The sequence below is a fragment of the Nonomuraea sp. NPDC023979 genome, assembly GCF_040639085.1.
Classification (GTDB): Bacteria; Actinomycetota; Actinomycetes; order Streptosporangiales; family Streptosporangiaceae; genus Nonomuraea; species Nonomuraea ceibae.
Genome location: NZ_JBEZZG010000049.1, coordinates 1 through 53,959, shown reverse-complemented (window position 1 = coordinate 53,959; position 53,959 = coordinate 1). Strand labels below are relative to the sequence as shown.

The window sequence follows — 53,959 nt, the reverse complement described above, 5'->3', positions numbered from 1 at the left end:
GGGACGCCGGCTGGCAGCGGCTGCTCTACCGGGTGTCGCCGATGAACGCCGGGCTGACGGTGCAGGTCGCCGAGCCGGCGGGGCTGCCGCTCGGCCCCTGGGAGGGGCTGGCGGTGCTCGCCCTCTGGGCGGCGGGCGCGCTCGGCGCCGGCGGGCTGCTGCTGCGGCGCAGGGACGCGTAGGGACCCTTTGACATGCAGCCGTCCGGCTGCCTATCCTCGAAAGGCAGCCAGATGGCTGCATGTCATGGGGAGTGCGGATGGACGAGGTGTTCCGGGCGCTGGCCGACCCGAGCCGCCGCAGGCTGCTCGACAGCCTCAACGCGCGCAACGGGCAGAGCCTGCGCGAGCTGTGCGCCGGGCTCGACATGGCCCGCCAGTCCGTCAGCAAGCACCTGGCCGTGCTGGAGGCCGCCCACCTGGTGACCACCATCCGGCGCGGCAGGGAGAAGCTGCACTACCTCGACGCCGCGCCGATCAACGCCATCGCCGAGCGGTGGATCGGCCGCTACGACCGGCAGCGCGCACAGGCGCTGCACGACCTGCGCACCACACTGGAGCAGAGCGCCATGAACGCCTTCGTCTACACCACCTACATCAGGACCACGCCCGAGCGCCTGTGGCAGGCGCTGACCGACCCCGCCTTCACCCGCCGCTACTGGGGCGTCTCCTTCGACACCGACTGGACGCCCGGCTCCCCCATGACCTGGGACGAGAACGGCCGCAGGACCGCGCACCCGGAGCAGGTCGTGCTGGAGTCCGAGCCCGGCCGCCGCCTGTCCTACACCTGGCACACCTTCACCCCGGAGTGGGCCGAGGCCGCCGGGGTGAGCCCCGAGACGCTCGCCCGGCTCACCGCGGAGGGCCGGACGAAGGTCACGTTCGACCTGGAACCGCACGGCGACACGGTCAGGCTGACCGTCGTGCACGACGGCTTCGACCCCGGCAGCACGCTGCGCGACATGGTCTCCGAGGGCTGGCCGGCCCTGCTGTCGAGCATGAAGACGCTGCTGGAGACCGGCGAGACCCTGCCCGCCTGATCATGGTACGGTCGCACCATGCCCCGACAGGCGGACCCTGACCTGCGCCGACGCCAGATCGCCGAGGCCGTGTGGCGGCTGGCCACCCGGGGCGGCCTGGAGGACGTCACGCTGAGGCAGGTCGCCACCGAGGCCGGGGTCTCGGCCAGGCTGCTGCAGTACTACTTCGGCACCCGCGACCAGCTCCTGCTCGGCGCCCTGGAGATCCTCAACGCCGACGCGGAGGAGCGGGCCCGGCGGCGGCTGGAGCTGCTCGGCGACGAGCCCGGCACGCGGGCGCTGGTGCGCGGCGTGCTCATGGAGCTGCTGCCGCTCGACGAGGAGCGCCGCAACCGGCACCTGGTGTACGTGGCGTACTTCGTCCGGTTCCTGGCCGATCCGGCGCTCGCCGCGGTGGCCCACGACGCCCCGCTCGCCCTGGAGGGCCTCGTCGCCGGGCTGCTGGCGCGCGGGCTGGAGAGCGGCGAGGTGCGCCCGGACGTCGACGTCGAGGCGGAGGCGGCGTTCCTGGTGGCGGGGGCCGAGGGCCTGATGTCGCGGGTGCTGCTCGGCCAGCGCACGCCGGAGGAGGCCGTCGCGCTCGTCGACCGGCAGCTTGGCCGGGTCTTCACGCCCGGCTAGCATCCCGGGCCATGATCAGACGATTAGGGATCGCCGTCACCGCCGTCACGCTCGTCGCCACGCTCCTCCCGGCCGCCCCCGCCGCGGCGGCGGAGCGCGGGTTCATGATCCGCAACGTCTCGTCGGGCGGGTGCCTGGGCGTCGGCAAGGACCGCACCGTGCGTAAGCTCGGCCACCTGCTGCACACCTGGTCCTGCGACCCGTACGCCAAGGCGCTGCGCTGGCGGCGCACCAAGCACGGCCAGTTCGTCAGCCTCGGCGCCTCCCGCGCCTGCGCCGACGCCCCGGCACGTGACGCCGTCCTGGCGCGCCGCTGCCAGGCCGGGAACAAGCGGCAGCGCTTCACCGTCCGCCTGGTCCGGGAGCGGATGGGCGGCGACTGGCAGCTCCTGCGCTGGAAGCACCTGAAGGACCGGTGCCTGATGGAGGGGCGCTCCGGGTTCACCCACGCCGTCTTCGCCGATCGCTGCAATTCCTCCAGCACCAACCAGCTGTGGGTACTCGACTCCTGAGTTATAGTCGGTATCGACTAGTCGAAACCGACTAACTGAGGGAGTTCCCGGATGCCGCGCAAGGTGGCCAACCCGCTGGCCCTGGCCGTGCTCGCCTACCTGACGGCCGAGCCGATGCACCCGTACGAGCTGGGGCGCCGGCTCAAGGAGCACGGCAAGGACCGCAACATCAAGTACAACCGGGGCTCCCTCTACATGGTCGTGGAGCAGCTGCGCAAGGCCGGGTTCGTCGCCGAGCGGGAGACCGTGCGCGACACCCAGCGGCCCGAGCGCACCATCTACGGCATCACCCCCGAGGGCCGGGAGGAGCTGCACACGTGGCTGGGCGAGCTGGTCGCCCAGCCACGCGAGGAGTATCCGCACTTCGGGGTCGCCCTGTCGCTGCTGTCGGTGCTCGACCCGGCCGAGGCCGCCGCCCTGCTCGGCCGCCGCCTGGCCACGCTGGACGAGCAGGTGGCCGAGGTCGAGGGCGTGCTCGCCGCCGCGGCCGGCGACGGCGTGCTGTGGGTGTTCCTGGCCGAGGAGCGCTACCGGCTGGCCCTGCTGGAGGCCGAACGGCGTTTCGTCACCGAGCTCGTCGCATCGCTCAGCGACCCGGCCTACGTCCGGGCCTGGCAGGAGTTCACGGAGGCGCGGACATGACCGTCAGGACGGCGATCGTGATCGGCGGCGGCGTCGCCGGGCCCGTCGCGGCGATCGCGCTGCGCCGGGCCGGCATCGACGCGGCCGTGTACGAGGCCTATCCCACCACGGCCGACGGGGTGGGCGGCTCGCTGGCGATCGCGCCGAACGGCCTGGCCGCGCTGCGCGCCGTCGGCGCCGAGGACGCGGTGCTCGCCGTCTCCCGGCCGATGCCGGGCATGGTCATGGCCTTCGGGCGCCGCCGGATGGAGATCCCCGCGCTGCCCGGCGTGCCCTCCTTACGCCTGCTGTGGCGCGCCGACCTGCACCGGGCGCTGCACGAGCGGGCGAGGGCCGAGGGCGTGCGGATCGAGCACGGCCGCCGCCTGGTGTCCGTGGACGAGCCCGGCCCCGGCGTCGTGGCCCGCTTCGCCGACGGCTCCACGGCGAGCGCCGACATCCTCGTGGGGGCCGACGGCGTCAACTCCACCGTCCGCACGCTGATCGACCCGGCCGCGCCCGGCCCCCTCCACACCGGGCTGCTCGGCTTCGAGTCGATCGCCGACGTGGAGGTGCCCGAGGACCCCGGCACCATCGTCTACGCCTTCGGCAGACGCGGCTTCTACCTCTACCGCCGCCACCCCGGCGGCGGCACCGAGTGGGGCGCCAACCTGCCCCAGGACCGGCCCTGGAGCCCGGCCGAGGCCCGCGCCGTCCCCGCCGCCGAGTGGCTGCGCGTCCTGGCCGAGGTCCACGTGGGCGACGACCCCGGCGCCGAGCTGATCCGCGCCACCAGCCCCGACCGGCTCCAGGTCCTCGGCTCGCTGAAGATCATGCCGAGCCTGCCGCGCTGGCACCGGGGCCGGATGGCGCTGGTCGGCGACGCCGCGCACGCGCCGTCCAACAGCTCCGGCCAGGGCGCCTCGCTCGCCGTCGAGAGCGCCGTGCAGCTCGCCCGCTGCCTGCGCGACCTGCCCGGCCCCGGGCCCGCGTTCGAGGCGTACGAGCGGCTGCGCCGCCCCCGCGTCGAGCGGGTCGCGGCGCGCGCCTCGCGCATCAACCACGCCAAGGCTCCCGGGCCGGTGGCGCGGGCGCTGATGCCGATCCTGATGCCGCTCGCGATGCGCACCGTCATGGCGCCCGAGCGCGCCGTCGGCCCCGAGCAGCGGTACGTGATCGACTGGGCCGAGCCGGTCGGTCAGGCCCAGCCGTAGACGGACCTGACGGCCGCGGCGATCTCGTTCACCAGGCCGGACTGGTTGCCGTTCACCAGGATCGCGTAGCCCGCGCCGAGCTCCGGATAGCCCCTGAACACGGACTTGAACCCGTAGTTGGAGCCGTCGTGGGTGTAGGAGAAGTCGCGCGTCCCCCGGTTGGCGAGGAACAGGCCGCGGCCCATGTCCGGCTGAGGGCCGGGCGTGAGCAGCGTGCGCGCGGAGGCCCTGGTGAGCGGGCCGGCGATGTCGCCGGTGGCGCTCCACGCCCGGTTGAGCCACGCCATCAGGCGGCCCAGGTCCAGGACGGAGGTGTAGAGCCCGGCAGCGGCCGACTCCGGGTAGCGGTTGCGCCTGCCGGGGATCACCGCGCCCGTCGAGGTGTGCCCGGAGGCCAGCTCGAAGGCGGGCGACAGCGCGTACGAGCTGGTCTTCATGCCGAGCGGGCCGAACACCTCGCGCGTCATGTACGCGTCCAGCGACTGGCCGGTCTTCTCCTCGATCATCCGCTGGAGCAGCACGAACCCGGCGCCCGAATAGTGATATTCGGCGCCCGGCTCGGTGGTGAGCTCGATCCTGGGCGAGTTGCCCTCGCCGTTCATGACCTGCAGCAGCGAGGGCACGCTCACGCCCGGCCCGTAGCCGGCGAAGCCGCCGCCCCCGGCCGCGAAGCCCGAGCACGCCTCGGCGGGCGAGGTGGAGCCGCGCCCGATGACGCCGCCCCGGTGGGTGAGCAGGCGGTCGATCGTCGGCGCCGAGCCCTCCGGCACGCACGCGCGGCGCGGCAGCGTCCAGCCCAGATGCGGCCGCACGTCGCCCGACAGCGGCAGGCCGAGCGTCTGGGACAGCCGCAGCACGCCGACCGAGGCGACGGCCTTGCTGATGGAGGCCGCCTGGAAGGCCGACTCCGGGTGCGTGGCCGCGCCGCCGCCCGCCTCCAGCCACCCGTAGCCGGTGGACCAGGCGACCCGGTTGCCGATCACCACCGCGATCGCCACGCCGGGCGTGCCGTAGTCGCGCATCCGCTGCCAGATGGTGGCGCCGCGCACCGAGTTCTCCACCTTGCGCACCGGGTCGGCGGGCAGCGCGGGGGCCTGGCCGCGCGAGCACAGCGACCAGCCGTCGCCGACCGGCGAGAAGGCTATGTTGTGCACCTCCCAGCCGCCGGCGGCCAGGTCGTTCATCTCCTTGAAGCACTCGTCGTCGATGCCGCGCACGTGGAACTCGTCCTGCGCGACGACCACCCACCCGCCGGTGTACGGGAACGCCACCCGGGTGATCCGCCGGCCGCCCTGGGTCAGGTTGCGCATCATCTGGTAGCACTCGTCGTCGATGCCGCGCGAGAAGGCGTCCTTGGTGCCGACCACCACCCACCGGTTGCCTCCGGCGGGCGGGAAGGCGACGTGCACGACCTGCTGACCGGCCTTGTAGTAGGCGAGGACGCGCTGGTAGCACTCCTCGGGCACGTTGCGCGCGGTCACCCCGGTGTCGGTGGTGATCAGCCACCGGTTGCCGCCCTCGGGCGGGAAGGCCACGCAGTGCACCTTCCTGCCCGCCGCGAGCAGCTTCTTGAGCTCGGCGAAACACTCCGACGGCACCCCGGCCGCGGCGTAGCGGCCGTCGCGGGTGACCATGACCCAGCCGTTGGACGGGGTGAAGGCGAAGGTGGCGATGCCGTAGCGGGCCAGCTCGCCCATCTTGGTGTGCGCGGCGTCGGGGACGCGCCGGTTGAAGTACGGGTACGCGGCGGCGGCGTGCGCCGGCCGGGCGAGCCCCACGGCGGCGGCCCCGGCGGCGCCGGTCAGCGTGAGAAAGCGTCTGCGGTCCATGCTGGCTCCTCAAGTCGTGCGCAAGAAAGGGATCAATCTTGCCCTACTCGGGGCCCTGCCGTGATCTCACTCGGGGAGCAGGTGCGCGAGCAGCAGCTTGACGAACAGCACCGGGGCGAACCAGGCCAGCGCGACCGGCATGGCGGCGCAGGAGACGGCGATGGCCAGGACCGTGGCCGCGTACGCCACCGGCCGCCGCAGGTCCGCCGGGACGGCCAGCGCGGCGACCGCCCCGGCCAGGGCCAGGCCGTACACCAGCGCCGCCCCGCCCCAGCCGACGCCGGGCACGGTCAGCGCGAGCAGGAACGGCTGCCCGTGCAGGGCGACGAACGCCAGGTGGTGACGCCGGGTGCGGCCGGGGCCGTGGAAGCGGCGTTTGGCGGCGGCGGTCGCGTTGACCGTCGCGCCGCCGAACAGGTCGAAGGCCAGCACGGCGATCACCACGACGGCGAGCGCGGGCAGCCCGTCGGCCTTCCACACCGCGACGAGCGTGCCGGTGAGCGCGGCGGTGTAGGCGAGCAGCGACTCGGCGCCGGTGGCGCCCGGCGCGACGAGCAGGCCGTTGACGCGGCTGCCGAGGCCGCGCGGCTCCCCCGCGGTCATGCGCGCAGCCCGTCGAGGCACACGGCGACGACCGGGCCGGCCAGGTCGCCGATCGGCAGGCGCGGGTCGATGATCCACTGAAGCAGGCAGCCCTCGACGGCGCCGACGACGACCGTGGCCTCCCTCTCCCCCGTGCCGGGCCGTACCAGCCCCTGCCCGGCCGCCTCCGCGAGCAGGCCGGCGACGGCGGCGCGGTAGTCGTCGTAGGGCCCGGCCATGTCCAGCGGGGCGGCGGGGTCGCCGCGGCCGAGCGCCCACAGGTCGAGCAGCACCCGGCTCAGCTCCGGCTCGCGGGAGGCCACCTCGACGACCGAGCGCACCAGGGCGGCGAGCCGGTCGAGGGGGTCGCCGCCGCCCTCGCGGGCCTGGCGCAGGATGTCCTGCCAGGCGGTGTTCAGGGCCGCGAAGGCGGCTTCGAGGATCGCCTCCCGGCTGTCGAAGGACAGGTAGACGCTGCCCTTGGCGATGCCTGCCTCGGCGGCGACGTCCTCGATGCGGGTCGCGGCGAAGCCCTTGCGGGCGAAGACCCGGACGGCGGCGGCGAGGATCTCCTCGCGGCGCGCGTCATGGTCGACTCTCTTCGGTGCCATGCCGCCAGCTTATTATGAATGACCAGTCAGTCAAACTCGTGGAGGACGACGGGCACGGCCTTCGGCCCGAGGTCGGGGCCCGTCTCGATCCACTCGATCGCCTCCACCGGCCCGTCCAGGCGCAGGCCGGGCCGCTGCCGGGCGAGCGCGTCCAGGGCGGCGGCGACCTGGGCGCGGGCCGGGACCGCGCCCAGGCAGTAGTGCGCGCCGTGGCCGAACACCAGCAGCGGGCTCGACCGTCTGCCCGGCAGGAACCGGTCCGGGTCCGGGAAGTGCGCCGGGTCCCGGTGCGCGGCCTCCAGCCGGACGAGCACCAGGTCACCGGCCGCGATCCGGGTCCCGGCCAGCGTGACGTCCTCGTGGGCGTAGCGGGGGAACGGCTCACCGGTCAGCCCCGACTGCATCCGCAGCACCTCGTCCACGACAGCGTCCGGCGCCCCGGCGGGTCCTGCGGCGTCGGCGAGGCGGTCCTCGGCGAGCAGGCGCAGCGCGGCGACGGCGATCGCGTTGCGGGCCGACACGTAGCCGCCCGACACGATCGTGGTGACCATCGCGACCAGCTCGGCGTCCCCCAGCCGCCCGTCATCGGCGTCCCGCACGCCGACGAGCGTGCTGAGCAGGTCGTCGCCGGGGTCGCGCCGCCGCGCCTCCACCAGCTCGGCCGCGTACGCACCCAGCGCCTCCCACGCCCGCGCCGCCGCGGCCACCTCCTCCTCCCCGCCGAAGAAGAAGTCGGCCTCGCCCGCCGCGTCGGCCAGCGCGCGGAAGCGGTCCCGCTCGGCGGCGCGCACGCCCAGCAGCTCGCCGATGACGCCGATCGACAGCGGCGTGGCCAGGTCCTCGACCAGGTCGGCGCGCGGGCCGGTCATCGCCGCCACGAGCTCCCCGGCCAGCTTCCCGACCCGGGGCCGCAGCGCGGTGAGCGTGCGGGGGGCGAACGCCTTCGCCACCAGGCGGCGCAGCCGGGCGTGCGCCTCGCCGTCCTGGAACAGCGTGTCGTTGCCCGGCTGCGCCTCACCGGCCGGCGCGAGCCCGAACCGGCGGTCGCCCAGCACCGTCGCCGCCGCGTCGTACGAGGTGACGAGCCAGGCGGGCCGGCCGTCGGGGGCGAGCACGGGCGCGACGGGCGCCTCGGCCCGCAGCCGCGCGTACTCCGGCGGCGGCGCCAGCGGACGGGGCCGTTCGAACGGCAGGGTCGGTCGCATGCGAAGTCACTCCTCGTGATGGTTGCGCGGGGGTCGGCATCAGTGAACTCGTTGACGCAGCGTCAAGGTCAACCCGCCGCGAACCGGGCGGCTCCCGGTGTGCGATAGAGGGGGTGTGAGAGCGTTCCCCTTCCGGCGGCGCGAGCCCCCGCCCGGCGTCGGCGCCGACAGCTCCGACGCCGAGCTGCTCGCGGCCGTCGCCGCGCGCAGCACGCCCGCGCTGCGCATCCTCCACCAGCGTCACGCGCCCTGGCTGCGCGCCCGGCTGGCCGGCCGCTGCCCCGACCCGGACGTGGTCGACGACGCGCTCCAGGAGACGTTCCTGGCCGTGTGGCGGTCGGCGGGCCGGTTCAACGGCGGCAACGCGGCGGGCTGGCTGTGGACGATCGCGATCCGCCGGCTCGTCTCGGCGCTGCGCGGGCGCGGCTCGCGCTGGATCGGCACCGGCGAGAGCGAGACGGCACACGCGCCGGTGTCGGCGTCCGCCGAGGACGTCGTCCTGCTCGGCGTCGAGCACGGCGACCTCGGCGGGGCGCTGACGCGACTCCCCCAGGAGCTGCGCGCGGTGATCGAGGCGACCGTGCTCGACGGCCTCACGACCAGGGAGGCCGCGCACCTGCTCGGCATCCCGGAGGGCACGGTCAAGTCCCGCGCGATGCGCGCCCGGGCCCGGCTACGCGAGGAACTGTCATGACCACCAGCTGGCACATCTCCGACGAACTACGCGACCGCTATCTCGCCGGTACGCTCGCCGCGCCCCTGGCCACCTCGGTGGACGCCCACCTCGGCGGCTGCGCCGAGTGCCGGGCGGCGGTGCCGTACGAGAGCGCCTGGCTGGAGGCGTCCTGGGGGCGCATCGAGACCGAGCTGATCAGGCCGCGCCCCGGCTGGGGCGAGCGCCTGCTGCGGCTCGGCGGCGTGCCCGGCCACCTGGCCAGGCTGCTGTCGGCGACGCCGACGATGAGCCGGGCCTGGATGGCGGCGGTGGTGGCCGCGCTGGCGTTCGGCGTGCTGGCGGCGCGGCATCAGGCCGAGCTGCTGCCCGCGTTCCTCATCCTGGCGCCGGTGCTGCCGCTGACCGGGATCGCGCTCGCCTACGGGCCGCGCGCCGACCCGGCGCACGAGCTGCTGGCCGCGACTCCGCTGGCCGGGCCGAGGCTGCTGCTGACCCGCGCCACGGCGGTGCTCGCCGTCGCCACCCCGCTGGCGCTCGTCGCCTCGCCGCTGCTGCCCGCGCCGCCCGGCCTGAGCGCCGCCTGGCTGCTGCCGTCGCTGGCCGCCGCCTCGGCCTGCCTGGCCCTGTCGCACCGCCTGCCCGTGCCCGTCTCCGCGCTCGCCGTGGGCGCGCTGTGGCTGGCCGTCGTCGGCGCGGGCCACCTCACCGGCGGCTGGCTGACCGCCTTCGGGCCCGCCGCGCAGGTCGCGTACGGGCTGATCGCCCTGTCCCTGTCCTTCCGCCTCTACCGGATGAGCATCAGATGATCACTGTGACGAACCTCACCAAACGGTACGGCGGGCGGTACGCGCTCGCCGGGCTCGACCTGGCCGTCGGCACCGGCGTGACCGGGCTGCTCGGCCCGAACGGCGCCGGCAAGACCACGCTGCTCCGCTGCCTGGCCACCACGCTCGCCCCCGACGGCGGGTCCGTCGACGCGTTCGGCCTCGACCCGGCCGACCCCGTCCAGCGGACCGCGCTGCGGCGCAGGCTCGGCTACCTGCCGCAGGACCCCGGCTTCTACCCGCACTTCACCGCGTTCGACCTGGTCGACTACGTGGCGATCCTCAAGGAGCTGACCGACCGCGAACAGCGGCACGCCGAGGTGCGGCGCGTCCTGGCCGAGGTGGACCTGACCGGCCAGGCCGGTACGAAGGTCCGCAAACTGTCGGGCGGGATGCGGCAGCGGCTCGCGCTGGCCCAGGCGCTGCTCGGCGAACCCGACCTGCTCATCCTCGACGAGCCCACCGTGGGCCTGGACCCGGCGCAGCGGATGCTGTTCAGGACCCTGATCTCGCGGATGGGCGAGAGCCGCGCCGTCGTGCTGTCCACGCACCAGACGGAGGACGTCGCGGCGCTGTGCGAACGCGTGATCGTCATGCGCGAGGGCCGCGCCGTCTTCGACGGGACACCCGGCCAGCTCGCCGAGGTCGCCGCCGGGCGGGTGTGGCTGTCGGACACCGCGCCGCCGGCGTCACGGGTGTTCTGGCGCACCGCCGACGGCCGCTACCGCACCCTCGGCGAACGGCCCCCGGCCGCCCACGGGACGGCGCCCGGCGTCGAGGACGGCTACCTCACGCTGCTCGGGGAGGCGGCGTGACGCGGCGGCTGTTCCTGTTCGAGGCGCGCAGGCTGGCCCGGCATCCGCTGGTGTGGGGCGCCGCCGCGCTGGTGCTGGTTCTGCAGACCTACCTGAGCCGGGGCCAGCAGCCCCACTGGGGCGTCGACCCGGTCCACGCGACCGGGCTGTCCACCTGCCTGGCCGCGATGGTGCTCGTCGTCACCTCGCTGGCCGTCTCCCGCGACGAGCGCCACGGCATGCCCGAGACGCTCGCCGGACTGCCGGGCCGGGCCGAGCACCGGACCCGGGCGATCCTGCTGGCCGCGCCCCTCGTCGCCGGCCTCGCCACGGCTGCGGCCATGGGCGGCTACCTCGCCATCCGGCTCGCCACCGGGCCCGCCGCCGGACGGCTCGACCCGTGGGAGCCGCTGACCGCCGTCGCCGTCGCGATGCTCGCCGCCACCCTCGGCGCGGCCGTCGGACGGTGGGCGCGCCGGCTCATCGCCGGGCCGATGGTGGCCGCCGTCCTCGGCTACCTGATCTACACGAACCCGCAGAACGACCTCCTCGGCTGGTGGCTGCCGGTCATGCAGGACCACCGCGCCGACTGGCCCGACCGGCCGTCGGGGATCCACCTGCTGTACGTGCTCGCGCTCGCCGCGGCCTTCGCCGGGGTCGCGCTGCTCAGACACCGGCCCCGGCTGCTGCCCGCCGTCGCGGTCGTGGCGGCGCTCGCGGTCGCGGCGCCCGCGGGGGCCGTCGCGGCGGCCTCACCCCCGGTCCGCCTTCCCGGCGGCGGCCTCCTGGGCCCGGACACCGTGGACCGGCGCGTGTTCGACCGCTTCTTCGGGCCAGGCGCGCATCGCTGCTCCCTACGCAACGGGGTGACGTACTGCGCGTACCCGGGGTACGAGCCGTGGATCCCGCTGTGGGAACAGGCCGTCGGCCCGGCCGCCGCGGTCCTGCCCGCTCCGGTACGGAACCGCCTGCCGCGGGTCGAGCAGACGGCGCTGAGCTGGTACTACGGGCACGACGGGGCCTCACCCCTGCAGGCCCCGATGACCTGGGGCCACCCGGACCAGCGCACCATGCTGGCCCAGGGGGTGGGGCTGTGGGCCACCGGGCTCCGCGACTCACTCACCAGGGCCGCAGCCGACGCACCGGACGGGACCCCGGACGGGCCCCGAGGCAGCACAACGGGCGGGACCCCGGACGGGGCTCAGGGACGGACGCCGTGTGACGCCCGTGGTCAGGCCCGCATGATGCTCGCCCTCTGGATCGCCGGCCAGTCGTCGCCGCCCGAGCCACCACGCATGCTCTACGCCGACGTCAACCTGGGACGCCAGGCGATGCTCGCGTGGGGACCCGCCGAGGTCGCCTACGCCAAGCTCATGCTCGCCATGCCCGGCATCACCGCCAAGGTGCACACCCACTGGGACACCCTCACCGCCCCGGACACCACCATCGCCCAGGCCCTCCCCTTGCTCGGCCTGCCCCGCACGCACGACGCCCCTCCCCCACCCGCCCCCTGCCCGTGACCCACCTCTCGGGTCCTGTCTGAGCCCCACCGCCCCTTCAACCTGTGGCCGGCGGCGGTCCCCCAGCCCAAGCCCTCCTTGCCCCACCTCACCCTCCCCGGAGAGCCGATCATGCCCTTGCAGCCACCCCTCTCGCTCGACGACGCCGCCCCGCCCACCGGACGAGCAGCCCCCGACCGGACCCCTGACCGGCCCGGCTCCGGCCCGCCGGTGCGCCGCACCCGGTGGCGGCCCGCGATCCTGCTGGTCCGCCCCCTTCTGAAGGCCATCGACTGGACGCCACTCGCCATCGTCACAGCCTTCGCCGCAGTCCTGCTGACAGCGGTGCAGGCCGGCGAGACCCTGCCGCCGGGCGACGCGCTGCTGCTCATGCGGATCACCGGCACCCTGCTCGGCTCGGCCGCCACGTTCGCCCTGGTCGACGCCATGTCCGCCGACCTCGGCGCGGCAACCGTCCCCCGATGGGTACGGCAAGCGCTGCGCTGCCTGCTGGCCGGGGGCGCCGCGGTCGTCATCTGGCTCGCCGCCTTCGCCTACGCCCTGTCCCGGCTTCCCGCCGACGCCCTCTTCCCGGTCGGCGACCTGCTGATCGAGATGGGCGTCTGCCTGGGGATCGGGCTGGCCGCCGCCGCGACCGCCGTCCGGCACGCCCAGGGGCGACAGGCTGCCATGGCCGCCGTGGTGGTGCAGCTCGGCCTGGTACTGGGCACCATCCTGCTGCCGGAGCAGATCCGGCTTTGGCCGCCCACATGCGGATTCGGCCACTGGGACGAGGCGCACGCATTCTGGCTCGCCATGCTGCCGGTCCCGTACGCCTGCCTCCTCCTGGCCAACCGCGACCTCCGCCGCTGACCCACCCAACACCCAAGCCCCTGCTACACCCCAGACCGCCCCAGCAAAGCCCGGCCCCTCCCGCCAACGACCTTCCCCACCACAACCCGCCGACCCGAGCGACGCAAGACCCAGAGGCGCCACGCCCGAGTAGCGCGAGCCCCCAGTGCCACGCCCGAGAGGCGCAGACTTAAGGAACACAAGCCCGGACGGCGCGGGCATGAGGAGCAAAACCGGAGGAGCGCAAACCCGAGGCCCTATGGATGCGCAGGCCCGGAGCCCTAGGTTCGGTGGCCAGGCGCGTGGTGCGTGGGGGCGAAGAGCCAGAGGGTAAGGGTCAGCGGGCGAACGGGCCGCGCGGACCCAGGAGCGGGGCGGCGGAGGGGCGGGTCAAAGAGGTGCCAGGCCGTGGCGGAAGGCGTAAGTGACGGCCTGGGCTCGGTCGCGCACCCTGGCCTTGGCGAACAGGTTGTCGATGTGGCTCTTCACGGTCGCTTCGGAGATGTGGAGATCGGCGGCGATCTCGGCATTGGAGCGGCCCAGGGCGATGAGCCCGAGGACCTCGACCTCACGCTGCGTCAACCCGTCGGGACGACCATGCCGAGCAGCGGCACCACCGCCGCCCGGCGGGAGGACGCCCGACGCGATGTCGCCCGGCGAACTGGTCGCCTCGGCCCTGCCTCGGCCGGACCGCGCAGTCGTGTCAGCCCCGCGTGCGCCGGACATCGTCCTCCTGTCGTCCGGTCGCCAACGCCCCTGCTCCGTCGCGTTACCAGCGCGCTCGCCGAACCTGGGCGGCGCTTCGTACGTACGCTCACCGGGGTCGAAGGCGTCGGTCGCGCCGAAGGGGCGGGGCCGCCCGATACCTTCCGCCGAACCGGAGGGCCCGGTGTGACCCGGGGCGTCGGCTGCATCAGAGGGCCGAGCCGCACTCGCAGCGTCGGGTGGGTCGGAGCCGTGGGCAGGGGCGGCGTCGTCGGCCGAACTGGCGTGGGGACGCGGGGCGAGGGTGTCGGCCAGGCGGCGTTGGACGGGTGGGGTGAAGTGGGCCTGGCCTCGGGCGACGAGGGAGATGGCCTTGGCGAGGGATTCGGCGTCGGTGTCCTTGGTCAGGTAGCCGCGGGCTCCGGCGCGGAGGGCGGCGAACACCGTCTCGTCGTCGGAGTAAGTGGACAGGACCACGATCTCGGTGCGCGGGTGGTGTGCGCGGATCGCACGGGTGGCGGCGACTCCGTCCAGTCTCGGCATGCGCAGGTCCATGAGGACGACGTCGGGCGACAGGGCGGCGACCATGCGGATCGCCTCCTCGCCGTCGGCGGCGGCGCCGACCACCTCGGTGTCCGGCAGCAGGCCCAGGAGCAGCACCAGACCTTCGCGCACCACGGTCTGGTCGTCGGCGACGAGCACCCGGACGGTCATGCCGGCACCCGCAGGGTCACCGCGAACCCCTCCCCGGCGGGACCGGCCACCAGCGAACCGCCGATGAGCTCCGCCCTTTCGCGCATGCCGATAAGGCCGTACCCGCCTGGTGAGGACGGGACGTCGACGGCCCATCGCCCACCGGTTGCCCATCCTCTGCCGGTCGCCCCTCCATCGCTGGCCATCCCTCTCTCGCCGGTCGTCACTCCCTCCGGCGGTGGCCCCTCAGGCAACGCCTCCTCAGGCAACGCCTCCTCGGTCAGCGCCCCTTCGGTCAGCGCCCCTTCGGTCAGCGGCTCCCCGCTCAGCACCCGCTCGGGCAGCGCCCATTCGGGCAGCGGCCCCTGCGACAGTGACCCAGGAAGCAAGGGCCCGGGAGCCAATGCACCAGGCGGCACCGGCTCGGGCGAGGGGGCGGCGGGGGGTGTTCGGGGCCCCCGGGTTGACGGGGTGAAGGGGGCGGGGTGGGTGGTGCGACTCGGGGTGGTGGTGCCCGTGTCGCGGACGTGGAGTTCGCACCAGCGGTCGCGGTGGTGGAGTGCGAGGGTCACGGCGGCGCCGGGGGCGTGCTTGCGGACGTTGGTGAGGGCTTCCTGGGCGGTGCGGGCCACGGCGAGCTTGGCCTCGGCGGTCAGGGAGCCGGGCGCGGGGTCGAGGGACAGCGTGCAGGGGGCGCCGGTGGTGGCGCGGAACTCGGCCGCCAGGCGTTCGAGCCGCTCGGGCAGGTGGAGGTCCTTGCCGCGCAGGGTGTCGAGGGCGCGGCGGGTCTCCTCCAGCCCGGCGCGGGCCAGGTGGACGGCGCGTTCGACCCGGTCGAGGGCGGCGGCCGGGTCGGCGCCGGACTTCAGCAGGAGCCGGGCGCTTTCGAGATGGACGATCTGGGCGGACTGGGAGTGGGCGAGAATGTCGTGGACCTCGCGGGCCAGCCGCGACCGCTCGGACAGAACCGCTTCGCTCGCCCGCGCCTCGGCGACCTCGGCGGTCTGGCGTTTGGTGACGGCCAGGTGCCAGGCCAGGATCGAGAAGACGACGAAGTAGACGAGCCCTGTCGTCATGCCGATGGCGGCGCCCATGTCGAGACCGGCCAGATAGGACACCAGCGGCAGGCCTGGGATGGGCAGCAGGGCCATGGTGACGCCGAGGCGTGGCCCGACGCGGTGTGGCGCGATGAAGATCGCGTAAAAGTAGAAGGGCGAACCCGTGAAGGGCTCGAGGGCGTGCATGGCCAGCGCGCTCGACAGCGTGAGCAGGAGCAGCCAGGCGTTGCGCGCCGACACCTCACGGGAGGCCAGCAGCCACAGCGCGCCGCCCAGCGCGGCGGCGCCGACGGGCAGCGCGAGCAGGGCACCGAGAAGGGTCGGCTGCGCGAGGACGACCGTGATCGACGCGCCCGCCAGGTAGACGACCAGGAGCGCGATCAGCGTGGCGCGGACCGCGGGACGCCGGAGGAATGCCACGCGTTCACGGTAGCCCGGCAGAACGGGATGGACATCAACCCACGGTTGGAGTTCGAAAATCAACCCGTGCTCCCATGCGCCCGAGGGCCCGGAGGCGGCACCGTATCGAGGCATGACATCCATCCGCGTCGATCACGTACGGAAGACGTTCGGGAAGGTCGTCGCCGTCGACGACCTGTCCTTCGAGGCTCCCGCGGGCGCCGTCACGGCCTTCCTCGGCCCCAACGGGGCCGGGAAGACGACCACTCTGCGCATGCTCCTCGGCCTGGTCACGCCGACGGCGGGCGAGGCGACGGTCGGCGGAGTGCCCTACCGCGAGCTCGATCACCCTCTCCGGCACGTGGGCGCGGTCCTGGAGTCGTCCGGGTTCCATCCAGGGATGACCGCGGCAGCCCATCTGGACGCGCTCCGCACGGCGGCCGGGCTCGGCGCAGAGCGGGTCGGCGAGGTGCTTGACCAGGTGGAGCTCACCGAGGCCGCGGGCCGCAGGACGGGCGGATTCTCGCTCGGCATGCGCCAGCGGCTGGCGCTGGCGACAGCGCTGCTGGGCGAGCCGGCGGTGCTGATCCTGGACGAGCCCGCCAACGGTTTGGACCCGCTGGGCATACGGTGGCTGCGCGGGTTCCTGCGCGCCTACGCGCAGGACGGCAACACGGTGCTGATCTCCACGCACGTGCTGTCCGAGGTGGAGCGGATCACCGACCACGTGGTGATCGTCTCGGCGGGGCGGCTGCGGTGGAGCGGGCCGCCCGCCACTGGGTCCGGCCTGGAGGACCTCTACCTGGAGGTGGCCGGATGAGTCGCCTGGTGCGCGCCGAGCTGATCAGGATGCGGGCGAGCCGGTCGGTGATCACGCTGGCGGTCGTGGCGCCGGTGTTCTGTGCGCTGTGGGTGTTCGTGCAGGTGATCGTGCCCGCCGTGTCGGACGCGGGCCGGGTGGCGAACGTCTACAACATGGCCCAGCAGGCGTACGTATTCACCATGATTCTTGGCATTCTCGGCATGGCCGGGGAGTTCCGGCATCGGACGATCACCTGGAGCTTCCTGGTGACGCCGCGCCGTGAGCAGGTGGTCGTCGCCAAGCTGATCGCCTACGGCCTGGCCGGGCTCGTGGTCGCGCTCCTGTCGGCGGTGGCGACGCTGGTCGCGGGGCTGGCGCTACTGTCGGCGTACGGCCATCCCGCGCTGACGGCCGATGTGCTCTGGGTGCTGGCCGGCGCGGTGCTGAGCACGACCCTGTACGCGCCGCTGGGGGTGGCGCTGGGCGCCCTGGTCAGGAGCCGTCTCGTGGCGGTGGTGCTGGCGGCGCTGATGTTCATGTACGGGGACGGGATGCTGGGCTGGCTGGCCCCGGACGTCTTCCGGTGGCTGCCGACCGGGGCGGCGCGGGCGCTGGGCGGCATGCGGGTCGACGGCGGGGAGTTACTGCCCGCATGGGGAGGTGGGCTGCTGTTCGCCGGGTACGTCGCGGTGACCGTGCTGGCTGCCCGGCTCCTCACCCTGCGCCGCGACATCACGTGACTCCGGACTCTGCGCGACGGGGCGATGCAGCGAATGGAGGTTCGGCTGTGCGGGTGGTCGAGTGAGGTTCCCGGCGGCGCGGGGACCGCCTGGGCAGGATGACGCCAGGGCGCCGGCGCCACGGCAGCCCGACGCCCGGGCACGCTCGCCGCAACCCCGACGCCAGGCCAGCGGGTCCGGTGGCGAATCGGCGGGTCCGGTGGCGAGGCGGCGGGTCCGGTGGCGGGGCGGTCGCGGGCACGTCGCGGGACGCGGGGCGCGCGGCACGTTCGTGCTGTCCTTCGGCTGCCGCTTCGCGCGCGGGCGAGTGGTCGGCTGTACGGCTCCAACGTGTTGGGATGGGCTCGCGATTGCCTGGCTATGGCGGGGAATCGGCTCGCATATACAATGGGCGACCGTGACGACGTTTCGGATCAGCGAGGCTGCGGCGCTGCTCGGCGTGAGTGCCGACACCGTGCGCCGATGGGTCGACGCGGGCCGGTTGGCGGCCGAGCGGGACGAGCACGGGCACCGGCTGGTCGGGGGCGCCGATCTGGCGGCGTTCGCAAGGGAGCGGATCGAGGCCGAGGACGGGGGGCGCTCCTCGGCGCGCAACCGGTTGCGCGGCATCGTCACGGAGGTGATCCGCGACGCGGTGATGGCCCAGGTGGAGATCGCGGCAGGCCCGTACCGGGTGGTGTCGCTGATGAGCCGTCAGGCGGCCGACGAGCTGGGGCTGGAGCCCGGGGTCGTGGCGGTCGCGGTGATCAAGTCCACCAACGTGGTCGTGGAGATTCCCGAGCACGCGCGCGTGCCGAGCCCGTGAGGAGGCCCATCGGTGTTCAGGCGTCTGTCGCTGCTGCTCGCCTCCGTCGTCGTCGTGCTGGCGGGGTGTGCGCCGGGTGAGGCGCGTGGCGGGGAGCTGACGGTGTTCGCCGCGGCGTCGCTGACGGGTACGTTCACCGAGCTCGGCGCGGCGTTCGAGGCCGAGCATCCGGGGGTGCGGGTGCGGTTCAACTTCGGGTCCAGTGCCACGCTGGCGCAGCAGATCGCGCAGGGGGCGCCGGTGGACGTGTTCGCCTCGGCGAGTCCGGCCACGATGAAGGCCGCCACCGACGCGAAGGCGGTGACGTTCGCGCGCAACCGGCTGCGGATCGCCGTGCCGGTCGCCAATCCGGCCGGGGTCGACGAGCTGGCGGATCTGGCCGATCCGCGGGTGAAGGTCGCGCTCTGCGCCGAGCAGGTGCCGTGCGGGGCGGCGGCGGTCAAGGCCCTGGAGGCCGCCGGGGTGAAGGTCACCCCGGTCACCCTGGAGCGTGACGTCAAGGCGACGCTCACCAAGGTCGAGCTGGGCGAGGTGGACGCGGCGCTGGTCTACCGGACCGACGTGGCTGCGGCGGCGGGCAGGGTTACGGGTATCGACTTCCCGGAGGCGGCGCAGGCGGTCAACGACTATCCGATCGCCGCGCTGACGGCGGGGCCGGCGGCGGAGTTCGTCGAGCTCGTCCGGTCGGAGCGGGGGCGCGACGTGCTGACGAGGGCGGGGTTCGAGGTTCCATGAGCTCGGCCAACACACCCGAGCCCCGGAAGCGTCCCGGCATGCCGCAGGGGCGGGGTGGGGTGGTGGCTGGGCGGTTGCCGTGGGTGCTGGTGGTGCCTGCGGTGCTCGGGCTGGGCTTTCTGGTGCTGCCGCTGGCCGGGCTGCTGATCAGGGCGCCGTGGGCGACGCTGCCGAGCCGGCTGGCCGAGCCGCAGGTGCTGGAGGCGCTGCGGCTGTCTCTGGTGACGGCGACGGTGGCGACGGCGGTGTGCCTGGTGCTCGGGGTGCCGCTGGCGTGGCTGCTGGCGCGGGTGTCGTTCCCGGGCCGGCGGGTGGTGCGGGCGCTGGTGACGGTGCCGCTGGTGCTGCCGCCGGTGGTGGGCGGCGTCGCGCTGCTGTTGGTGCTGGGGCGGCGCGGGGTGGCCGGGCAGTGGCTGGAGTCGGCGTTCGGGGTGTCGTTGCCGTTCACCACGGCGGGGGTGGTGGTGGCCGAGGCGTTCGTCGCGATGCCGTTCCTGGTGATCAGCGTGGAGGGCGCGTTGCGCGGCGCCGACCAGCGGTTCGAGGAGGCGGCGGCGACGCTGGGGGCGTCGCGGTGGACGGTGTTCAGGCGGGTGACGCTGCCGCTGGTGATGCCGGGAGTGGTGGCGGGGGCGGTGTTGTGCTGGGCGCGGGCGCTGGGCGAGTTCGGGGCGACGATCACGTTCGCGGGCAACTTCCCGGGCCGTACGCAGACGATGCCGCTGGCCGTCTACCTGGCGCTGGAGACGGAGCCGGAGGCGGCGATCGTGCTCAGCCTGGTGCTGCTGGCCGTGTCGGTGATCATCCTGGCGAGCCTGCGTGACAGGTGGGTGAGCGCGTGACGTTGCATGCCCGGCTGGTGGTGAGGCGGCCCGCGTTCGCGCTGGACGTGACGCTGGAGGTGGCCGCCGGGGAGGTGGTGGCGCTGCTCGGCCCCAACGGCGCGGGCAAGACGACCGCGTTGCGGGCGCTGGCGGGGCTGACGGGCCTGTCCGGCGGGCACGTGACGCTGGACGGCCTGCCGCTGCACGAGCTGCCGGCCGAGCGCCGCCCGATCGGCATGGTGTTCCAGGATTACCTGCTGTTCCCGCATCTGTCGGCGCTGGACAACGTCGCGTTCGGGCCGCGCTGCCAGGGCCGGTCGAAGGCGGCGGCGCGCCGGGTGGCCGCCGAGCTGCTGGAACGGGTGGGCCTGGCCGGGCATGCGTCGGTCCGCCCGGCGGGGCTGTCGGGCGGGCAGGCGCAGCGGGTGGCGCTGGCGCGGGCGCTGGCGGTGCGGCCTCGGCTGCTCCTGCTGGACGAGCCCTTGGCGGCGCTCGACGCGCACACCCGCCTGGAGGTCCGCTCGCAGCTGCGCCGTCATCTGGCGGGGTTCGACGGGGCGACGGTCCTGGTGACGCACGATCCGCTGGACGCGATGGTGCTGGCCGACCGGCTGGTGGTGATCGAGGACGGCGGGGTCGTCCAGGAGGGCTCGCCCGCCGACGTGGCCCGCCGCCCGCGCACCGCGTACGTGGCGCGGCTGGTGGGGCTGAACCTGTATCAGGGCCTGGCCGAGGGGCACCGGGTCAAGGTCGGCGAGCTGCTGCTGACGGCGGCGGAGCGGGTGGACGGGCGGGCGTTCGTGGCGTTCTCCCCGGGGGCGCTGGCCCTCTACCGCTCCCGGCCCGACGGCAGCCCGCGCAACCTGTGGCAGGCCACGATCGACGGGATCGAACGGCACGGCGACAACGTCCGCGTCCATCTGGAGGGGCCGATCGCCGCGTTCGCCGACGTCACCCCGGCCGCCGTGGCCGACCTGGATCTGAGCCCGGGCCGGCTGGTGTGGGCGGGGGTCAAGGCAGCGGAAACGCACGCTTATCCGGCCTGAGGGGCGAGACCAACGGGCAGGTACGGTCCTGGCCACCGCCGGCGGCATGCAGCGGGCGCAACCGGCGTGGCCGACGCGACCGGGGCGGGAGCAAGCGGGGGCTGGGGGTCGGGGGCGAGAGCCCGCTAGATCTACCTGCGCCTGCCGGATCGGGTGCGGGGCTTCACGCCGGGGGGCCCGTACGTGGGGAGGTCTCCGGTATGACCGTCACCAGAGAAGAGACCAAGGTCCGCGGGCACGAGCTGACCGAGAAGATCAAGCAGGTGATCCACGAGGGGAACGTGCGCCGGATCATCCTCAAGGACTCCCACGGCAACACCGTGCTGGAGGTGCCCGTCACCGTCGGGGTGGCGGCGCTGATCGTCGCCCCGGTGATCACGGCGGTCGGCGCGCTGGCCGCGATGGCCGCCGAGTGGAACATCCAGATCGAGCGCACCGACGACGAGACCCGGCAAGCCCAGGAGGCCCAGGAGGCGGCGCCGGTGACGCCGCCGCACGAGCACATCGGCTAGGGCGAGCGCACGACGGCGAGGGGGCAGGGCGCGTGCTGGAGCAGCGCCTGGCTGACCGAGCCGAGCACCATCCCGGCGAGGGTGCCGCGCCCGCGTGAGCCCGCGACCAGCAGTTCGGCGCCGGTCGCGGCCTGCCGCAGGGCTTCCACGGGGTGCGCGTGGACGGTCTCCTCGATCACGGGCACGCCGGGGTGGCGTTCGCGCGGCGCGGCGAGCAGGTCGGCGAGCACGGTCCGTTCGGCGTCGTCGAAGGGGCCGGGCCAGTTCCAGGCGTGGACGGCGCGCACCCGGCAGCCGCGCAGCCGCGCCTCGGCGAAGGCGAAGTCCAGCACCCGGGCCGAGGTTTCGGAGCCGTCGACGCCGGCCACGATCTCCTGGCGGGGCGAGGAAGGCACCTCGCGGACCAGGACGACGTCGCAGGGGGCGCGTCCGGCGACGCCGTGGGCGACGGAGCCGACGAGCATGCCGCGTACGCCGCCGATGCCGTGGCTGCCGATGACGAGCAGTTCGGCGTCGCGCCCGGCGGCGATGAGCGCCTCGCGCGGGTCGCCGGCCAGCAGCGTCGTCTCGACGTCGGCCTCGGGCCGGTCGCGGCCGGCCCGTTCCCGGGCGGCCTGCAGCACGGACCGGCCGCCTTCGCGCATCCACGCGGCCACGTCGGCCAGCCTGCCGTCTCCGGTCTCGACGGCCCAGCGGGTCATGGCGTGCGCGATGAGCAGCGGCACATGGCGCAGCTCCGCCTCGGCGGCCGCCCACGCGGCGGCTTCCAGCCCCGCCCTGGACCCGTCAACCCCCACTACGATCATGCCCTCCCTCTTTCCAGAGGGGCGATCGGCTAACTGCGCCGACCGTAATGCCGGGATATGTACGGGCCGCCGTAAGGTTCCTAGCCGTCGAGCAGTGACCGGTAGACCTCGCCCAGGCGGCCGGGCCAGGGGGTGAAGTTGACCAGCGCGTCATCGGCGTGGGTGAGCTGGTCGAGGCCGCCGACCGTGACGAGGGCGCGCAGCGCGGGGTCGGTGATCGCGGCGACGGTGGCGGCGTGGAAGCCGGCGCTGTTGAGCACCCGGTACGGGCGGACCGCGTCGTTGATCCCGACCCGGAAGTCGCCGAGCACGGGCTCGACCGGCGCGCTGAGGCCGAGGTCGTTGTGCCGGCGGCCGAGCTCGGCCAGCGCCTCGGGCAGCCGGCCGGCGTCGAGCAGCGGCCCGATCGTGGCGGCGGCCTCCAGCTCGGCGAACGCGGTGCCGAACCACTTGGCGTAGGGCCGGTAGCGGCGCTCCTGGAGGAAGCACATCTCCATGACGAGCTCGCTCAGCCGGGCGGCCAGCAGGCGTCCGCCGCGGGTGTCGCCCGCCTCGGCGGTGCGGCCGATCAGCGGCTCGGTGTTGTGGATCAGGTGCCACTGGGAGGCGACCAGCCAGCGCCACACGTCGCCCGGATACCAGGCGAGCAGGTCGCGGACCCGGGTGAGCTCGCCGGCGTCGTCGCGGAACACCTCGCCCCGGGTGACGTGCAGCAGCCGCTGCTGGGGCAGCGCGAGCCAGGCGGCGTGGTCGAGGCCGTCGCGCGGGTCGAGGCCGAGCCGGTCGCGGATCCACGCGTCGAAGGTGGTGATCTCGACGTGGTGGGTGACGGCGCCGGCGGCCAGGGAGAACCAGGCCGTCGGACGTCCCTCGTGCTCGGCGGGCAGCCCGCCAGCGACGGCGCGGCGTACGGGCTCGACGTCGGCGGCGGCGACGAACACCTGGGCGCGCGGCCCCCATTCGTGGTCGGTGGAGCGTTCGCTGTCGTAGCCGAGCACTTCGGAGCCCTCGCCGAGCAGGCAGGCGGTGTGCGGCACCGGCACGAGCGGCGCGAGAACGTCACGGTAGAAGGAGCGGGCCAGCGCGAGGCCGGGGCGGAAGTCCGTCATCGCCCGGCACCTTACCGCGTGGGCCGGTGCGGCGTGGGTAGCGTCCCTGGGGGGGAAGGGGGAACGACATGACGGGGACGGGCGATCTCGGCCGCCGCATCGCGTACCACCGCGAGCGGCTCGGGCTGTCGCGCGAGCAGGTGGCGGGGCGGGCGGCCATGTCGCCGGGCTACCTGCAGTATCTGGAGGAGAATCCCGGCAATCCGAGCGCCGACGCCCTGTCGCGGCTGGCGACGGCCCTCGGCACCACGTCCGAGGACCTGCTGGGCGGGACCGCCGACCGGCCGCCCGGCGGCGGGCCGGCGGCGGAGTCGCCGCACGTGGAGGTGCTGGACCGGGAGGAGTGCCTGCGCCTGATCGAGCCGGGCGGCATCGGCCGGGTGGCGTTCGACGGCTCGCACGGGCCGACGGTGCTGCCGGTCAACTACCGCCTGCACGACGGCGCGATCCTGTTCCGGACGGCGTACGGCGGGCCGATGGACCGGGATCTGCGCACCGGAGTGCAGGGCGTGGAGATCGTGGTCGGCTTCGAGGTCGACCGGATCGACGAGGCGCAGCGGGAGGGCTGGAGCGTGCTGGTGCAGGGCCCGTTCCACCACGTGGCGCCGGACGAGGCGGCCGGGCTGTCGGCCTCGGACGTCACCCCGTGGGTGGGCGGCGACCGGACGCTCTACATCCGCATCGTGCCGCACCAGATCACCGGGCGGCGGATCCACGGTCTGTGACGAGGCGGGGCCGGGCGAAGTCGCGGTTGTCGACGACGGCGTCCATGCGCGGCACCGGGTCGGCCTCGGCCAGGTAGAGGCGGGCGGCGACGAGGTAGCGGTCGCGGTGGACGGCCTCGGCGCCGGAGCCGGCCCAGTTCGCGTCGCGGGCGGCGCCGCGCCGGATCGACAGGTCGGCGTCCACGTCGACCCAGATGCGGTAGTCCCACCAGTCGTCGATCTCGGGGCGGAAGGCGAACACGCCGTCGACGACGAGGACGCTGTCCGGGGTGAGCGGGGCCGTGGTGGCGGAGTGGTCCACCTGGGTGAGAGGGTCGATGGAGCACAGCGCGCAGGAGGCGGCCTCGGGGTCGCGGCACGGGCCGAGCAGGAGCCGCTTGAGCGCGTCGTAGTCGTAGGCGTTGCGGTAGTAGCCCTCCCCCGACTCGCGGTCGTACAGGTGGCGGTCCTTCCACGGCTTCTTGAAGTCGTCGAGCGTGGCGCGCAGGGCGGGCCGGCCGGTGGCGGCGATCGCCTCGGCGAGCTCGTGGCCGAGGCTGGTCTTGCCGGCGGCGGTGAGGCCGTCGATGCCGACCAGGAGGCGCCCGCCGCCCCGCGCCAGGACGCGGGCGGCCAGGTCGCGGACGAGCGCGTCACGTTCGGGCGAGGCCGGGGCGGGCAGCGGCTGCTGCCAGGTCGAGACCGAGTGGTGTACGGACGTCATGACCGGCACCTTATCGGCGGCCGGTGGGCTCCCAGCCGGGCGCCCCGGTGCGCGGGCCGCGGCTGCGGTAGACGATGTAGGGCCGGGTCAGGTAGCCGATCGGCGCGGTCAGCATGTGCACCAGCCGGGTGAAGGGCCAGATGGTGAAGAGCACAAGTGCGCTGAAGGCGTGCGCCTGGAACAGCAGCGGCGCCCCGGCCATGAGCTCGCCCCGCGGCCGCAGGTAGAAGATCGACCGGAACCAGGGCGAGACGGTCGCCCGGTAGTCGTAGCCGCCGTCGAGCACGTTCGCGGCGACGGTCGCGGCCAGACCCAGCACGATGACGAGGGTCAGGACGGCGTACATGAGCTTGTCGTTGCGGGTGGTGGCGGTGAAGACGGGGCCGACGGTGCGGCGGCGGTACAGCAGGATGGCCAGGCCCGCCAGCGTGCACGCCCCGGCGATGGTGCCGAGGACGACAGCGGTCACGTGGTAGGCGTGCTCGCTGATGCCGGCCGCCTCGGTCCACGACTTGGGGATGACGAGGCCGCCGACGTGGCCGAGGATGACGACGAGGATGCCGAAGTGGAACAGCGGGCTGCCGACGCGCAGCAGCCGCGACTCGTACAGCTGGGACGAGCGGGTGGTCCAGCCGAACTTGTCGTAGCGGTAGCGCCACACGTGCCCGAGCACGAAGACGGTCAGGGCGACGTACGGGCAGATCACCCACAGCAGCAGGTCGAGCGGGTTCATCCGTTTCCTCCGGAGAAGAAGCCGACTTCCTCGGCGGGCGGGCCCTGCTCGGCCAGCCGCAGCGCGGCGGCGCGGTCGCGGGCGGTGGCCGGCGGCAGCGTGGCGCGCACGGCGGCGACCACGTCGGCGTACGGCGAGCCCTCCTCGCGCAGCGCCTCCAGCAGCAGGTCGAGACCGGCCAGGTGCTCGCGCATCAGCCGGACGGCCTGGGCGGTGGCGCCGCGTGCCGACAGCTCGCAGACGACCGCCAGGTGGTCGGGCAGCTCCTCGGGCCCGGGCTCGAACCCGGCCTCGCGGAAGGCCTGCTTGAAGCGGAGCAGCGCCAGGCCGCGCCGGCGGGTGTCGCCGTAGGCGTAGTAGGTCAGGTAGGGCGAGCAGCGCCGTTTCAGGTCGAACGTGGCCACGTAGTGCTCGGCGAGCTCGCCGAGCGGGGTGGCGGCGGCGTGGTCGAGGAAGGCGGCCAGCCGCCGGGCGGGCTCGCCGCGCGGCAGGGCGCGCACGGTGTCGGCGAGCAGCGGCAGCGCCTCGGCCAGCCGCTCGTCGGGGTAGCCGAGCAGGACGGACGCGGCCAGGTGCACGGTTCGGTCGCTCACAACTTGTCCTCCCGGCGCGGGAACAGCCCTTCGGGGGTGCCCTTGCCGTCCCAGTTGAGCAGGTTGACGCGGCCGTGCAGCTCGTCGGCGCGGTCGAGGGCGTCGCCCGCCTGGCGCTGGCGCAGCGCGTGGAAGTTCTCCACGGCGACGGGGGCGGGCGCGCCGGACGCCTCGCCGAACGGGCCGTTCATGCCGGGGCCGCCCTCATAGTCGAGGCTGCAGCCGAGCTCCTCCAGCTGGGCGCCCTGCTCGGCGTGGGCGGCGGGGATCACGTACCGCTCGTCGTAGGGGGCCAGGGCCAGCAGCCGGTGCATCCGCTCGACCTGCTCGCCCGTCATGCCGACGGCCGTGGCGATGGACTCGTCGGGCTCCTGGCCGAGATTGAGGCGGCGCATGTAGGAGCGCATGGCGGCCAGGCGGCGCAGCACGGCGCGGACCGGCTCGGGGTCGCCCGCGCTGAACAGCTCGGCCAGGTAGCCGATCGGGATGCGCAGCGCGTCGATGGCGCCGAACAGGTTGCCGGCGTCCTCGCCGTCGTGCCCGGTGCCCGACAGCGCGTCCACGACGGGTGACAGCGGCGGGATGTACCAGACCATCGGCATCGTCCGGTATTCGGGATGCAGCGGCAGCGCCACCCCGTACTCGAAGATCAGCTGGTGGACGGGCGAGCGGCGGGCGGCCTCCAGCCAGTCGTCCGGGATGCCGTTGGCGCGCGCCCCGGCGATCACCTCCGGGTCGGCGGGGTCGAGCAGCACGCCCTTCTGCGCCTCGAACAGGTCCCGCTCGTCGGCCACGCACGCGGCCTCCTCCACCCGGTCGGCGTCGTACAGGATCAGGCCGATGTAGCGCAGCCGCCCCACGCACGTCTCCGAGCACACGGTCGGGATGCCGACCTCGACCCTCGGATAGCAGAACGTGCACTTCTCCGCCTTGCCGGTGCGGTGGTTGAAGTACACCTTCTTGTACGGGCAGCCCGTCACGCACATGCGCCAGCCTCGGCAGCGGTCCTGGTCGACGAGCACGATGCCGTCCTCGGAGCGCTTGTACAGGGCGCCGGACGGGCAGGAGGCCACGCAGGAGGGGTTCAGGCAGTGCTCGCAGATGCGCGGCAGGTAGAACATGAACGCCCGCTCGAAGTCGAGCTTGACCTCGTCCGACACGCGGCGCAGCACCGGGTCGGCGGCGGTCAGGGCGGGGGCGCCGCCGAGGTCGTCGTCCCAGTTCGCGCTCCACGTGATCTTCGTGGGCTCGCCCGTGATGAGCGAGGTGGGCCGGGCGACCGGGGTGTCCTGGGTGGCGGGGGCGGAGAAGAGCCGGTCGTAGTCGTAGGTCCACGGCTCGTAGTAGTCCTGGATGGACGGCATGAGCGGGTTGGCGAAGATCGTCAGGAGCTTCTTCAGCCGGCCGCCGGCGCGGAGCCGGAGCCGGCCGCGCCGGTTGAGCTCCCAGCCGCCCTTCCACCGCTCCTGGTCCTGGTAGGTGCGGGGGTAGCCCTGGCCTGGGCGGGTCTCGACGTTGTTGAACCACACGTACTCGGTGCCGGCCCGGTTCGTCCACGCCTGCTTGCACGTGACCGAGCACGTGTGGCAGCCGATGCACTTGTCCAGGTTCATGACCATGGCGAGCTGGCCCATGACCCTCATCAGTAGTCGACCTCCTGGGAGCGGCGGCGGATGACGGTGATCTCGTCGCGCTGGTTGCCGGTGGGCCCGAGGTAGTTGAACGCGAACGACAGCTGCGCATAGCCGCCGATCAGGTGGGTGGGCTTGACGAGCAGCCGGGTGAGCGAGTTGTGGATGCCGCCGCGCCGCCCGGAGATCTCGCTCTTGGGCACGTCCACGACCCGTTCCTGGGCGTGGTACATGTACACGGTGCCCTGCGGCATGCGGTGCGAGACGACGGCCCGCGCCACGACGACGCCGTTGCGGTTGACGGCCTCGATCCAGTCGTTGTCGGCGATGCCGGCCCTGGCGGCGTCGGCGGGGCTCATCCAGATCGTCGGCCCGCCGCGCGAGAGCGTCAGCATGAGCAGGTTGTCCTGGTATTCGGAGTGGATCGACCATTTGGAGTGCGGCGTCAGGTAGCGCACGACGATGCCGCGCTCGCCCGACTCGCCGAGCCGGGGCTCGCCGAACATCGCGGTCATGTTCAGCGGCGGCCGGTAGACCGGCAGCGTCTCGCCGGCCTCCTGGATCCAGTCGTGGTCGAGGTAGAAGTGCTGGCGGCCGGTGAGGGTGTGCCAGGGCTTGCGGTGCTCGACGTTGAGCGTGAAGGCGGAGTAGCGGCGCCCGCCCGTCTCGCTGCCCGACCACTCCGGCGAGGTGATCACCGGCACCGGCCTGGCCTGCGTGTCGGCGAAGCGGACGCGCCGGTGCTCCTCGGCCAGCCCGTCGAACGACGTGCCGGTGCGCCGGGCCAGCGTGGCGAACCCCTGCGCGGCCAGCCGCCCGTTCGTGGTGCCCGACAGCGCCAGGATCGCCTCGCACAGGTGGGCGTCGGTCGCCAGCGACGGCCTGCCGGACGGCGTGGCGCCGTTGGCCCGCCGCAGCTCCTCCACCTCCTGCGACAGGTCGAACGCGATGCCCTTGGTGGCGGCGCCGAGCTTGTCGGCGAGCGGGCCGAGCGCGCCCATCTTGGCGGCGATCGCCCCGTAGTCCCGCCGTACCTCGACGATCTTGGGGAAGTCCACGCCGGGCGTCGGCACGTCGCCGGAGGCGCGCCAGTCGCGCACCCGGCCGTGCGGGGTGGCCAGCTCGTCGGGCGTGTCGTGCAGCAGCGGCGCCGCCACCAGGTCCGTGCGGGTGCCCAGGTGGCGGGCCGCGAGCTCGCTGAACGTCTCGGCGATCGCGTGGAAGGCGGCGAAGTCCGTACGGGTCTGCCACGGCGGGTCGATAGCCGGGGTGAAGGCGTGCACGAACGGGTGCATGTCGGTGCTCGACAGGTCGTGCTTCTCGTACCAGGTGGCGGAGGGCAGCACCACGTCGGAGAACAGCGTGGTGGACGTCATCCGGAAGTCCAGCGTCAGCAGCAGGTCGAGCTTGCCCTGCGGCGTCTCCTCCCGCCAGGTGACGTCGCGGGGCCGCCGGTCCGGCCCGGCCTCCTCCGCCCGCAGCGAGGAGTCGGCGCCGAGCAGGTGACGCAGGAAGTACTCGTCGCCCTTGGCGGAGGAGCCGAGCACGTTGGCCCGCCACACGGTCAGCACGCGCGGCCAGTTCTCCGGCGCGTCGGGGTCCTCGCAGGCGAAGCCGAGCCGGCCGGTCGCCACCTGCTCGGCGACGTACGCGCCCGGGTCCCGCCCGGCGGCGGCGGCCTCGTCGGCCAGGTCGAGCGGGTTGCGGGCGAACGTCGGGCAGGACGGCATCCAGCCCATCCGCGCCGAGGCGGCGATCAGGTCGGCGGTGGCGCGCCCGGCGAACGCGCCGCCGCCCAGCGGCGAGGACACCACGTCGGCGCTGAACGTGTCGTAGCGCCACTGGCCGGTGTTCAGGTAGAAGTACGCGGTGCCGATCATCTGCCGGGGCGGGCGCGACCAGTCCTGCGCGGAGGCCAGCAGCGCCCAGCCGGTGATCGGGCGGCACTTCTCCTGGCCGACGTAGTGCGCCCACCCGCCGCCGTTGACGCCCTGGCAGCCGGTCAGCGTCGTCAGCGCCAGGAACGAGCGGTACATGGTGTCGGCGTGGAACCAGTGGTTGGCCCCCGCCCCCATGATGATCATGGATCGGCCGCCGGACTCCTCGGCGTTGCGGGCGAACTCGCGCGCGATCCGCGCCGCCTTCCCGGCCGGCACGCCGGTGATCGGCTCCTGCCAGGCCGGCGTGTACGGCTCGGCGGCGTCGTCGTAGCCGGACGGCCAGCGGCCGGGCAGCCCGTCGCGCGCCACCCCGTACTGGGCGAGCAGCAGGTCGTGGACGGTGGTGACGAGGTGGCCGCCGATCCGCCGGGCGGGCACGCCGCGCTCCAGCACGCCGCCGCTGTCGCCGTCGAAGCGCGGCAGGACGACCGTCACGGGCTCGCCGCCCTCGTACAGGGACAGCGCCGGGTCGAGGTCGCCCAGGTCCAGGTTCCAGCGGCCCTCGCCGTGCTCGGAGTAGCGGAAGCCGAGCGAGCCGTTGGGCAGCGCCGGTCCGCCGGCGCGCTCGTCCCACACGGCCGTGGTGAACGCCGCCTCCTTCCCGTCGTGGCCCAGGTCGGCGGCGGTGAGGAACTTGTCCGGCAGGTAGCGGCCCGGCTCGCGCTCGCGCAGGCACACCAGGAACGGCAGATCGGTGAACTGCCGTACGTAACGGTCGAAGGCGGGCGTGACCCGGTCGACGAAGAACTCCTTGAGGATCACGTGCCCCATCGCCATCGCCAGCGCCCCGTCGGTGCCGGGGTTCGGGGCGAGCCACTCGTCGGCGAACTTGGCCGCGTCGCTGTAGTCCGGCGACATCACCACGACCTTCTGGCCCCGGTAGCGCGCCTCGGCCATGTAGTGGGCGTCCGGGGTGCGGGTGACGGGCACGTTCGAGCCCCACAGCATCAGGTAGGAGGCGTCCCACCAGTCGGCCGACTCCGGCACGTCGGTCTGGTCGCCGAACACCTGCGGCGAGGCCACCGGCAGGTCGGCGTACCAGTCGTAGAACGACAGCATCGCGCCGCCGATCAGCGAGATGAACCGGGCGCCCACCGCGTGCGAGGCCATCGACATCGCCGGGATCGGGGAGAAGCCCGCCACCCGGTCCGGCCCGTACGTCTTGATCGCGTGCACGTGCGCGGCCGCGACGATCTCGGTGGCCTCCTCCCAGGTGACCCGGACCAGCCCGCCCTTGCCCCGCGCCGACTGATACTTGCGCCGCTTGTCCGGGTCCGTGGTGATCTCGGCCCAGGCGGCGACCGGGTCGCCGAGCCGCTTCTTCGCCTCCCGGTACAGGCTCACCAGGACGCCGCGCGCGTACGGGTAACGCACCCGCGTCGGCGAGTAGGTGTACCAGGAGAACGCGGCGCCGCGCGGGCAGCCGCGCGGCTCGTACTCCGGCCGGTCGCCGCCCACGCTCGGGTAGTCGGTCTGCTGCGCCTCCCAGGTGATCACGCCGTCCTTGACGTACACCTTCCACGAGCACGAGCCGGTGCAGTTCACGCCGTGCGTGGAGCGCACCACCTTGTCGTGGCTCCACCGGTCCCGGTAGAAGGCGTCGCCCTGCCGGCCGCCGATCTGGTGCAGCGTCCGCAGGTCGGCCGAGACCTCCCCGGGGCGCAGGTAGCGGCCCAGCCTCAGCAGCGCGTCGCTGATCGGGCCGTCGATGCCGGCCATAGGGATCACACCTCTCCGTCAGGCACGCGCCCGGGGGCGCAGGACGAACCAGCAGTAGACGAACGCGCCGCACGCCACCGCCGCCAGCAGCATCAGCCCGATCGCGTACGAGCCGGTGGCCTGGTAGATCAGGCCCATCACGATCGGCGGCAGGAAGCCGCCCAGGCCGCCGGCGGCGCCGACGACGCCGGTGGCGCTGCCCACCATCGCGCCGGGCACCGCCCGGCCGAGCACGGCGAACACCGCGCCGTTGCCGAGGCCGAGCGCCGCCGCCATCACCAGGAAGCCCACGGTGGCCAGGGGCATGGCCGGCGCGAACGACACCGCGACCGCGCACACCGCCACCACGGCCAGCGCCCAGCCGAGCACCCGCTCGCCGCCCAGCCGGTCGGCCAGCCAGCCGCCGACGGGCCTGGCCACCGTCGACAGCACGACGAACCCGGCGCTGCGCGCGGCGGCGTCGGCGACCTCCAGGTGGTAGACGCTCCTCAGGTACAGCGGCAGATAGACGCCGAACGCGACAAAGCCGCCGAACGTCAGCGCGTACATCCCGGCCAGCTCCCGCGTGGTGCGCAGCCGGGCGGCGGCCAGGAAGCGGCGGCCGAACGGCTCGGTCGCGGGCTCGGCGCCCGGCGCGTCCCGCCCGAACACCAGCATGACCACGCCGATGACGGCGAGCGCGACCGCGACGGTCCAGAACGGCGCCTGCTGGCCGAAGCGCTGCGCCAGCCACGGCGTGGCGAACCCGGAGATCGCGGTGCCGATGTTGCCCGCGCCGAACACGCCCAGCGCCAGGCCGCGCCGCTCGGGCGGGAACCAGGCGTTGACGAACGGCACTCCGACCGCGAACGTCGCCCCGGTCAGCCCCAGCACGAACCCGCCGGCGAGCAGCGCGGGATAGCTGGCCGCGTACGCCAGGAACACCACCGGGACGATGCCGAGCAGCGTGGTGACGCCGAACACGAGCCTGCCGCCGTAGCGGTCGGTCAGCGCGCCGAGCACGATCCGGCCCAGCGAGCCGACGATGACGGGCACCGCGACCAGCACCGACACCTCGAACGCGGTCAGCCGGAGCTGCTTCTCGTAGACCCCGCCGAGCGGGCTCAGCAGTCCCCACGCCCAGAAGTTGACCGCGAACGCGACCGTCGCGAGCACCAGCATGGCGACGCGGCTCGTCGTGGACGTGCCGGGCATGGACGACCTCCAGGCTCCACAAGGGACTTACCTGGCGTTACTCCCCCGAATTCGTCGCGGTAGACCTGGTGCGGATGAGACGCCTGAGGAGAACGCCCAGGTAGAGCAGCCAGCCGGCCGTCACCACGGCCAGCGTGGCGACCGGCCGCCAGCCGCCCGGCCCGGCGAGCTCCTCCAGCGACCGGCGGCAGATCGCCACCGTGACGGGCACCGTGTAGCAGGCGAAGAAGGCCAGCCCGAGCACCCGCCCGGCCACCAGGAACCACGCGTACACCCGCACGCCGCGCCGCGCATCGCCGCCCCGCCGTCGCAGGTAGGCCCGCGCGTCGGCCATCAGGTTCTTCTCCCCGGTGGCGTTGGCGACGGCGTAGTAGACGTCGGTGCGCATGAAGAACAGGAACTGCCAGGCGATCTGCGCCAGGCAGATCACCATGACCAGCCGCGCCACCGGCGCGTCCGTCACGGCCAGCACGCACGCGCAGGCGCACGCCAGCAGCCAGTCGACCCGCATCCCCGCCAGGTAGGCCCGGTAGCGGGCCCGGCGGGGCACCGCCCACACGCCGGTGATCCGCGTCTGCACGACCAGGAACTGCATCCGGGTGCCCAGCGACAGCTCCGCCCGCACGCCCAGCGACCGGGCGGCGGCGATGTGGCCCAGCTCGTGCACCAGCACGAGCAGCCACGACCCGGCCGCGAACGCCAGCGTGAACGCGAGGCTGTCGGCCCACACCAGCGTCGCCGGGTCCGGCAGCACGCCCGGCCGGGTGAGCGCGGCGGCGATCGCGCAGCCGGTCAGCAGCAGCAGCGCGGCGTCGGCCGGGCGGGAGAACAGCCACGCCACGTGCCCCGGCCTGATCCGGTCCCACACGTTGGGCGGGCGGCGCGGCGGGCTCAGCAGCCCGGCGCCGTCCAGGCCGCTGACGAACGCCTCCACGTCCACGTCGACGCCCCGCTCGGCCAGCACCCGGGCGCGCGCCTCGGCGGCCGTCCTGGTGCCGTCGAGCGCCGCGACCACGGCCGCCGCCACCTCCGGGACGTGCACGAACGTCTCGCCGTTGCCGACCACGTAGTCGTCCGGCCCGTCGGCGACGACGCTGAGGAACGACAGGTCCGTCCTCACCCGCAGACCCCGCACCCGGCGTCGCGCCCGTACGCCCTCGTGGTCGTCTCCAGCGTCAGCAGGTCCAGCCACACCGCCCGGCCGCGCAGCGCGGGCGGGCCGGTGCCGGTCAGGTGGCGGATCACCTCCGAGGCGAGCATCCCGGCCACGATCGCGCACAGCGGCCCGAACGACGGCGCGGCCCGGCCCTCGTTGTCGCTGACGGGCAGCTCGGCGGTGCCGTAGCGGGCGGCCAGGGCGCGTTCCTGGCAGGTCAGGCAGCCGGTCTCGCCGGGGACGACGAGCGGACCGGCCAGCCCGGTGTGCTGGTTGAAGCCGCCGGTCACGAAGGGCACGCCCGCCTCGACGCAGGCTTCGTTGACCCAGCGGCGGATGTGCGGCTGCGGGGTGTCGACGGTGTTGACGACCAGGTCGGCGTCCGTGGGCACGTCGCGCGGGCCGGTGATGCGCCGCGTGACCTGGGTGATCTCCACCTCTGGGCTGCGGCGGCGCAGCGCGCGGGCGGCGGCGTCGGTCTTGGCCGCGCCCAGGTCGTCCATCGTGTAGAGGTGCTGACGGTGCAGGTTGCCGAGCTCCACCCGGTCGTCGTCGAGCAGCGTCAGCCTGCCCACGCCCGAGGTCGCCAGGTGCAGGGCGACGCCCGCGCCGATCGCCCCGGCGCCGAGCACCGCCACGTGCGCCCGCGCCAGGTCGCCGAGTGCGGCGGCGGCCCGCCCCGCCGGATGGAACATCGCCAGGAACAGCCCGAACCGCCCCAGCCGGTCGTCGGCCGCCAGCGCGCCGAGGTCGGCCTCGGTCACCAGCACCCGCGCCTCCAGCAGCCGGTCGACCGCCGCGTCGATCTCCCGGGGCGCCACCTCGGGAATGAGCGCGTGCAACTCGCCGCGCGCCACCGGCTCGCGCGCGCACAGCCGGATGAGCCGGCGCAGCGGCTCCGGTGCGGGATCCAGGATCTGCCCGGTGGGCGGAAAGTCCCCCAGTCTGACTTTATTATTGACGTCATCAACAAAAAGTGGAAAAGCCGGATTCACCTGAACCCTTGCCAATGCCGCTCCCGGAACGCTGAGGTGCGGGGCCTCCTCCCGCGACGAAGGCCCCGCCGACGGTCAGCAACTGTTGCTGTTGCCTGTCGTCTCCACTTCTTCGACCTTCTTGATCTCGATCGTCATCGGCGATCCCTTCGTCGATCGTGATTGGCCGATGCGATCGTAAGAAAAAAAGGGGCGATTGCGATAGACCCAACGACATTTTTTCCTTGTTTGACAAAAGCCGCTATTCCAGTGAGAGAATCCTCAACCATGAGCGCCGGGGAGAAGGTGCGCTACTGGCGCCATCCAGGAATGGGCGGGCTCGACCTCATGCGCGCCCGCTACGTCGGCCACCGCTTCAGCCGCCACAGCCACGACACCTACGCCATCGGCGCCGTCGAGTCCGGCGCCGAGGCCATCCACCTGCCGGGCGGCCTGGCCCACGCCGGCGTCCACGAGGTCGTGCTCATCGACCCCGGCGTCGTCCACACCGGCCACGCCCACACCCCCGGCGGCTGGACGTACCGCGTCCTCTACCCCACGCCCGCCCAGCTCACCGCGCTCACCGGCCGCGACGCCCCGTCCTTCGCCCGGCCGGTGGTCACCGACGCCCGCCTCGCCGCGCTCGTCGTCGCCGCGCACCGCGCCGCCGAGACCGAGGACCCGCTCACCGCCGACACCGCCCTCCACCTGCTGCTGGCCCGCCTCGTCGCCACCCAGGCCCGGCCCCGCGCCGCCGCCCGCACCCTGTCCCGCGCCCTCTCCCGCACCGCCGCCGGGCCCACCGCCGCCGCCCGCGCCCGCGACCTCCTGCACGCCTGCCTCTCCCCGGAGACCCCCGCCGCCGCCCCGGCGGCGTGGAACTTTCACGCCCGCCCGCCCGGCCTGCGGGAGCTCGCCGAGGCCGTCGGGACCACGCCGTTCGCGCTCGTGCGGACCTTCCGCCGCGCCTACGGCCTGCCGCCGCACGCCTACCTCACCCAGCTCCGCGTACGCCGCGCCCGCGAACTCCTGGCACGCGGCACGCCCCCCGCCGAGGCGGCCCAGGCCGCCGGGTTCTGCGACCAGTCGCACCTGTCACGCCACTTCCGCCGCATCGTCGGCACCACCCCCGGCGCCTACCAGCGAGCGGTGCAAGAACATCCAATCCCCCACACGCCGGGCCTTCCTACCGTGTCCGGATGACGCATCACCCCATCGTGCCCCTCGACCCCACCGGCGACGCCCTCCACGACCTGACCCGCGAGGCGACCGCGTTCCTGACCGATTGGCTCTCCGAACTGCCCGCCTCCCCCGCCAGCGACTACCGCGACACCGCCCGCCTGACCGCCCTGCTGCGCCGCCCGCCCGGCGACGACCCCGGACACCTCGGCGACCTCCTGGACACCTTCCGCCAGGCAGCCGGCCAGGGCGTCAACACCGCCGGCCCCGGCTACCTCGCCTACTTCCCCGCCGGCGGCCTCGTCTCCTCCGTGCTCGCCGAGATGCTCGCCCAGGCCGCCAACCGCTTCACCGGCGTCGCCCAGACCGCGCCCGCGCTCGTCGCCATGGAACACGGCGTCCTCACCTGGCTGGCCGCCCGCTTCGGCCTCCCGCCCGGCTCCGGCGGCCTCGTCACCACCGGCGCCTCACCGGCCAACCTGTCCGCCCTCGTCGCCGCCCGCCACGCCCGGCTCGGCGAGGACGCCCGCGACGGCACCCTGTACGTCACCGAGCACACCCACCTCAGCATCGCCAAGGCCGCCCGCATCGCCGGCCTGCCCGGCCGCGGCGTCCGCGTCGTGCCCTCCACCCCCGACCTGCGCATGGACGTGGCCGCCGCCGCCCGCATGATCGAAGCCGACCGCGCCGCCGGGCTGCGCCCCTTCCTCCTGGCGGGCACCGCCGGCACCACCAGCACCGGCACCGTCGACCCGCTCCCCGAACTGGCCCGCCTCGCCCGCGCCCACGACCTGTGGTTCCACGTCGACGCCGCCTACGGAGGCGGCTTCCAGCTCACCCGCCGAGGCCGCGCCACGCTCACCGGGATCGGCGAGGCCGACTCCATCGCCTTCGACCCGCACAAGAGCCTGTTCCTGCCGTACGGGACGGGCGTGCTCCTCGTCCGCGACCCCGCCCTGCTGCACGCCGCCCACGCCGCCGACGGCCAGTACCTCCAGGACATCGGCCAGATCGGCGACCTGCCCGACTTCGGCCACCTCGGCGTCGAACTGACCCGCGAGTTCCGCGGCCTGCGCCTGTGGCTGCCGCTGCACCTGCACGGGGTGCGGGCCTTCGAGGAAGCCCTGGACGAGAAACTCGACCAGGCCGCCCTCGTCCACCGCGAACTCGCCGCCGACCCGCGCCTCGACGTCCCCTGGGAACCGGACCTCACCGTCGTCGTCTTCCGGCCGCGCGGCGGCGACGAGGCGGGCCGCGAACTGCTCGCCAGGATCAACGCCACCCGCCGCGTCTACCTGTCGAGCACCACCCTGGGCGGGCGCTTCTACCTGCGGCTGTGCGTCCTCAGCGTCCGCACCCGGCCGTCCCACGTCCGCCTGGCCCTCGACACCATCCGCACCACCCTCGACCACCTCACCCCCACCCCCTGACCCCACCCCCGGGACCGGAGCCCCAGCGGCCACTCCACCCGCACGCCCACGGACGCCCACCCGCAGGTGAACCCCGGTTCGGAGGGACGCCCCTGTCCGGGTGAGCGCCACATCCGGGCGGACGCCGCGGCCAGGCGGACGCCCCTCGGGGGGACGTCGCGCGTGGGGAAACTCCGGGCGCGAGGATGCCCGGGCCGGGGGACGCCCCTTCCGGGGACGCTCGGTCCGGGCGGGCAGCTTCCGGGCGGGCGCCCTCTCCAGGGGGGCGGCCCCCGTTCAGGGGACCTTGTGGGAGCGCGAGCTTCCCTCCAGGCCGTCGGGAAGGGGCGGGTTCCCCCGGGGTTCAGTCGGGGGCGGGGCGGCGTTCCAGCAGGTGCTTGCGCCGGAGAAGGGCGGCGCGGCGGGTGTGGGCGCGTACGGCGAGGAGGAGGGCGGCGGCGAGGAAGGCGCCGCCCACGGCCAGGGCGGGCAGCGGCGGGGTGGTGAAGGCGGCGACCAGGGCGGTCGTGGCGGCGGAGGCGACGACGGCGAGCCAGGCGGCGATGACCCGGTCAGTGGCGAAGAGCGGGACCCGCCGGGTGACCAGCCACCCCCCGTAGGCCGCCCAGGCCAGGCAGAACGCCTGGAACAGGGCGAAGGCCAGGTGGGTGCGCCCCGGCAGCGCCTCCTCGCTCGACCACAGCGCCCCCACGAACGCCGCCCCCGCCAGCCCCGCCACCAGCGCCACCACGGCGCGGACGCGGCTCCACGGCGACAGCGGCCCGGCCAGCCGGTCGATCATCTCCTGCGCCGTCGGGCGCGGCTCCTCATCCATGACTCTCCCTCAGTCGTCGCGCCAGCAGGCGGCGGGCCCGGTTCAGCCGGGACTTGACGGTGCCGGGCGGAATCCCGCACACCTGCGCGCATTCCTCCACGGTCAGCTCCTCCAGGTAGAACAGGACGAGCACCTCCCGTTCGGCCACGGGCAGCGCGGCCAGCCCGGCGACGAGCGAGGCGCGGTCCACCATCGCCTCGACGGGGTCGCCGGCGGCGGGTTCGGCGGCGGCGGGCTCCTCGGCGCGCCCGTACTCCTCGCGCAGCCGGTCGGCGACGGCCCGCCGGGCGACGGTGAACAGCCACGGCGTGAACCGTCCGGGTTCGCGCAGCCGGGGCAGCCCGCGCACCACCGCGAGCCAGATCTCCTGGGTCACGTCGTCGGCCCGCCCGGCGTCCAGCATGCGCCGCGTGTACGTCCACACGCGCGGATGCCAGCGGCGTACCAGTTCGGCCAGCGCCGCGCGCTCGCCGAGCTGGGCGCGCACCACCAGCAGCTCGTCCGTCATGTCGCCCCTCTCGTCAACCGGCTCAGTCGGCCCGGACGACCCCCCGGTTCACGATTCCCACATATGGGATATCGTCTCGCATATGGGAGACCTGGCGGAGAGACTCGCCGAGCGGCTGGCCGAGCTGCGGGCCGAGCGCGGCTGGTCGCTGGAGGAGCTGGCCGCCCGCGCCGGGATCAGCCGCTCGACCCTGTCCCGCCTCGAACGCGCGGAGATCAGCCCGACGGCCACCCTGCTCGGCAAGCTCTGCGCGGTCTACGGCCGGACGATGTCCCGCCTGCTCGCCGAGGTGGAGGCGGAGCCGCCCCAGCTCGTACGGGCCGCCGCGCAGCCGGTGTGGCGCGACGAGGCGTCCGGGTTCACCCGCAGGTCGGTGTCGCCGCCGCATCCCGGCCTGCGCGGCGAGGTCGTCGAAGGCGCCCTGCGCCCCGGCGCCGACCTGGCCTACGACGCCCCGCCCGTGCCCGGCCTGGAGCAGCACATCTGGGTCCTGGAAGGGGTCGTGGAGATCACCGCCGGCGGGCGGACGCACCGGCTGGAGGCGGGCGACTGCCTGCGCTTCCGCCTCTGGGGCCGCTCCCGCTTCCACTGCCCCGGCCCCGCCCCCGTCCGCTACGCCCTGCTCGTCGTCCTGCCGTGAAGGAGCCGCCGTGCCCGCCATCGAACGCCTGACCCCCGCCACGTACGCCGGCGCGGTCAAGGAGCTGGCCGAAGTGCTGGCCGACGCGGTCGACGACGGGGCCTCGCTCGGGTTCGTCGCGCCGTTCGACCGGCAGGCGGCGGCCCGGTGGTGGCACGAGCAGGAGGCCGCGGTCGCCGCGGGCGCCCTGCTCGTGTGGACGGCCCGTGACGACGCCGGCGGCATCGTCGCCACCGCCGGGCTGTCCCTGCCGGGCAAGGCCAACGCCCGGCACCGCGCCGAGGTCGTCAAGCTCCTCGTGCACCGCGACGCCCGGGGCCGGGGCCTGGCCCGCGCCCTGCTGGCCGCTCTCGAACAGGCCGCCCACGCCGCCGGGATCACGCTCCTGCTCCTCGACACGCGCAGCGGCAGCGCCGCCGAGAGCCTCTACCTGTCGGAGGGCTGGACCCGTTACGGCGTGGTCCCCGGCTACGCCGCCGACCCGGACGGCTCCCTCCAGGACTGCGGCTTCTTCTACAAGCGCCTCACATGAGGTAGCGCAGCCACAGGTACGGCGCGACCAGCGCGACCGTCACCGGCGTGACGATCAGCCCGTACTTGGTGAACTGCCAGAAGCTGATCGGCGAGCCGTTGCGGGCGGCGATGCCGAGGACGACGACGTTGGCCGCCGCGCCGACGGCGGTGGCGTTGCCGCCGAGGTCGGCGCCGAAGGCCAGCGCCCACCACAGCACCTGGCCGGGCCCGTCGCCGCCGGTGGCCTCGACCAGCCGCTCGACGATCGGCGCCATCGTCGCCACGTACGGGATGTTGTCCACGATGGCCGAGAGCACGGCCGAGCCGCCGAGCAGCCCCATCGTGGCCGCGGCCACCTCCCCGCCGGTCGCCGCGACCGCAGCCTCCGAGAGCTGCCCGATCACCCCGGTCTCGACCAGGGCCCCCACCATGACGAACAGCCCGGCGAAGAACACCAGCGTGGGCCATTCCACCTCGGCGATGGCCTGCTCAGTCGTGATCTTGGTGGCGGCGACCAGGATTCCCGCGCCCAGCAGGGCCACCACCGACGGCTCGTAGTGCAGCACCGGATGCAGGACGAAGGCGGCGACCACGATCGCGAGCACGGTGAGCGACTGCCACAGCAGCCGCCGGTCACCGATCGCCTCGTTCTCGTCCAACGCCATCACCGCCGCCGCCCGCTCCGGATCATGACGGAACGTCCGCCCGAACATCAGCCAGCACAGGCCGACGAACACCACCATCAACACGACCACCATCGGCGCCATGTGGACCAGGAAGTCGTTGAAACTCAACCCGCCCCGGCTGGCGATGATGATGTTCGGCGGATCACCCACCAACGTCGCCGCACCACCGATGTTGGACGCCATCGCCTCCGCGATCAAAAACGGCACCGCAGAAACCGCCAGCCGCTCACACACCAAGAACGTCACCGGCGCGATCAGCAACACCGTCGTCACATTGTCCAGCAACGCCGACGCCAGCGCCGTGATCAACACCAGCAACACCATCAACCGAAACGGCCGCCCCCGCGCCCGCTTGGCCGCCCAGATCGCCAGATACTCGAAAACCCCCGTCTCCTTCAGCACCCCCACAATGATCATCATGCCCAGCAGCAGAAAAATCACATTCCAGTCGATCCCGGAATGCTCCGAAAAGAACGCCGCCTCCGCACCCGTGGCATGGATCAACAACATGATCCCCGCCCCACCCAGCGCCGCCGCCACCCGATGCACCTTCTCCGACGCGATCAACGCGTACGCGACAAGGAACACCGCCACACTCACCCACGCCAGCACGCCCACCCAGCGCACACCCTTCGTCCCAGGGTCAACGACGTGCTCGAACGTACCAAAGCACTACCGGGGCGCCCTCGAGGGCGTGCGTAACTGTACCGGCTGACCGGTATAGTTACGTGCGTGCCACGACCCAGCTCACGCGAACGGCTGCTCGACGCGGCGGCCGACGTGCTCCTCGCCCAGGGGGCCGAGTCCCTCACCCTCGAAGCGGTCGCCCAGCGCGCCGGCGTCTCCAAGGGCGGCCTCTTCTACCACTTCCCCACCAAGCAGGCCCTCGTCGCCGGCCTGGTCGGACGCCTCACCGACGCCTTCGACCAGGCCCTGGCCGACGCCGGCGACCACCCCCGCGACATCCTGCGCGCCTACGTCGACGCGACCATCCCGGCCCGCCACACCACCGGCCCCGCCGCCGCCCCGGCCGACCGCGTCACTGCCGCGCTGCTCGCCGCCGTGCTCGTCGACCCCGCCGGCCTCGCCCCGCTGCGCGAGCGCTACGCCGCCTGGCAGGCCCGCCTCACCGGCGGCGGCATCGACCCCGCCGCCGCCACCGCCGTGCGCCTGGCCGTCGACGGCTGGTGGGCCGCCCGCCTCTTCGGCCTCTCCGAACCCGGCCCCGGCCTGCACGAGCGCACCCGGGCCCACCTCATGGAGCTGATCGACCGTGCCTGCGACTGACCTGCCCCGCATCCGCGTGACGAAGATCCTCATGCTCGTCACCGACGTCGGGTTCGTCGTCTACTTTCTCGTCACCGGCCTCGGGCTCATCCCGCCGGAGTGGGCGTTCGCCGACTACGCCAACCCGATCATGGCCGCCTGGAACTGGTCCTTCCTCTGGATCGACCTGCTCGCCAGCGCCACCGGCCTGACGAGCCTGTGGCTGCTGCGCCGCCGCGACCCCGGCGGGCCGCCGCTCATGCTGGTCTCGCTCGTGCTGACGATGGCCTCGGGGCTGATGGCCATCGCGTTCTGGACGCTGCGCGGCGACTTCTCGCCCGCCTGGTGGGCGCCCAACCTCTACCTGCTGCTGTTCCCGGTCCCGGCCGTCGTGGCGCTCGTCCGGGCCGGGCGCCTTTACAATGTAGATCCCGTACGGGACGGCCGCCCCTGCGAGGTTCACGGTCCGGCGGCAAGTACGATCAACGAGTGACCGAAATAACCGAGACCATGCCCGGTTGGCTCGCTCCCGAGGAGCTGGAGTCGGTCCGAGGGCGCATGCCGATCCTCTACGTCGACGCGGTGCCGGTGCGGGTCGACGAGACCGGCTCCGTGACCCGCGTCGGCCTCCTGCTGCGCATCGCGCCCGACGGGACGGTGAGCCGGGCCCTGGTCTCCGGCCGCGTCCTGTATCACGAGCGGATCCGCGACGCGCTGCTGCGCCACCTGGAGAAGGACCTGGGCCCGGTGGCGCTGCCGAGCCTGCCCGTCTCGCCGCAGCCGTTCACCGTGGCCGAATACTTCCCGACGCCGGGCGTCACGCCCTACCACGACCCGCGCCAGCACGCCGTCTCGATGGCCTACATCGTGCCGGTGCGCGGCGACTGCCGGCCCCGGCAGGACGCGCTGGACCTGGTGTGGTTCACGCCGGAGGAGGCCGCCTCGCCGATGGTGCAGCAGGAGATGACGGGCGGCCAGGGCACCCTGCTCAAGCAGGCGCTCGCCTACGTGGGCCGCCTGTCCTGACGGCCCGGGCGCTCACCGGTCAGGCCGGCTTCCACGACGGGTCGCGGCCGGTGAGCCCGAGGACGCGGTCGAGCGGCGGGGCGTCGGCCGGCACCGGCACCTCCGGGCCGTAGACGCCCATGGCGCGGCCCTGCTCGGCGGTGGCCGCCACCTGTGCGGCCAGGCGTTCGAGCAGGTCGTCGTCCCACCGCGGGTGCTGATCGGTGGCGCGGGCCAGATCCCAGCCGTGCACGACGAGCTCGCCCGCGACCATGCCGCCGACCATCGCGGCGGGCAACTCCGTCGCGCCGCCCATGTACGTCGTCCCCTCCCAGGCGGCCGGCTCGCTCCAGGCCGCCACCAGCCGCGTGGTCTGCGCCTGGAGCTCGGCCGACCAGTCCCCTCCGGTCAGGTCCACGTCGTCCTCCGACGCGGCGGGCGGCGGGACGCTCTCCTTGCGCGCCGCCCCCTCCAGCGACGGCCCCCAGAACAGCAGGTGGTTGATCAGCTTGCGGACGTCGTACTCGGCGCACGGCGTCGGCGCGCCGAGATCGCCGGGCTCGACCCGGCGGACGATCTCCGGCACGCCGGCGGCCGCCTGGGCGATGAAATGCAGGTCAGACATGGGGTACACCCAACCATGACACCGCCCCGCCGTATTGAACAAACACGACATAAGCTCGTCGGCATGGCCAGGGACGCACGCGAGCTCGACGGGGCCTGGGCGCGGCACCAGCGCCACGCCTTCCCCTCCCCCTCGCCCGACCTGGCCCCGTACGTCGAGCGCTACTGGGTCGCCACCTGGGACTACGCCGAGCCGTACCGGCAGCTGATCGTGCCGTACCCGAGCGTGCACCTGACGTTCCAGGACGGGGCCGCCACGCTCCAGGGGCCGGTGAGCGGGCACCAGGTGCGGGTGCTGGAGGGCCGGGGCGGGGTGTTCGGGGTGGCGTTCCGGCCTGGAGCGTTCCGGCCGTTCCTGGGCGCGCCGGTGTCCACGATCGCCGACCGGCGCTTCGACGCCGCCGAGGTGTTCCCGGGCCCGCTGCCGGACCCGGTCGACGTGGAGCCGGTCGAGGAGTTCCTGCGGGCGCACCTGCCCGAGCCGGACCCGAGGGCGGCCCGGGCGGCGGAGGTCGTCGCGCTGATCGCCGCCACGCCGGCGATCAGCCGTGTGGACGCGCTGGCGCGGGAGACCGGGCTGAGCGTGCGCGAGCTGCAGCGGCTGTTCGCCGAGCACGTCGGCCTCGGGCCCAAGCGCGTCATCCGCCGCTACCGCCTGCGCGAGGCGACCGGCCGCATGGCGGCGGGCACGCCGCCCGACTGGGCCGCGCTGGCCGCCGACCTGGGCTACGCCGACCAGGCGCACTTCACGCGGGACTTCCGCAAGCTGTTCGGCGAGACCCCTGCCTGGTACGCCCGGCGGTTCTAGCGTGGCGCGGCAGGCTCGATTGCGGCGCCGGGTCACCGATGCGCTACGGTGCGGGCGATGACCACGACCGAGCCGCGCCGCGACGGCCGCGGGCGCCCCCGCGACCCGGGGGCCGACGCCGCCATCCTGCGCGCCGCCGTCGACCTGCTGGCCGAGCGCGGCGCCGACCAGACCAGCATCGAGGCGATCGCCCGCCGGGCCGGTGTGACGAAGGTGACGGTCTACCGCAGATGGCGCAGCAAGGAGGAGCTGCTCGCCCAGGCCATCGAGACGGCCCGCGCCGACCTGCCCCACGTGGCCGACACCGAGGGCAGCCTGCCTGAGGTGATCGAGCGGCTGCTCCCCCGCTGGGGCGAGATGCTGGCCGAGCCGAGGTTCCGGGCCCTGTCGGCGCGGCTGCTGGCGGCCGGGGCCGGCCATCCCGCGCTGCTGGAGGCGTACCGGAAGCATCACGTGCTGCCGCGCCGCGAGCGCGCCAGGGAGATCATGGTGCGGGCCCAGCGCGACGGCCACCTCAGCCCGGCGGCCGACCCCGACGTGCTCGCCGACATGATGGAGGGCGCGGTGATCTGCAAGCTGCTGCTCTCCCCCGGCCCGCTCGACCCGGACGAGATCACCGCCTACCTGCGCGCCCTGATCACGCAGGCCGGGTTCTCACTTCCGGGCGGTCCAGTGGGCGGGGCGGGAGAGCCCGGCGGGGAGCCGGGTGGCGGCGTCGCCGGCGGCGGCGTTGAGCTGTGACTGCGTGACGAAGAGCGCGCCGGTCAGGTCGGCCCCGCTGAGGTCGGCGCCCCGCAGGTCGGCGCCGATGAGGTCGGCCGAGCGCAGGTCGGCGCCCTTGAGCGCGGCCCCGATCAGGTAGGCGCCGCGCAGGTTGGCCCCGCGCAGGTCGGCGCCCTTCAGGTTGGCGCCGATCAGGTCGGCGCCCCGGTGCTCCTTGCGCCGCCCGGCGCCCTTCCTGGCGAGCTCGCTGGCGCGCAGCAGCAGCACGCTGACCTCGGCCCGCCGGGCGGCCACGTCGAGGTCGAGGAGCTCGGCGGGGCCGAGCCGGGTGAGGCGCTCGATCGCGCCGAGCGCGCGGCGCAGGTCGTCGCGGACGGGCCGGGCGGCGGGCAGCGCGATCGCCTCGGTGAGGTAGGCGAGCAGCTCGTGGAGCTGCCGCATGACCGGGAACACCGCGAACATCTCCCGCGCGCTGCCGGGCTCGCGCCGCCAGTCGCGCCCGCCGTAGGTGACCTGGGAGACCTGCTGACCGGCGCCGAAGCAGTCGTAGACCACGCAGCCCGGGTAGCCCGACTCGCGCAGCCGCTCGTGGATGCCGCACCCGAAGTCGTCCCGCAGGTTGCCGCACGGCTGGCCGGCGGGCTTGTCGGCGGCGAAGTCGGCCGAGGCGGCGAACGGCAGGGCGACGCAGCACAGCCCGAAGCAGTTGGCGCAGTCGCCCCGAAGCGTGCCCGGCAATGGTCCCCCTCGTGTCAGCCGTCCAGGTAGCGCAGGATCGCGAGCACCCTGCGGCTGTAGGTGGGGGTGGCGGGCAGATCCAGCTTGTCGAAGATGGCGTTGATGTGCTTCTCGACCGTGCTCAATGATATGTGCAGCGCGGCGGCGATCGCCGCGTTGGCGTAGCCCTGCGCCAGGTGGCCGAGCACCTGCGTCTCCCGTTCGGTGAGCGTGCGCAGCGGGTCGGCGTGCGTGGTGCGGGCCAGGAGCTGGCGCACCACCTCGGGGTCGATGACGGTGCCGCCGCCGCGCACCCGCTCCAGCGACTCCAGGAACTCGGCAACCTCCGACACCCGGTCCTTCAGCAGGTAGCCGAGCCCGCCCTCGGTCCCGGCCAGCAGCGTGGCGGCGTACGTCTTGTCGACGTACTGCGACAGCACGAGCACCCCGACGGCGGGCCAGCTCTCGCGGATGCGCAGCGCGGCGCGCAGGCCGTCGTCGGTGTGGGTGGGCGGCATCCGCACGTCGACGACGGCGACGTCGGGCCGGTGCTCGGCCACCGCCTCGATGAGGGCGGGGGCGTCGCCGACGGCGGCGACGACCTCGTGGCCGGCGTCGCGCAGCAGGCTCGCCAGGCCCTCGCGCAGCAGCACGGCGTCGTCGGCCAGGATCAGCCGCACGGCGGCTCCTTCGGCAGCGTGGCGCGCACCCGGGTGCCGCCGCCGGGGGCGTCGCCCACCTCGAACTCGCCGTCGAGCGCGAGCACGCGGCGGGCCAGGCCCGACAGGCCGCCGCCGGCCGGGTCGGCGCCGCCCGCGCCGTCGTCGGAGATCACCACGCGCACCGTCCGCTCGTCCTCGCTCAGCACGACCAGGATGTCACGGGCGCCGGCGTGCTTGACCGCGTTGGTGATCGCCTCGCGGGCCACGAAGTACAGCGCGGTCTCCACCTCGGTGGCGAGCCGCCCGGTCAGGCCGTGGTGGACGGTGACGGGCACCCCGGCGCGTTCGGCGACCCCGGCCAGCGCGGCCCGCAGGCCGAGCTCGTCGAGCGCGGTCGGGTAGATGCGCCAGGCGACGCTGCGCAGCTCGTCCAGCAGGTGCCGCGACTCGGTGTAGGCCTGCGCGACCAGGTCGGCGGCGGGCCCCGGGGTGCCGGCGAAGGCGTGGCGGGCGCGGCCGAGGAGCATGGCCAGCGCCACGCCGCGCTGCTGGACGCCGTCGTGCAGGTCGCGTTCGATGCGGCGGCGCTCGTCGTCGACGGCGCGCACGATGCCGGAGCGGGTGGCGGTGAGCTCGGCGATGCGGCGGCGCATGCGCTCCTGCGGGCCCGGGCCGAGGAAGCGCCGGGCCAGCCGCCGCTCGGCCGCGATGACGGCCTGGCAGCACAGCGTGCCCACGGCCAGCAGGAAGATCCCGGAGGTGAGGCCGATCGCCCAGCTCTCGGTCGTCAGCCGGATGCCGGGGAACTCCAGCGCCACGGGCGACGACTCGCCCGTCAGCATCGCCCAGCAGGCGCCGCCGAGGAAGAGCAGGCCGACGAAGATCAGCGACGTGGCGACGTAGCCGCCGAGCACGCCCACGGCCGCGCGCAGCGCCAGGTAGCCGGCGCCCGCCGTGCCGGGGTCGCTGTCGTGGCCGAGCAGCACCCGCAGCCTGGCCCGTTCGAGCGCCACGAGCCGGGGCGCCCACCAGCGGGCGAGCGGCCACGCCAGCACGAGCAGGACCAGCTCCAGGCCGCCGGTCACCGCTCCCGCCAGCACCCCGGCGAGCCTTCGTACGATCACGGCTGGGCAGTCTAGGCGTCGCGCCGGCGCAGCACGACCAGCCCGGCGAGCAGGGCCAGCGCCGTCCACCCCGCCAGCCAGGCCAGCCCCTCGCCCGCCGGGTACGGGATCGGGCCGCCGGTCAGGTTGTCGGTGCTCTCCATGAACGCCAGCCCGGCGAACGTCGGCAGCCGCATCGAGGCGTCCACCGCCGCCTGGCTCCCGGTCATGACCAGCAGCAGCGGCAGGCCGAGCGTCAGCATGAACATCACGGTCAGCGCCCCCGCCGAGCCGCGCACGGCCGCGCTCACCCCGACGGTCAGCACGCCGGTCAGCGCGCAGAACACGCCGAGCCGCAGCAGGTCGGCCGCCGCCTGCCCGGGCGGGAAGGCCGCCGCCCCGCCGAACGTCTCCACCGACAGCACCAGGTACGTGACCAGCGCTCCGGCGCCGCCCGCCACGATCCCGGCCGTGAACAGCACCGGCGCGGTCACCAGCGCCTTGGCGGCCAGCATCCGGCCCCGGATCGGCACCACCTGCAGCGTGCTCCTGATCGACCCGGAGGCGTACTCGGAGGTGACCATGAGCATCGCCAGCGTGATCACCGCGTACTGGGCGAACGCCGTCGCCGAGATCATCGGGCCGGTCACTACGACGCGCGCCCCGGCGGCGCCCTCGCGCAGCGCCTCGGTAGCCTGCGCCGCGCCGAGCGTGAGCCCGCCGAGCACGGTCGCGGCCACCGCCGAGGCCAGGCAGAGCCAGGTCGAGCGGACCGACCAGAGCTTGACCCACTCGGCCGCGACGGCCCGCCCCAGCGGACTCCCCAGTGCGTTCCTCATCGCGTTCCTCCCGCGCCGTACTCCACGCTCGTGGCGGTCAGCTCCTGATATGCCTGTTCCAGCGACGCCTCGCGCGGGCTCAGCTCGTGCAGCCGGACGCCCGCCTCGTGGGCCAGGTCGCCAATCCGCTCCAGCGTCGCGCCGGTGGCGACGAGCTCGTTCTCGCCGCGCCGCTCCACGCTCACGCCCCGTGCCGTCAGCAGGTCCGCGAGGTCGCCGGCGTGCGGGGACCGTACGAGCACGGAGGGGGTGGCGAGCACCTCGGCGAGCGGCGCGTCGGCGATCAGCCGGCCCTTGCCGATCACCACCAGGTGGTCGGCGGTGAGCTGCATCTCGCTCATCAGGTGGCTGGAGACGAACACCGTGCGGCCCTCGGCCGCCAGCGACCGCATCAGGCGGCGCACCCAGCGCACCCCGTCGGGGTCGAGCCCGTTGACGGGCTCGTCGAACATCAGCACCTCCGGATCGCCCAGCAGCGCGCCCGCGATGCCGAGCCGCTGGCTCATGCCGAGCGACAGCGCGCCCGCCCGCTTCCCGGCCGCCTCGCCGAGCCCGACGAGCTCCAGCACCCGCGCCACGCGCGCCTTGGGGATGCCGGCGCCGCGCGCCATCGCCAGCAGGTGGGCGCGCCCGCTGCGCCCGGGGTGGACGGCGCGGGCGTCCAGCAGCGCGCCGACCGTGCGCAGCGGGTGTTCCAGCTCGTGGTACGGCCTGCCGCCGATGAGCGCGCGGCCGGAGCTGGGGGCGTCGAGGCCGAGGATCATGCGCATCGTGGTGGACTTGCCGGCGCCGTTCGGGCCGAGGAAGCCGGTGACGGCGCCGGGTCTCAGCTCCAGCGTCAGGTCGTCCACGGCGGCGCGGTCGCCGTACCTCTTGGTGAGATGGTCGAGTCGGATCACGCTGCCTCACGGTAGGCAGCCGGGGCGGCGGCGGCCATGGGGGCGATCCGCCGACCCGTATGGAGGATTCCCGTATTGCACTGGTCGGTCCAAAACGTGTTACGGTCGGCGCATGGCACGACCGAGGACGTTCGACGAGGACCGGGCCCTGGAGGGCGCCATGCGCGCGTTCTGGGAGTCGGGCTACGAGGCCACCTCCACGCGGGACCTGTGCGAGGCCACCGGGCTGGGGCGCAGCAGCGTCTACAACGCCTTCGACGGCAAGCGGGAGCTGTTCGTCCGGGCGCTGGGCCACTACATGGAGCAGAAGGACGCGAAGCTGTTCGAGCTGCTGGAGCGCGACCTGCCGATCCGGGAGAAGGTGCGCGTCCTGCTCCAGTCGGTGGCCGAGGGCGATCCGGGCGAGCCGCCGGGCTGCCTGGTCGTCAACAGCATGGTCGAACTGGCGCCCCGCGACCCGGAGATCGCCGAGATCCTGCGGCGCGACCAGGAGCGGCGGTTCGAGGCGCTGCGGGCGGCCATCGGGCTGGCGCGGGCGCGCGGCGAGCTGGGGCCGGGCAAGGACCCGGCGGCGCTGGCACGGTTCGTGGCGGCCGTCGTGAGCGGCATGCGCGTGGTGGCGCGGGCGGGCGGCGACCGGGCGGCGCTGGAGGCGATCGCGGCCACGGCGCTCGACGCGTTCTGAGCGTTTTCGTGCCTCAGTTTTGTACTGGTCGATCGAATAAATGGAGTGTTCGATGCCGTTGGCTGTCTACGTCCTGGGGCTGGCGATCTTCGCCCAGGGCACCTCGGAGCTGATGCTGGCCGGGCTGCTGCCCGAGACGGCCGCCGGGCTCGGTGTGTCGGTGCCCGACGCCGGGCTGCTCATCTCGGCGTTCGCCGTCGGGATGCTGGTGGGGGCGCCGGTGCTGGCCGTGGTGACGCTGCGCTGGCCGCGCCGGACCGCCCTGCTGGCGTTCATGGCGGTGTTCACCGTGGCGCACGTGGTCGGCGCGCTGACGCCCGACTACGCGACGTTGCTGGTGACGCGGGTGGTGGCCGCGTTCGTGTACGCCGGGTTCTGGGCCGTGGCCGCCGTCACCGCGATCGGCCTCGCCGGGCCCGCCGCGCGCGGCCGGGCGATGGGGATCGTCGCGGGCGGCCTCACCGTGGCCACCACCCTGGGCCTCCCGGCGGGCACGCTCGTGGGGCAGGCCCTGGGCTGGCGGGCCGCGTTCTGGGTGGTGGCGGGCATGTCCGCGCTGGCCGCGCTCGGCGTCCTGGCCACCGTGCCGGGCCGGGCCCCGGCCCCGCACCCGTCGGCTCCCCGTACGGAGACGTCGCTGCGGCGGGAGCTCGGCGCGCTGGCGAACCCCCGGCTGTGGCTCGCCCTCGGCACCACCGCACTGTCCACCGCCGGGCTGCTCGTCACCTTCAGCTACCTGAGCGCGCTGCTCACCGACACGACGGGGCTGGCCCCGGGGTGGGTGCCGGCGGTGCTGGCGCTGTACGGCGCGGGCTCGCTGATCGGCATCACCGTCGGCGGGCGCGTCGCCGACGCCCGCCCCTTCACCCTCCTGTACGCCGGCCTCGCCGCGCTGGTCGTCATCTCGGGGGCGCTGGCGCTGAGCGCCGGGGTGACGTGGCTGGCGGTGCCGCTGGTGTTCCTGCTGGGCGCGTCCGGCTTCGCCACCAACCCGGCGCTGAACACCCGCGTGTTCGCCGTCGCCCACGACGCGCCCACGCTGGCGGCCTCGTTCAACGTGTCGGCGTTCAACGTCGGCATCACCGTGGGCCCATGGCTGGGCGGGCTGCTGATCGCCGCCGGGTACGGGTACGCGCCGCTCGGCTGGATCGGCGCGGCGCTCGGCCTGCTGGCCCTGGGCGCCGTCGCCCTGGCCGCCTCCGCCGAGCGCCGCCCCCGCACTGCCGCCGCCCACCGGAACCCGGCCCCGGCCTGCCCGGGCGGCGTCTGAGGGGCCCGATCAGCCGGGCGGGGCCTGGTAGACCGACACCGCGAACGGCCGGTGAGCCTCCCGTTCCACCAGCTCGCTCAGCCGCGACACCGCCCGCCCGGATTCGACGAACCGGTGCAGCCGCCGCGCCTCCGGCCACGGATGCACCAGCACCAGCACGCCGCCCGGCGCCAGCAGCCCGGTCAGCCGGGCGCTGGCCCGCCGCAGCCGGTCGCGGCGGCCCAGGTAGTAGAGCGTCTCCGAGCAGAACACCAGGTCATAGCAGTGCTCGGAGGTGAAGCGGAGGATGTCGGCCGGCAGCAGCAGCGTCCTGTCGGCCGCCTTCTCCACCCGCTCCGCCGCCCGGGCCAGCGCCCGCTCGGAGATGTCCACGCCCGTGACGTGCGCCTCCGGATAGGCGGTGACGAGCTGCTCGGTGAACACCCCCTCGCTGCACCCCACCTCCAGGATCCGCCGGTAGGGCAGATCGGGGAGCTGGGCGAGCGTGGCGGCGTACTTGGCCTGCTCATAGGCGTCGGTGCCCATGTGCCACGGGTCGGGGCGGCGATGCCACCAGTCGAAGTAACGACGTAGTACGGCGCCCTGCCCCCGTGAGGAGAGCAGGGAGAGCGACCTGAAGAAGGTCCGGTGCAGAAGCTCGGTGATTTCCTTCACGGGTGCCATGCGGCCCCTTCCGCGCGCAGGGACATCTCGTGGGGGCCGTGGGGCCCGCCCGGCGTTCACTGTCACTGCACCCAATCCTGCATGATCTCCACCGCCGGCGAGCGGACCCCGGCGGCGCGGCTCGGTCAGCCGAACTCGATGCGCCCGGTGCCCGGCATCGCGCCGAGCCCGCCCGTCGCGCACCCCAGCACCCCGCCCTCCGGTGCGATCCCGCCCCTGGCCCGCCTGCCGTCCAGCGGCCCGCCGGTGACCCTCCCGGTCAGCAGCGCACCGGCCGCGCCCAGCTCGTCGTTGCGGATGCGCAGCCGGGAACTGCCCACCGGCCGTCCCGTCGCGTCGTACCAGGTGATGGTGGCGTGCCCGCGCATCCCGCGCGCGGCGGCGCACGACGCCTCCCCCTCGGCGCGCAGCGACGCCCACCCCGACCTGAGCCGCCCCGGCTTCCCCCGGCAGCCGCTCAGCCACAACGCCCCCCGCGCCGCCACTCTCCCGGGCACCAGGCCCACGGGCGGCGTGAACACGATCGGGCTCCCGGGCGGCGTCCCGACCGCGCAGGCGAGCACCGCGGCCCGCCCCTTACCGCCTGCGACGTCCGGGGAGAGGGCAGCGAGCGCCCCGGCACGCGGAACGGCCGGGTGCGGCCGCGCGGCTCCCGTCGCCGCGGCGGGCCGGACCGTGGACCCCGCGGGGACGATGGTGAGGCCGGCGAGCAACGCGACGGCTCCGGCGATCGGCGTGATCTTCACGAGACTCCCCCGACGTACAGTGCTTGCCCGGATACATTGTGTAGCATCCGGCGCGCCGGCAGGCCGCAATCGCGCTGCCAGGGGTAGGCGGGCAGGGTGACGACCCGGCCCGGCCGGGTGAAGTAGGCGGACCAGTCGGTGTCGGCCCCCGCGACGACCAGCTCGTCCACCGCCCGGTCGACGACCTCGACGCCGTCGCGGCCCGGGTCCATGGTGGCGACGATCGCCGGCGACCCGCTCTGCCGGATGAGCGTGACGGGCATCGGCGGCGGCCCGATGTGCGCGAGCAGCTCCACCCCGGCCAGCGCGGACCCCCGCCCCTCACCGCTCGCCCCCTCCGGCCCCGCCGCCGGGGACGGCGGCTCGGCGGCGCGCCGGGCCGCCTCCTCCAGCGGCAGGTCGCCGGCCGCCCAGGCGGCGGTGAGCTCGCCGACGCCGTGACCGACCGCCGCCACCGCCCGGATGCCGCGCGCGGCCAGCATCTCCGTCACCCCCACCTGGACCGCGAACAGCAGCGCTCGCCCCTCGCCGCGCTCCCCCGCCTCCAGCCGCCCGGCGACCGTCCCTCCTCCCGGGTACGGCGCCAGCGCCTCGTCCACCCGCCCCACGGCCTTGCGGAACGCCCGGTCGGCGAGCAGGTCGGCGCCCATGCCCGGCCACTCCCCGCCGTCGCCGCAGTACACGAACGCCACCCGCCCGTCCGCCGCCCCCCGCCTGCCGCCGCGCACCAGCGCCTCGGCCGCCTCCCGAGGGCCTTCGGCCAGCACCACCTTCCGGTACGGGTGCCGCCCCCGCCGGGCGCACGCGGTGTAGGCCAGGTCGTAGAACTCCTCCGGGGCCGCCTCCGCCAGCCGGTCGGCCATGCGCCGCGCGGCCTCGGCCAGCGCCTCCTCCGAGCGCGCCGACACCACCACCGGGAGCGGGCCGCGCTGCCGTACGGGCCTGCCCAGGTCGGCGGGCGCGGGCGCGACGATGACGTGCGCGTCGCCGCAGTTCACCCCCGCGAACCCCTTCGCCGCCGGCAACGCCCCCGTCAACGCCACCAGCCCCGCCCCACCCTCGGCCCCCTCCCCGCGCGAACAGCCCACGCACTCGGGTGTCTCCCCGCGCGAACGCTCCCCGCCGACGGGCGAGACCGGCGCATCGGGGAGCCCGGCGGACGGGACGCACCGGCCGGAGGCGGTTGCCACCCCCGGCTCGGCGGACGCGGCAGGCCCGGGCGGGAGGGCAGCCCGTCCGGTTCCAGGGCCGGAGGGCTCAGCGCACAGGCAGGATGACCCGGTGCGCGGGGTGCGGGGGTCGGCAGCGGGCGGGGCGGGGATGCGGCGATGGCGAAGGACGAGGAGCGCCTTCAGGACCGCGGCCACGCCCGAGGCGGTCTCCAGGGGTCTGAGCTGGGCCTGGACGGGAAGCGGGGTCTCACGGCGGGCGCCGAGGCCGTGCCCCAGGTCCCGCCAGTCGCCGGGGCCGCCGAGCGCTTCGACGTACACGAGGTCGTCCGGGTCGACCCGGGCGCGCTCGTACACCTCGGGCACCCGTCCCCAGGCGGCGATCACGCCGTGGATGCGGTCGCGGTCGGCCAGCGCGTCGCCGAGCCGTTTGTCAGGACGTGCAGCCGTCGGGGTACGACGACGTGCTGATGCCGGTTCACGCCGTGAGCCTGGTCGCGATGGGGCTGTGGATGCTCGACAACTGCGA

Annotated in this window: 58 protein-coding genes (1 of these 58 cut by a window edge); 30 read left to right on the top strand and 28 right to left on the bottom strand. The window is 74.3% G+C overall.

Translation table 11 applies throughout. The features are described from left to right. The 6 genes from AB0G11_RS45665 to AB0G11_RS45640 form a co-directional block, all read left to right on the top strand. Nucleotides 1-182, top strand: partial view of an ABC transporter permease gene (locus AB0G11_RS45665; protein WP_357593300.1) — the 3' portion only. The gene continues 556 nt to the left of window position 1, outside the view; 182 of the gene's 738 nt are visible here — the last part of the coding sequence; its start codon lies beyond the left edge, outside the window; its stop codon occupies nt 180-182. A gap of 77 nt (nt 183-259) precedes the next feature. Continuing rightward, nucleotides 260-1,039, top strand: a complete 780-nt coding sequence (locus AB0G11_RS45660; protein WP_357593298.1) for a metalloregulator ArsR/SmtB family transcription factor — start codon at nt 260-262, stop codon at nt 1,037-1,039. 18 nt (nt 1,040-1,057) lie between these two features. Next, nucleotides 1,058-1,660: a TetR/AcrR family transcriptional regulator gene (locus AB0G11_RS45655; RefSeq protein ID WP_357593296.1), complete on the top strand. Its 603-nt coding sequence runs from the start codon at nt 1,058-1,060 to the stop codon at nt 1,658-1,660. Nucleotides 1,661-1,671: 11 nt separating this feature from the next. Beyond that, nucleotides 1,672-2,172, top strand: a complete 501-nt coding sequence (locus tag AB0G11_RS45650) for a ricin-type beta-trefoil lectin domain protein (protein ID WP_219517583.1) — start codon at nt 1,672-1,674, stop codon at nt 2,170-2,172. A 51-nt stretch (nt 2,173-2,223) separates the two neighbouring features. Next, entirely contained in the window at nt 2,224-2,814 is a 591-nt protein-coding gene (locus tag AB0G11_RS45645; protein ID WP_219517581.1) for a PadR family transcriptional regulator, read from the top strand. Continuing rightward, nucleotides 2,811-4,007, top strand: a complete 1,197-nt coding sequence (locus AB0G11_RS45640; RefSeq protein WP_357593294.1) for an NAD(P)/FAD-dependent oxidoreductase — start codon at nt 2,811-2,813, stop codon at nt 4,005-4,007. Before AB0G11_RS45645 ends, AB0G11_RS45640 begins: the two co-directional genes overlap by 4 nt. On the opposite strand, the gene AB0G11_RS45635 is transcribed toward AB0G11_RS45640, so the two are convergent. From AB0G11_RS45635 to AB0G11_RS45620, 4 genes are all read right to left on the bottom strand, one after another. Continuing rightward, on the bottom strand, nt 3,992-5,836 hold the full coding sequence (locus AB0G11_RS45635) for a serine hydrolase domain-containing protein (RefSeq protein ID WP_357593292.1): 1,845 nt from the start codon (nt 5,834-5,836) through the stop codon (nt 3,992-3,994). The genes AB0G11_RS45640 and AB0G11_RS45635 overlap by 16 nt on opposite strands. Before the next feature lie 66 nt (nt 5,837-5,902). Then, complete coding sequence (locus AB0G11_RS45630) at nt 5,903-6,439, bottom strand: hypothetical protein (RefSeq protein ID WP_357593290.1); 537 nt, start codon at nt 6,437-6,439, stop codon at nt 5,903-5,905. After that, the gene (locus AB0G11_RS45625; RefSeq protein WP_357593288.1) at nt 6,436-7,029 is read right to left on the bottom strand and encodes a TetR/AcrR family transcriptional regulator; all 594 of its coding nucleotides are present in this window, start codon (nt 7,027-7,029) and stop codon (nt 6,436-6,438) included. The genes AB0G11_RS45630 and AB0G11_RS45625 overlap by 4 nt, the downstream gene beginning before the upstream one ends. Nucleotides 7,030-7,055: 26 nt before the next feature. Beyond that, a complete protein-coding gene (locus tag AB0G11_RS45620; RefSeq protein ID WP_357593286.1) occupies nt 7,056-8,234 on the bottom strand; it encodes a cytochrome P450 in 1,179 nt (392 codons plus the stop codon). A gap of 115 nt (nt 8,235-8,349) precedes the next feature. On the opposite strand from AB0G11_RS45620, the gene AB0G11_RS45615 reads away from it, so the two are divergent. From AB0G11_RS45615 to AB0G11_RS45595, 5 genes are all read left to right on the top strand, one after another. Continuing rightward, complete coding sequence (locus tag AB0G11_RS45615) at nt 8,350-8,928, top strand: RNA polymerase sigma factor (RefSeq protein ID WP_357593284.1); 579 nt, start codon at nt 8,350-8,352, stop codon at nt 8,926-8,928. After that, a complete protein-coding gene (locus tag AB0G11_RS45610) occupies nt 8,925-9,716 on the top strand; it encodes a zf-HC2 domain-containing protein (protein WP_219517568.1) in 792 nt (263 codons plus the stop codon). Before AB0G11_RS45615 ends, AB0G11_RS45610 begins: the two co-directional genes overlap by 4 nt. Continuing rightward, nucleotides 9,713-10,549, top strand: coding sequence for an ATP-binding cassette domain-containing protein (locus tag AB0G11_RS45605; RefSeq protein WP_219517566.1), 837 nt, complete (start codon nt 9,713-9,715; stop codon nt 10,547-10,549). The genes AB0G11_RS45610 and AB0G11_RS45605 overlap by 4 nt, the downstream gene beginning before the upstream one ends. Further along, nucleotides 10,546-12,048, top strand: a complete 1,503-nt coding sequence (locus AB0G11_RS45600; protein ID WP_357593282.1) for a hypothetical protein — start codon at nt 10,546-10,548, stop codon at nt 12,046-12,048. The genes AB0G11_RS45605 and AB0G11_RS45600 overlap by 4 nt, the downstream gene beginning before the upstream one ends. Nucleotides 12,049-12,159: 111 nt before the next feature. Next, on the top strand, nt 12,160-12,900 hold the full coding sequence (locus tag AB0G11_RS45595; protein WP_357593280.1) for a hypothetical protein: 741 nt from the start codon (nt 12,160-12,162) through the stop codon (nt 12,898-12,900). 369 nt (nt 12,901-13,269) lie between these two features. Here the strand turns inward: AB0G11_RS45595 and AB0G11_RS45590 are convergent, their stop codons facing one another. Together AB0G11_RS45590 and AB0G11_RS45585 are read right to left on the bottom strand one after the other, a co-directional pair. Then, on the bottom strand, nt 13,270-14,298 hold the full coding sequence (locus AB0G11_RS45590) for a response regulator transcription factor (protein WP_357593278.1): 1,029 nt from the start codon (nt 14,296-14,298) through the stop codon (nt 13,270-13,272). Next, entirely contained in the window at nt 14,295-15,755 is a 1,461-nt protein-coding gene (locus tag AB0G11_RS45585) for a histidine kinase (protein WP_357593276.1), read from the bottom strand. Before AB0G11_RS45585 ends, AB0G11_RS45590 begins: the two co-directional genes overlap by 4 nt. A gap of 112 nt (nt 15,756-15,867) precedes the next feature. Here AB0G11_RS45585 and AB0G11_RS45580 point away from each other — a divergent pair, with 112 nt between their 5' ends. The 7 genes from AB0G11_RS45580 to AB0G11_RS45550 all read left to right on the top strand — a co-directional run bounded on the left by AB0G11_RS45580 (nt 15,868) and on the right by AB0G11_RS45550 (nt 21,198). Next, nucleotides 15,868-16,554: an ATP-binding cassette domain-containing protein gene (locus AB0G11_RS45580; protein ID WP_357593274.1), complete on the top strand. Its 687-nt coding sequence runs from the start codon at nt 15,868-15,870 to the stop codon at nt 16,552-16,554. Beyond that, nucleotides 16,551-17,276 carry an ABC transporter permease gene (locus AB0G11_RS45575; protein ID WP_357593272.1) on the top strand — a complete coding sequence of 242 codons (726 nt, stop codon included), beginning with the start codon at nt 16,551-16,553 and terminating at the stop codon, nt 17,274-17,276. The genes AB0G11_RS45580 and AB0G11_RS45575 overlap by 4 nt, the downstream gene beginning before the upstream one ends. A 397-nt stretch (nt 17,277-17,673) precedes the next feature. Next, the gene (locus tag AB0G11_RS45570) at nt 17,674-18,081 is read left to right on the top strand and encodes a helix-turn-helix transcriptional regulator (protein WP_219512170.1); all 408 of its coding nucleotides are present in this window, start codon (nt 17,674-17,676) and stop codon (nt 18,079-18,081) included. A gap of 54 nt (nt 18,082-18,135) precedes the next feature. Further along, nucleotides 18,136-18,816 (top strand): molybdate ABC transporter substrate-binding protein, encoded by a 681-nt coding sequence (gene modA, locus AB0G11_RS45565; RefSeq protein WP_357593312.1) that lies wholly within the window; start codon nt 18,136-18,138, stop codon nt 18,814-18,816. Between the two features lie 38 nt (nt 18,817-18,854). Beyond that, complete coding sequence (locus AB0G11_RS45560; RefSeq protein ID WP_357593270.1) at nt 18,855-19,658, top strand: ABC transporter permease; 804 nt, start codon at nt 18,855-18,857, stop codon at nt 19,656-19,658. Further along, nucleotides 19,655-20,686 carry an ABC transporter ATP-binding protein gene (locus tag AB0G11_RS45555; RefSeq protein WP_357593268.1) on the top strand — a complete coding sequence of 344 codons (1,032 nt, stop codon included), beginning with the start codon at nt 19,655-19,657 and terminating at the stop codon, nt 20,684-20,686. Before AB0G11_RS45560 ends, AB0G11_RS45555 begins: the two co-directional genes overlap by 4 nt. A gap of 200 nt (nt 20,687-20,886) precedes the next feature. Continuing rightward, nucleotides 20,887-21,198, top strand: a complete 312-nt coding sequence (locus AB0G11_RS45550) for a DUF4342 domain-containing protein (RefSeq protein WP_357593266.1) — start codon at nt 20,887-20,889, stop codon at nt 21,196-21,198. Here the strand turns inward: AB0G11_RS45550 and AB0G11_RS45545 are convergent. Then, entirely contained in the window at nt 21,195-22,004 is an 810-nt protein-coding gene (locus tag AB0G11_RS45545; RefSeq protein ID WP_357593264.1) for a universal stress protein, read from the bottom strand. The genes AB0G11_RS45550 and AB0G11_RS45545 overlap by 4 nt on opposite strands. Nucleotides 22,005-22,084: 80 nt before the next feature. Continuing rightward, entirely contained in the window at nt 22,085-23,113 is a 1,029-nt protein-coding gene (locus tag AB0G11_RS45540; protein WP_357593262.1) for a DUF4037 domain-containing protein, read from the bottom strand. A gap of 68 nt (nt 23,114-23,181) precedes the next feature. Here AB0G11_RS45540 and AB0G11_RS45535 point away from each other — a divergent pair, with 68 nt between their 5' ends. After that, nucleotides 23,182-23,838: a pyridoxamine 5'-phosphate oxidase family protein gene (locus tag AB0G11_RS45535; RefSeq protein ID WP_357593260.1), complete on the top strand. Its 657-nt coding sequence runs from the start codon at nt 23,182-23,184 to the stop codon at nt 23,836-23,838. Here AB0G11_RS45535 and AB0G11_RS45530 read toward each other — a convergent pair. From AB0G11_RS45530 to AB0G11_RS45495, 8 genes are read right to left on the bottom strand one after another with little or no spacing between them, the layout of a single operon-like run. Next, nucleotides 23,810-24,541, bottom strand: a complete 732-nt coding sequence (locus AB0G11_RS45530; protein ID WP_357593258.1) for a uridine kinase — start codon at nt 24,539-24,541, stop codon at nt 23,810-23,812. The two genes, AB0G11_RS45535 and AB0G11_RS45530, sit on opposite strands and share 29 nt — an antisense overlap. 10 nt (nt 24,542-24,551) lie before the next feature. Beyond that, nucleotides 24,552-25,274 carry a respiratory nitrate reductase subunit gamma gene (gene narI / locus AB0G11_RS45525; protein WP_219512214.1) on the bottom strand — a complete coding sequence of 241 codons (723 nt, stop codon included), beginning with the start codon at nt 25,272-25,274 and terminating at the stop codon, nt 24,552-24,554. Continuing rightward, the gene (narJ, locus tag AB0G11_RS45520; RefSeq protein ID WP_357593256.1) at nt 25,271-25,867 is read right to left on the bottom strand and encodes a nitrate reductase molybdenum cofactor assembly chaperone; all 597 of its coding nucleotides are present in this window, start codon (nt 25,865-25,867) and stop codon (nt 25,271-25,273) included. Before narJ ends, narI begins: the two co-directional genes overlap by 4 nt. After that, complete coding sequence (gene narH / locus AB0G11_RS45515; protein WP_357593254.1) at nt 25,864-27,510, bottom strand: nitrate reductase subunit beta; 1,647 nt, start codon at nt 27,508-27,510, stop codon at nt 25,864-25,866. The genes narJ and narH overlap by 4 nt, the downstream gene beginning before the upstream one ends. Beyond that, nucleotides 27,510-31,157: a nitrate reductase subunit alpha gene (locus AB0G11_RS45510; RefSeq protein ID WP_357593252.1), complete on the bottom strand. Its 3,648-nt coding sequence runs from the start codon at nt 31,155-31,157 to the stop codon at nt 27,510-27,512. Before AB0G11_RS45510 ends, narH begins: the two co-directional genes overlap by 1 nt. Nucleotides 31,158-31,175: 18 nt before the next feature. Further along, nucleotides 31,176-32,351: an MFS transporter gene (locus AB0G11_RS45505; RefSeq protein WP_357593250.1), complete on the bottom strand. Its 1,176-nt coding sequence runs from the start codon at nt 32,349-32,351 to the stop codon at nt 31,176-31,178. Between the two features lie 37 nt (nt 32,352-32,388). Continuing rightward, nucleotides 32,389-33,471, bottom strand: coding sequence for a hypothetical protein (locus tag AB0G11_RS45500; protein WP_219512264.1), 1,083 nt, complete (start codon nt 33,469-33,471; stop codon nt 32,389-32,391). Beyond that, nucleotides 33,468-34,502: a TOMM precursor leader peptide-binding protein gene (locus AB0G11_RS45495; protein WP_219512265.1), complete on the bottom strand. Its 1,035-nt coding sequence runs from the start codon at nt 34,500-34,502 to the stop codon at nt 33,468-33,470. Before AB0G11_RS45495 ends, AB0G11_RS45500 begins: the two co-directional genes overlap by 4 nt. 267 nt (nt 34,503-34,769) lie before the next feature. Here AB0G11_RS45495 and AB0G11_RS45490 point away from each other — a divergent pair, with 267 nt between their 5' ends. Then, nucleotides 34,770-35,684 (top strand): AraC family transcriptional regulator, encoded by a 915-nt coding sequence (locus AB0G11_RS45490; protein WP_357593248.1) that lies wholly within the window; start codon nt 34,770-34,772, stop codon nt 35,682-35,684. Further along, nucleotides 35,681-37,090, top strand: coding sequence for an aminotransferase class V-fold PLP-dependent enzyme (locus AB0G11_RS45485; protein ID WP_357593246.1), 1,410 nt, complete (start codon nt 35,681-35,683; stop codon nt 37,088-37,090). The genes AB0G11_RS45490 and AB0G11_RS45485 overlap by 4 nt, the downstream gene beginning before the upstream one ends. Before the next feature lie 343 nt (nt 37,091-37,433). Here the strand turns inward: AB0G11_RS45485 and AB0G11_RS45480 are convergent, their stop codons facing one another. Together AB0G11_RS45480 and AB0G11_RS45475 are read right to left on the bottom strand one after the other, a co-directional pair. Further along, complete coding sequence (locus AB0G11_RS45480; RefSeq protein ID WP_357593244.1) at nt 37,434-37,904, bottom strand: hypothetical protein; 471 nt, start codon at nt 37,902-37,904, stop codon at nt 37,434-37,436. Continuing rightward, complete coding sequence (locus AB0G11_RS45475; RefSeq protein ID WP_219512283.1) at nt 37,897-38,412, bottom strand: sigma-70 family RNA polymerase sigma factor; 516 nt, start codon at nt 38,410-38,412, stop codon at nt 37,897-37,899. Before AB0G11_RS45475 ends, AB0G11_RS45480 begins: the two co-directional genes overlap by 8 nt. 82 nt (nt 38,413-38,494) lie before the next feature. Here AB0G11_RS45475 and AB0G11_RS45470 point away from each other — a divergent pair, with 82 nt between their 5' ends. Continuing rightward, nucleotides 38,495-39,052, top strand: a complete 558-nt coding sequence (locus tag AB0G11_RS45470; protein ID WP_219512285.1) for an XRE family transcriptional regulator — start codon at nt 38,495-38,497, stop codon at nt 39,050-39,052. Between the two features lie 10 nt (nt 39,053-39,062). Further along, the gene (locus AB0G11_RS45465) at nt 39,063-39,584 is read left to right on the top strand and encodes a GNAT family N-acetyltransferase (RefSeq protein WP_308126091.1); all 522 of its coding nucleotides are present in this window, start codon (nt 39,063-39,065) and stop codon (nt 39,582-39,584) included. Here AB0G11_RS45465 and AB0G11_RS45460 read toward each other — a convergent pair. Then, the gene (locus AB0G11_RS45460; protein ID WP_357593242.1) at nt 39,577-40,869 is read right to left on the bottom strand and encodes an ArsB/NhaD family transporter; all 1,293 of its coding nucleotides are present in this window, start codon (nt 40,867-40,869) and stop codon (nt 39,577-39,579) included. The genes AB0G11_RS45465 and AB0G11_RS45460 overlap by 8 nt on opposite strands. A 114-nt stretch (nt 40,870-40,983) precedes the next feature. Between AB0G11_RS45460 and AB0G11_RS45455 the strand changes: the two genes are divergently transcribed. Genes AB0G11_RS45455 through AB0G11_RS45445 form a run of 3 tightly spaced genes read left to right on the top strand, consistent with a single transcriptional unit; the run spans nt 40,984 to nt 42,543 of the window. Continuing rightward, entirely contained in the window at nt 40,984-41,538 is a 555-nt protein-coding gene (locus AB0G11_RS45455) for a TetR/AcrR family transcriptional regulator (protein WP_357593240.1), read from the top strand. Continuing rightward, complete coding sequence (locus AB0G11_RS45450) at nt 41,525-42,010, top strand: DUF5360 family protein (protein ID WP_357593238.1); 486 nt, start codon at nt 41,525-41,527, stop codon at nt 42,008-42,010. Before AB0G11_RS45455 ends, AB0G11_RS45450 begins: the two co-directional genes overlap by 14 nt. Next, nucleotides 42,007-42,543: an NUDIX hydrolase family protein gene (locus AB0G11_RS45445; RefSeq protein WP_357593236.1), complete on the top strand. Its 537-nt coding sequence runs from the start codon at nt 42,007-42,009 to the stop codon at nt 42,541-42,543. The genes AB0G11_RS45450 and AB0G11_RS45445 overlap by 4 nt, the downstream gene beginning before the upstream one ends. 19 nt (nt 42,544-42,562) lie before the next feature. Here AB0G11_RS45445 and AB0G11_RS45440 read toward each other — a convergent pair whose 3' ends face one another. After that, on the bottom strand, nt 42,563-43,147 hold the full coding sequence (locus AB0G11_RS45440) for a TIGR03086 family metal-binding protein (protein ID WP_219512350.1): 585 nt from the start codon (nt 43,145-43,147) through the stop codon (nt 42,563-42,565). A 63-nt stretch (nt 43,148-43,210) separates the two neighbouring features. Here AB0G11_RS45440 and AB0G11_RS45435 point away from each other — a divergent pair, with 63 nt between their 5' ends. Further along, on the top strand, nt 43,211-43,954 hold the full coding sequence (locus AB0G11_RS45435; RefSeq protein WP_357593234.1) for a helix-turn-helix domain-containing protein: 744 nt from the start codon (nt 43,211-43,213) through the stop codon (nt 43,952-43,954). Between the two features lie 57 nt (nt 43,955-44,011). Next, on the top strand, nt 44,012-44,695 hold the full coding sequence (locus AB0G11_RS45430; RefSeq protein ID WP_357593232.1) for a TetR/AcrR family transcriptional regulator: 684 nt from the start codon (nt 44,012-44,014) through the stop codon (nt 44,693-44,695). On the opposite strand, the gene AB0G11_RS45425 is transcribed toward AB0G11_RS45430, so the two are convergent. Genes AB0G11_RS45425 through AB0G11_RS45405 form a run of 5 tightly spaced genes read right to left on the bottom strand, consistent with a single transcriptional unit; the run spans nt 44,609 to nt 48,897 of the window. Beyond that, nucleotides 44,609-45,415, bottom strand: coding sequence for a pentapeptide repeat-containing protein (locus AB0G11_RS45425; protein WP_246646390.1), 807 nt, complete (start codon nt 45,413-45,415; stop codon nt 44,609-44,611). The two genes, AB0G11_RS45430 and AB0G11_RS45425, sit on opposite strands and share 87 nt — an antisense overlap. Nucleotides 45,416-45,429: 14 nt before the next feature. Further along, nucleotides 45,430-46,074: a response regulator transcription factor gene (locus AB0G11_RS45420; protein ID WP_357593230.1), complete on the bottom strand. Its 645-nt coding sequence runs from the start codon at nt 46,072-46,074 to the stop codon at nt 45,430-45,432. After that, nucleotides 46,065-47,180: a histidine kinase gene (locus AB0G11_RS45415; protein ID WP_357593228.1), complete on the bottom strand. Its 1,116-nt coding sequence runs from the start codon at nt 47,178-47,180 to the stop codon at nt 46,065-46,067. Before AB0G11_RS45415 ends, AB0G11_RS45420 begins: the two co-directional genes overlap by 10 nt. Before the next feature lie 11 nt (nt 47,181-47,191). Beyond that, nucleotides 47,192-47,998: an ABC transporter permease gene (locus tag AB0G11_RS45410; protein WP_357593226.1), complete on the bottom strand. Its 807-nt coding sequence runs from the start codon at nt 47,996-47,998 to the stop codon at nt 47,192-47,194. Then, a complete protein-coding gene (locus tag AB0G11_RS45405) occupies nt 47,995-48,897 on the bottom strand; it encodes an ATP-binding cassette domain-containing protein (RefSeq protein ID WP_357593224.1) in 903 nt (300 codons plus the stop codon). Before AB0G11_RS45405 ends, AB0G11_RS45410 begins: the two co-directional genes overlap by 4 nt. Before the next feature lie 112 nt (nt 48,898-49,009). On the opposite strand from AB0G11_RS45405, the gene AB0G11_RS45400 reads away from it, so the two are divergent. After that, complete coding sequence (locus tag AB0G11_RS45400) at nt 49,010-49,582, top strand: TetR/AcrR family transcriptional regulator (protein ID WP_357593222.1); 573 nt, start codon at nt 49,010-49,012, stop codon at nt 49,580-49,582. A gap of 52 nt (nt 49,583-49,634) precedes the next feature. Beyond that, nucleotides 49,635-50,852, top strand: a complete 1,218-nt coding sequence (locus AB0G11_RS45395) for a Cmx/CmrA family chloramphenicol efflux MFS transporter (RefSeq protein WP_357593220.1) — start codon at nt 49,635-49,637, stop codon at nt 50,850-50,852. Between the two features lie 9 nt (nt 50,853-50,861). Here the strand turns inward: AB0G11_RS45395 and AB0G11_RS45390 are convergent, their stop codons facing one another. The 3 genes from AB0G11_RS45390 to AB0G11_RS45380 all read right to left on the bottom strand — a co-directional run bounded on the left by AB0G11_RS45390 (nt 50,862) and on the right by AB0G11_RS45380 (nt 53,817). Then, complete coding sequence (locus AB0G11_RS45390) at nt 50,862-51,515, bottom strand: class I SAM-dependent methyltransferase (protein ID WP_357593218.1); 654 nt, start codon at nt 51,513-51,515, stop codon at nt 50,862-50,864. Between the two features lie 125 nt (nt 51,516-51,640). Continuing rightward, complete coding sequence (locus tag AB0G11_RS45385) at nt 51,641-52,261, bottom strand: hypothetical protein (RefSeq protein WP_219512424.1); 621 nt, start codon at nt 52,259-52,261, stop codon at nt 51,641-51,643. Further along, a complete protein-coding gene (locus AB0G11_RS45380) occupies nt 52,258-53,817 on the bottom strand; it encodes an acyltransferase domain-containing protein (RefSeq protein WP_357593216.1) in 1,560 nt (519 codons plus the stop codon). The genes AB0G11_RS45385 and AB0G11_RS45380 overlap by 4 nt, the downstream gene beginning before the upstream one ends. Between the last annotated feature and the right edge of the window lie 142 nt (nt 53,818-53,959).

What these genes read in the sequence shown, in the direction of transcription:
- AB0G11_RS45660 (WP_357593298.1), top strand. Translation starts at nt 260, where the DNA reads ATGGACGAGGTGTTCCGGGCGCTGGCCGACCCGAGCCGCCGCAGGCTG.
- AB0G11_RS45655 (WP_357593296.1), top strand. Translation starts at nt 1,058, where the DNA reads ATGCCCCGACAGGCGGACCCTGACCTGCGCCGACGCCAGATCGCCGAG.
- AB0G11_RS45650 (WP_219517583.1), top strand. Translation starts at nt 1,672, where the DNA reads ATGATCAGACGATTAGGGATCGCCGTCACCGCCGTCACGCTCGTCGCC.
- AB0G11_RS45645 (WP_219517581.1), top strand. Translation starts at nt 2,224, where the DNA reads ATGCCGCGCAAGGTGGCCAACCCGCTGGCCCTGGCCGTGCTCGCCTAC.
- AB0G11_RS45640 (WP_357593294.1), top strand. Translation starts at nt 2,811, where the DNA reads ATGACCGTCAGGACGGCGATCGTGATCGGCGGCGGCGTCGCCGGGCCC.
- AB0G11_RS45635 (WP_357593292.1), bottom strand. Translation starts at nt 5,836, where the DNA reads ATGGACCGCAGACGCTTTCTCACGCTGACCGGCGCCGCCGGGGCCGCC.
- AB0G11_RS45630 (WP_357593290.1), bottom strand. Translation starts at nt 6,439, where the DNA reads ATGACCGCGGGGGAGCCGCGCGGCCTCGGCAGCCGCGTCAACGGCCTG.
- AB0G11_RS45625 (WP_357593288.1), bottom strand. Translation starts at nt 7,029, where the DNA reads ATGGCACCGAAGAGAGTCGACCATGACGCGCGCCGCGAGGAGATCCTC.
- AB0G11_RS45620 (WP_357593286.1), bottom strand. Translation starts at nt 8,234, where the DNA reads ATGCGACCGACCCTGCCGTTCGAACGGCCCCGTCCGCTGGCGCCGCCG.
- AB0G11_RS45610 (WP_219517568.1), top strand. Translation starts at nt 8,925, where the DNA reads ATGACCACCAGCTGGCACATCTCCGACGAACTACGCGACCGCTATCTC.
- AB0G11_RS45605 (WP_219517566.1), top strand. Translation starts at nt 9,713, where the DNA reads ATGATCACTGTGACGAACCTCACCAAACGGTACGGCGGGCGGTACGCG.
- AB0G11_RS45595 (WP_357593280.1), top strand. Translation starts at nt 12,160, where the DNA reads ATGCCCTTGCAGCCACCCCTCTCGCTCGACGACGCCGCCCCGCCCACC.
- AB0G11_RS45590 (WP_357593278.1), bottom strand. Translation starts at nt 14,298, where the DNA reads ATGACCGTCCGGGTGCTCGTCGCCGACGACCAGACCGTGGTGCGCGAA.
- AB0G11_RS45580 (WP_357593274.1), top strand. Translation starts at nt 15,868, where the DNA reads ATGACATCCATCCGCGTCGATCACGTACGGAAGACGTTCGGGAAGGTC.
- AB0G11_RS45575 (WP_357593272.1), top strand. Translation starts at nt 16,551, where the DNA reads ATGAGTCGCCTGGTGCGCGCCGAGCTGATCAGGATGCGGGCGAGCCGG.
- AB0G11_RS45560 (WP_357593270.1), top strand. Translation starts at nt 18,855, where the DNA reads ATGCCGCAGGGGCGGGGTGGGGTGGTGGCTGGGCGGTTGCCGTGGGTG.
- AB0G11_RS45550 (WP_357593266.1), top strand. Translation starts at nt 20,887, where the DNA reads ATGACCGTCACCAGAGAAGAGACCAAGGTCCGCGGGCACGAGCTGACC.
- AB0G11_RS45545 (WP_357593264.1), bottom strand. Translation starts at nt 22,004, where the DNA reads ATGATCGTAGTGGGGGTTGACGGGTCCAGGGCGGGGCTGGAAGCCGCC.
- AB0G11_RS45540 (WP_357593262.1), bottom strand. Translation starts at nt 23,113, where the DNA reads ATGACGGACTTCCGCCCCGGCCTCGCGCTGGCCCGCTCCTTCTACCGT.
- AB0G11_RS45535 (WP_357593260.1), top strand. Translation starts at nt 23,182, where the DNA reads ATGACGGGGACGGGCGATCTCGGCCGCCGCATCGCGTACCACCGCGAG.
- AB0G11_RS45530 (WP_357593258.1), bottom strand. Translation starts at nt 24,541, where the DNA reads ATGACGTCCGTACACCACTCGGTCTCGACCTGGCAGCAGCCGCTGCCC.
- narI (WP_219512214.1), bottom strand. Translation starts at nt 25,274, where the DNA reads ATGAACCCGCTCGACCTGCTGCTGTGGGTGATCTGCCCGTACGTCGCC.
- narH (WP_357593254.1), bottom strand. Translation starts at nt 27,510, where the DNA reads ATGAGGGTCATGGGCCAGCTCGCCATGGTCATGAACCTGGACAAGTGC.
- AB0G11_RS45510 (WP_357593252.1), bottom strand. Translation starts at nt 31,157, where the DNA reads ATGGCCGGCATCGACGGCCCGATCAGCGACGCGCTGCTGAGGCTGGGC.
- AB0G11_RS45505 (WP_357593250.1), bottom strand. Translation starts at nt 32,351, where the DNA reads ATGCCCGGCACGTCCACGACGAGCCGCGTCGCCATGCTGGTGCTCGCG.
- AB0G11_RS45490 (WP_357593248.1), top strand. Translation starts at nt 34,770, where the DNA reads ATGAGCGCCGGGGAGAAGGTGCGCTACTGGCGCCATCCAGGAATGGGC.
- AB0G11_RS45485 (WP_357593246.1), top strand. Translation starts at nt 35,681, where the DNA reads ATGACGCATCACCCCATCGTGCCCCTCGACCCCACCGGCGACGCCCTC.
- AB0G11_RS45480 (WP_357593244.1), bottom strand. Translation starts at nt 37,904, where the DNA reads ATGGATGAGGAGCCGCGCCCGACGGCGCAGGAGATGATCGACCGGCTG.
- AB0G11_RS45475 (WP_219512283.1), bottom strand. Translation starts at nt 38,412, where the DNA reads ATGACGGACGAGCTGCTGGTGGTGCGCGCCCAGCTCGGCGAGCGCGCG.
- AB0G11_RS45470 (WP_219512285.1), top strand. Translation starts at nt 38,495, where the DNA reads ATGGGAGACCTGGCGGAGAGACTCGCCGAGCGGCTGGCCGAGCTGCGG.
- AB0G11_RS45440 (WP_219512350.1), bottom strand. Translation starts at nt 43,147, where the DNA reads ATGTCTGACCTGCATTTCATCGCCCAGGCGGCCGCCGGCGTGCCGGAG.
- AB0G11_RS45435 (WP_357593234.1), top strand. Translation starts at nt 43,211, where the DNA reads ATGGCCAGGGACGCACGCGAGCTCGACGGGGCCTGGGCGCGGCACCAG.
- AB0G11_RS45430 (WP_357593232.1), top strand. Translation starts at nt 44,012, where the DNA reads ATGACCACGACCGAGCCGCGCCGCGACGGCCGCGGGCGCCCCCGCGAC.
- AB0G11_RS45410 (WP_357593226.1), bottom strand. Translation starts at nt 47,998, where the DNA reads ATGAGGAACGCACTGGGGAGTCCGCTGGGGCGGGCCGTCGCGGCCGAG.
- AB0G11_RS45400 (WP_357593222.1), top strand. Translation starts at nt 49,010, where the DNA reads ATGGCACGACCGAGGACGTTCGACGAGGACCGGGCCCTGGAGGGCGCC.
- AB0G11_RS45395 (WP_357593220.1), top strand. Translation starts at nt 49,635, where the DNA reads ATGCCGTTGGCTGTCTACGTCCTGGGGCTGGCGATCTTCGCCCAGGGC.
- AB0G11_RS45390 (WP_357593218.1), bottom strand. Translation starts at nt 51,515, where the DNA reads ATGGCACCCGTGAAGGAAATCACCGAGCTTCTGCACCGGACCTTCTTC.